This window comes from Pseudomonas sp. C1C7 (genome assembly GCF_013359595.1).
Lineage (GTDB): Bacteria > Pseudomonadota > Gammaproteobacteria > Pseudomonadales > Pseudomonadaceae > Aquipseudomonas.
In genome coordinates this window covers 1-56,188 of the sequence record NZ_JABFMP010000013.1, presented here as the reverse complement: position 1 = coordinate 56,188, position 56,188 = coordinate 1, and the positions used below count along the sequence as shown (strand labels likewise).

Genomic DNA, 56,188 nt, shown 5'->3' with positions numbered 1-56,188 from the left:
GGCCAGGTGCACGTTGATGCCGAAGCGCTGGATCCAGACGTGTTTGAATTCAATCACCCAGGTCGGATCGGCACCTGGTGCCGGAGCAAACGAATAGTCGCCATGGGCCCACAGCCAGAGGCCGAGGGCGAGTTCCAGGGACATGGTCAACAGCGCAATCCAGCGGGGGAGGGTGGCGCCGAAGCGCTCACCCAGCCAGCACAGCAGGCCGCCGATGAAGGGGATCAGGATTAGCCAAGGCAGAATCATGACGGGCTCAATTCCTTTCGCAAGTTCGCAAGGTTCATATCAGACCGCTACCAGCACGACGGCGCCAATTACCAGCACGGCACCAGCAGCCATCGAGGCGGCATACCAACGCAGTTGACCGGTCTCGGTACGGCTCAGGGCTGTGTGACCGCCTTTGGCCATGCGCGGGATCAGACCGATGGTCTGGTCGAGCGGGTCTTTGCGCAGGATGTGGCTGATCGCCAGGTATGGCTTGACGAACAGTTTGTCGTAGATCCAGTCGAAGCCCCAGGCAGCGAACCACCAGGCCGACAGGATACGGCCGATGCCGCTGTTGGCGACGGCGGTCACGAAGCGACGCTTGCCCAGGAACAGCAGGGCGGACAGCAGGATACCGGCCAGGGCGATGGCGCCCGAGGCGATTTCCAGGCTGTGCTTGGCTTCGCCGCCGGCATGGCCGACGCTCTCCGGCAGCACGCCGTGCAGTGGCGGAACGATCATGGCGCCGACGAAAGTCGACAGCACGATCAGCACCGACAGTGGCAGCCAGTGGGCAATGCCGTGACCGGCGTGGGCTTCGGTCTTCGCTTCACCGTGGAACGCGATGAAGATCAGGCGGAAGGTGTAGAGCGAGGTCATGAACGCGCCGACCAGACCTGCGTAGAGCAGACCGTGGTTACCGCTGGCAAACGCTTCCCAGAGGATTTCGTCCTTGGAGTAGAAGCCTGCGGTCACCAGTGGCAGGGCCGCCAGGGCCGCGCCGCCGACGATGAAGCTGGCGTAGGCCAGAGGCAGTTTCTTCCACAGGCCACCCATCTTGAAGATGTCCTGCTCGTGGTGGCAGGCAACGATCACCGCACCGGAAGCAAGGAACAGCAGGGCCTTGAAGAAGGCGTGGGTCATCAGGTGGAAGATCGCGCCGTCCCAGGCGCCAACGCCCAGGGCCAGGAACATGTAGCCGATCTGGCTCATGGTCGAGTAGGCGAGGATACGCTTGATGTCGGTCTGAACCAGGGCTGCGAAACCGGCCAGGACCAGGGTCACGCCACCAACGATGCCGACCAGGTGCAGGATCTCCGGCGCCAGGGTGAACAGGCCGTGGGTACGGGCGATCAGGTAGACACCGGCGGTCACCATGGTCGCGGCGTGGATCAGTGCCGAAACCGGGGTAGGACCGGCCATCGCGTCCGCCAGCCAGGTTTGCAGCGGCAGTTGCGCGGATTTACCGACGGCACCACCGAGCAGCATCAGGGTGGCCAGGACCATCCAGGTGTCGCCAGCCTGGAATTTCTGCGGTGCCAGCACCAGCAGTTCCTGAACGTTCAGCGTGCCCAGCTGGGCGAACAGAATGAACAGGCCGATGGCCATGAACACGTCACCGATACGGGTCACGATGAAGGCTTTGAGTGCGGCGTTACCGTTGTTGCGGTTGCTGTAGTAGAAACCGATCAACAGGTAGGAGCACAGGCCCACGCCTTCCCAGCCGAAGTACAGGAACAACAGGTTATCGCCCAGCACCAGGAACAGCATGCTGGCGATAAACAGGTTGGTGTAGGCGAAGAAACGCGAGTAACCGTTTTCACCGCGCATGTACCAGGACGCGAACAGGTGGATCAGGAAGCCAACACCAACCACCACACCGAGCATGGTCACGGACAGACCATCCAGGTACAGGGCGAAGTTCGGCGTGAAGCCTTCCACCGCCATCCACTGCCACAACACCTGGGTGTAGTGACCGCCTTGCGGCGGGGCGACGTTGAATTGCCAGATCACGTAAGCGGTCACGATCGCCGACAGGCCGATGGAGCCGACGCCGATCAGGGCCGCGAGGTTTTCCGAGATGCGTCCACGGGAGAACGACAGCAGCAGGAAACCGATCAGGGGGAATACGAAAGTCAGAAAGAGTAGGTTCATCCGCGCATCTCACTGGCAGCGTCGATATCGAGCGTGTGGAAGCGGCGATACAGCTGCAACAGGATCGCCAGGCCAATACTGGCCTCGGCGGCTGCAAGGCTGATCACCAGGATGAACATGATCTGTCCATCCGGCTGCGCCCAGCGGCTGCCGGCAACGATGAACGCCAGTGCGGAGGCATTCATCATGACCTCCAGGCTCATCAGCACGAAGAGAATGTTGCGGCGGACCATCAGGCCGACCAGACCGAGGCAGAACAGGATGCCGGCGACCGCCAGACCATGCTCCATAGGGATAGCAGGCATCGTCATTGCTCCTTGGCTTCGTTGCGGCCCAAGTGGAACGCCGTGACGGCTGCGGCGAGCAGCAGCATCGAGGCGAGTTCGACCACCAGCAGGTAAGGACCGAACAGGCTGATGCCCACGGCCTTGGCGTCTACGGTGGTGTGGCCGACGGCCTGACCGCTCTGGTGGGAGAACAGCACATACAGCAGTTCAACCAGCAGCAGCGCGGCGAGGGCGACCGGGCCGCCCCAGATACCGGGTTTGAGCCAGACGCGCTCCTGCTGAACCGAGGCCGGGCCCAGGTTCAGCATCATGACCACGAACACGAACAGCACCATGATGGCGCCAGCGTAGGCGATCACTTCCAGAACACCGGCAAACGGTGCGCCGAGGGCGAAGAACGTCATGGCCACGGCGATCAGCGAAATGATCAGGTAGAGCAGGGCGTGCACGGGGTTGGTGTTGGTGATCACGCGAAGCGTGGACACCACAGCGATACCCGATGCGAAATAGAAAGCGAATTCCATCTTTCTTCCTTAAGGCAGCAAGCTCTTCACGTTGATCGGTTCGGCTTCGTTCTGCGCGGTGCCTTTCGGCTTACCGGCAATCGCCATACCTGCAACGCGATAGAAGTTGTAATCAGGGTTTTTGCCGGGGCCGGAGATCAGCAGATCTTCTTTCTCGTAAACCAGGTCCTGACGTTTGAACTCGGCCATTTCGAAATCCGGCGTCAGCTGGATCGCGGTGGTCGGGCAGGCTTCCTCGCAGAGGCCGCAGAAAATGCAGCGCGAGAAGTTGATGCGGAAGAAGTCCGGGTACCAGCGACCGTCTTCGGTTTCAGCTTTCTGCAGCGAGATGCAACCGACCGGGCAAGCCACGGCGCACAGGTTGCAGGCTACGCAACGCTCTTCACCGTCGGGGTCGCGGGTCAGGACGATACGGCCACGGTAGCGCGGCGGCAGGTAGACCGGTTCTTCCGGGTACTGCAGCGTGTCGCGCTTGCGGAAGGCATGGCCGAAAATCATCACCAGGCTGCGAAGCTGGGTGTAGAGGCCATGCACGATGTCAAAAATGTACTTCATGATTCTCTATCCTCACTGAGCCGCGACGGCGGGCGTGTTGAGCAACACGATCGCAGCGGTCACCAGCATGTTGACGAGGGTCAGCGGCAGGCAGAACTTCCAGCTGAAATCCATCACTTGGTCATACCGTGGGCGCGGAATCGAGGCGCGCAGCAGGATGAACATCATGATGAAGAAACCGGTTTTCAGTGCGAACCAGATGAACGGGATCTGCGGCAGGATGCCGAACGGACCGTGCCAGCCACCGAAGAACAGGGTCACCAGCAGGGCGGAGATCAGCACGATGCCGATGTACTCGCCCACGAAGAACATGCCCCATTTCATGCCGGCGTATTCAATGTGGTAACCGTCGGCCAGTTCCTGTTCCGCTTCCGGCTGGTCGAACGGGTGACGGTGAGTCACGGCGACGCCGGCGATGAAGAAGGTCAGGAAACCGAAGATCTGCGGGATGATGAACCACAGGTGCTGAGCCTGGTAGTCGACGATGTCGCGCATGTTGAACGAGCCGACCTGGATCACGATGCCCATCAGCGACAGGCCCATGAACACTTCGTACGACACGGTCTGGGCCGAGGCACGCAAGCTGCCCAGCAGGGCGAACTTGTTGTTGCTCGACCAGCCGGCGAACAGCACCGCGTAGACCGACAGACCGGCCATGGCGAAGAAGAACAGGATACCGATGTTCAGATCCGCCACGCCCCAGGTCGGGGTGATCGGGATGATCGCGAAGGCAATCAGCAGGGCGCTCATGGCCACGACCGGTGCCAGGGTGAAGATCATCTTGTCGGCGAACGGCGGGGTCCAGTCTTCCTTGAAGAACATCTTGATCATGTCCGCGGCGATCTGGAACGCGCCGAACGGACCGACACGGTTCGGACCGTAACGGTCCTGCCAGAGGGCGAGCAGACGACGCTCGACCCAGCTGAGCAGGGCGCCGCAAATCACTACGGCGAGCAGAATCACCACGGCCTTGAGGACCGCGATGATGATGTCGATCACTTCAGGAGTGAACCAGGTCATTGAGCTGCCTCCTGCAGACCGTCAACGGATTTGCCAAAGATCGCAGGCGGGATGCCGGCGATGCCCGCAGGCAGTGCAACGAGACCTGCGCTCAGTTCTTCGTTGATACGCAGTGGCAGACGCAGGGTCTGGCCAGCCACGTTCAAGCTCAGCATGGCGCCGTCGTTGACACCCAGACGGTCGGCTTCGGACTTGGCCAGTGCAACGTAGGCGGCCGGAATGCGTTCCTGAACCGGAGCGGCTTTCGAAGAGTTCTCTTCACTGCCGAACAGGTGGAAGAACGGCACGACCTGCCAGGTACCCTGAGCCGGGTTGAACGGACGCGGAACGCTGGCGAACCAGTTCAGCGAGTCACCGGTGCTTTCGATCAGGCGGGTGCCCGGGTCGCCAGCGCGGATGTGACCACCGACTTCGTCCTGGAACTTGTTCCAGGCCTGCGGCGAGTTCCAGCCCGGAGACCAGGCGAACGGCACTTGCTGACGCGGTTCGGCCGAACCCGAGTAACCTTCCATGGAGAAGGCGAACGCGGTGTCCTTGTCCTGCGGGGTACGCGGTTCGTGCACGCTGATGTCGGCGCGCATGGCCGTACGACCGGAGTAACGCAGCGGTTCACGGGCCAGTTTCAGACCCTTGATACGGAACGCGGCGGACGGTGCGGCGTCGACGATGGCGGCCAGCTGTGGAGTGCTGGAAGCGACCGCGGCGGTGACGTGGTCCAGTTGGGTCCAGTCGATCGCCTGGTTCAGCAGGGTGGCGCGCAGGGCATGCAGCCAGCGCCAGCCTTCGTGGACCAGGATGCTGGCGTCCATGTATTGCGGGTCGAAGACCTGGAAGAAACGCTGGGCGCGGCCTTCCTGGCTGACCAGGGTGCCGTCGCCTTCAGCAAAGCTGGCGGCTGGCAGGACCAGGTGCGCGCGATCGCTGGTGGCAGTCTTCTGATGGTCGGCGACGATCAGCACTTTCGCAGCGTTCAGGGCTGCATCTACACGAGCCTTGTCGGTACGGGTGTACAGATCGTTTTCCAGAACGACGATGGCGTCAGCCTTGCCGTCGATGACCGCTTGCAGCGCGGCGTCGACCGATTCGCCACCGAGCATGGCCAGGCCGAGGCTGTTGGCCTCCGGCACGATCAGGCTGATGGAACCGTTCTTCTCGCGCAGTTTCAGGGCTTTGGCGATGTTGGCAGCAGCCTCGATCAGCGCTTTGGAGCCCAGGGAAGTACCGGCGATGATCAGCGGACGCTTGGCGGCGAGCAGAGACTCGGCGATGCGCTTGGCCAGTTCCAGGGCTTCGGCGTCCAGGCCTTCGACGGCAGGCGCGCTGGCGTCAAGGGCATGAGCCACGGCGAAACCGATGCGCGCCAGGTCGTCGGGAGCGGCGTGAACGCATTCTTCGGCGATGTCGTCGAGCTTGGTTTCAGCCAGGCTGGCGATGAACAGCGGGTTCAGCGCGTGCTGACCGATGTTCTTCACCGCGGCGTCGAGCCAAGGCTGAACGCGCATGGCGTCGGCCATGTCTTCGGCCTTGCCCTTGACCGACTGACGCAGGGCCAGGGCCATGCGCGCTGCAGTTTGGGTCAGGTCTTCACCGAGAACGAACACGGCGTCGTGATCTTCGATGTCGCGCATGTTCGGCACTGGCAGCGGGCTGTCTTTCAACACCTGCAGGACCAGACGGATACGTTCCAGTTCGGACGCTTCGATACCGGAGTAGAAGTGCTCGGCGCCGACCAGCTCGCGCAGCGCGTAGTTGCTTTCCAGGCTGGCGCGAGGCGATCCGATACCGACGATGTTGCGACCGCGCAGCAGGTCGGCGGCTTTATCCAGCGCTTCGTCCAGGCTCAGCTTGGCGCCGTTGGCCAGCAGTGGTTGACGTGGACGGTCGGTGCGGTTGACGTAGCCATAACCGAAACGGCCACGGTCGCACAGGAAGTACTGGTTCACCGAACCGTTGTAGCGGTTTTCGATGCGACGCAGTTCGCCGTAACGCTCGCCCGGGGAGATGTTGCAACCGCTGGAGCAGCCATGGCAGATGCTCGGCGAGAACTGCATGTCCCACTTGCGGTTGTAGCGCTCGGAGTGAGTCTTGTCGGTGAACACACCGGTCGGGCAGACCTCGGTGAGGTTGCCGGAGAACTCGCTTTCCAGGGTGCCGTCTTCAACGCGACCGAAGTACACGTTGTCGTGGGCGCCGTAGACGCCCAGGTCGGTGCCGCCGGCGTAGTCTTTATAGAAGCGCACGCAGCGGTAGCAAGCGATGCAGCGGTTCATTTCGTGGGAAATGAACGGGCCCAGTTGCTGGTTCTGGTGGGTACGCTTGGTGAAGCGGTAACGGCGCTCGTTGTGGCCGGTCATTACCGTCATGTCTTGCAGGTGGCAGTGACCGCCTTCTTCACAGACCGGGCAGTCGTGAGGGTGGTTGGTCATCAGCCATTCGACAACACTGGCGCGGAAGGCCTTGGATTCTTCATCGTCGATGGAGATCCAGGTGTTGTCGGTGGCAGGGGTCATGCAGGACATGACGATACGACCACGGGTGTCGTTCTCGTCGGTGTACTGCTTGACCGCGCACTGGCGGCAAGCGCCAACGCTGCCCAGGGCAGGGTGCCAGCAGAAATACGGAATATCGAGGCCTAGCGACAGACATGCCTGTAACAGGTTATCTGCCCCGTCGACTTCGAGCGCTTTGCCGTCTACGTGGATAGTGGCCATGGTTCAAAGTTCTTCGTTGGCCCGGTGTCAGCGGGCGTGGCTAATGGAATCTTGTTATCCGCGCGAATCAACACAGCCGGTAAAGGCGTCATCGCACGAAAAGCGAAGGGCACGGACCCTTCGCTTTTTTTAAGCGTTTACGCGCCGACTACGATCGGCTTTGCCAGAGGCGGGACGACGGCGCTTTCAGGCGCGATGCCGGCTTCGAACTCATGGCGGAAGTATTTGATTGCGCTGCCCAACGGCTCCACGGCGCCCGGTGCGTGAGCACAGAAGGTCTTGCCTGGGCCGAGGAAACCGACCAGACCCAGCAGGGTCTCGATGTCGCCGGCACGCCCTTGACCGTTCTCGATCGCCATCAGCAGCTTGACGCTCCATGGCAGGCCGTCACGGCATGGGGTGCAGAAGCCACAGGATTCGCGAGCGAAGAACTGCTCCATGTTGCGCAGCAGGGACACCATGTTGATGCTGTCATCCACCGCCATGGCCAGCCCGGTACCCATACGGGTGCCCACTTTGGCGATGCCGCCGGCGTACATTTGTGCATCCAGGTGCTCTGGCAACAGGAAGCCGGTACCGGCTCCGCCTGGTTGCCAGGCCTTGAGCTTGTAACCGTCGCGCATGCCGCCGGCGTAGTCTTCGAACAGCTCGCGAGCGGTCACGCCGAATGGTAGCTCCCACAGGCCAGGATTCTTGACCTTGCCGGAGAAGCCCATGAGCTTGGTGCCCATGTCTTCGCTGCCTTCGCGAGCCAACGATTTGTACCAGTCCACGCCGTCGGCAATGATCGCCGGCACGTTGCACAGGGTCTCGACGTTGTTCACGCAGGTCGGCTTGCCCCACACGCCAACGGCGGCAGGGAAGGGCGGCTTGGAGCGCGGGTTGGCGCGGCGGCCTTCGAGGGAGTTGATCAGTGCGGTTTCTTCACCGCAGATGTAACGCCCGGCGCCGGTGTGGACGAACAGTTCGAAATCGAAACCGCTGCCCAGGATGTTCTTGCCCAGAAGACCTGCTGCCTTGGCTTCTTCCACGGCACGGTTCAGGTGCTTGGCGGCGGTGGTGTACTCGCCGCGCAGGAAGATGTAGCCACGGTAGGTTTTCAGTGCGCGGGCACTGATCAGCATGCCTTCGATCAGCAGATGGGGCAGTTGCTCCATCAGCATGCGGTCTTTCCAGGTATTGGGTTCCATTTCGTCCGCGTTGCACAGCAGGTAGCGGATGTTGATGGATTCGTCTTTCGGCATCAGGCCCCACTTCACGCCAGTGGGGAAGCCTGCACCGCCGCGGCCTTTGAGGCCGGAGTCTTTCACGGTCTGGACGATGTCGTCCTGAGCCATGTCGGCGAAGGCCTTGCGTGCAGCGGCGTAACCGTTCTTGGCCTGGTACTCGTCGAGCCAGACGGCTTCGCCGTCGTCACGCAGACGCCAGGTGAGCGGGTGAGTCTCGGCCGAACGCTTGATGCGGTTGGCAGGACCGAAGGAAGTCAGGGTCATACGTAGCCCTCGAGCAGTTTGGCAACGCCTGCCGGCTGCACATCACCGAAAGTGTCGTCGTCGATCATCAACGCCGGCGCCTTGTCGCAGTTGCCGAGGCAGCAGACCGGCAGCAAGGTGAAACGACCGTCGGCGGTAGTCTGCCCCAGGCCGATGCCCAGCTTGCTCTGGATTTCGCTGACCACGGACTCGTGGCCGCCGATGTAGCAGACCATGCTGTCGCAGACGCGAATGATGTGGCGACCTACCGGTTGACGGAAGATCTGACTATAGAAGGTTGCAACGCCTTCGACGTCGCTGGCCGGGATGCCGAGGATTTCGCCGATGGCGTACAGGGCGCCATCCGGTACCCAGCCACGTTCCTTCTGGACGATCTTCAGGGCTTCGATGGACGCCGCGCGCGGGTCTTCATAGTGATGCAGCTCGTGCTCGATGGCCGAGCGCTCGGTTTCACTCAAGGTGAAACGGTCTGTCTGGATAAGCGTGCTGTTCATGCTTAGCGGTCCACGTCGGCCATAACGAAGTCGATACTACCCAGGTACGCGATCAAGTCCGCGACCATGCTGCCTTTGATCACCGAAGGGATCTGCTGCAGGTGGGCGAAGCTTGGGGTACGGATCCGGGTGCGGTAGCTCATGGTGCCGCCATCGCTCGTCAGGTAATAACTGTTGATGCCCTTGGTCGCTTCGATCATCTGGAAGGATTCGTTGGCCGGCATGACCGGGCCCCACGATACTTGCAGGAAGTGCGTGATCAGGGTTTCGATGTGCTGCAGCGTGCGCTCTTTGGGCGGCGGCGTGGTCAGCGGGTGATCCGCCTTGTACGGGCCTTCCGGCATGTTGCGCAGGCATTGGTCGATGATCCGGATGCTCTGGCGCATTTCTTCCACCCGCACGATGCAACGGTCGTAGGCATCGCCATTGGCGGCCAGCGGTACTTCGAATTCGAAGTTCTCGTAGCCCGAGTACGGACGCGCTTTACGCAGGTCGAAGTCGCAACCGGTGGAACGCAGACCGGCACCGGTGACACCCCATTCCAGGGCTTGCTTGGTGTTGTAGTCGGCGACGCCGATGGTACGGCCACGCAGGATGCTGTTGTCCAGAGCGGCCTTCTGGTATTCGTCCAGACGCTTTGGCATCCACTCGACGAAATCCTTGACCAGCTTTTCCCAGCCGCGCGGCAGGTCGTGGGCGACGCCACCGATGCGGTACCAGGCCGGGTGCAGACGGAAACCGGTGATCGCTTCGATCACGGTGTAGGCGCGCTGACGGTCGGTAAAGGTGAAGAACACCGGGGTCATGGCGCCGACGTCCTGGATGTAGGTACCCAGGAACAGCAGGTGACTGGTGATCCGGAAGAACTCGGCCATCATGATGCGGATGACGTCGACCTTTTCCGGCACCTTGATGCCGGCCAGCTTCTCGACCGAGAGCACGTACGGCAGGTTGTTCATCACGCCGCCGAGGTAGTCGATACGGTCGGTGTACGGGATGAAGCTGTGCCAGGACTGACGCTCGGCCATCTTCTCTGCACCACGGTGGTGGTAGCCGATGTCCGGAACGCAGTCGACGATCTCTTCACCGTCCAGCTGCAGGATGATACGGAATGCACCGTGCGCCGAAGGGTGGTTCGGACCCAGGTTGAGGAACATGTAGTCCTCGTTCGGGCCGGAACGCTTCATGCCCCAGTCTTCCGGCTTGAAGCGCGCGGACTCTTCCTCGAGCTGCTGCTTGGCCAGGTTCAGGGTGAACGGATCGAATTCGGTGGCGCGGGCAGGGAAGTCCTTGCGCAGCGGGTGACCTTCCCAGGTCGGCGGCATCATGATGCGCGACAGGTGCGGGTGACCTTTGAAGTCGATGCCGTACATGTCCCAGACTTCACGCTCGTACCAGTTGGCGTTCGGCCAGATGCTGGTGACGCTCGGCAAGCTGAGGTCGCTCTCGGACAAGGCGACCTTGATCATTACGTCACTATTACGCTCGATCGACATCAAGTGATAGAAGACGGAGAAATCGGCGCCGTTGGGCAGCCCTTGACGCTTGGTACGCAGACGCTCGTCCACACCGTGCAGGTCATAGAGCATGACGTACGGTTTTGGAAGGTTGCGCAGGAAGGTCAGGACTTCAACGAGTTTGGCGCGGGCAACCCAAAGCACCGGCATGCCGGTGCGGGTAGGCTGGGCGGTGAACGCCTCGGGGCCAAAACGATTGTTCAGTTCGACGACCACATCCTGGTCGTCTGCCTTGTAAGGCGGGATGTACAGAGCACTGCCTGTAGTCATGGTTATTTATCGCTTTCGGTCAACGTAAAGAATGAAGCCAGTTTTTCGTTTCTTTGAAACAGCGGAACTGGATCAGACTTCGTCGGGGCTGCGCAGGTTGGTGACCTGAATACGCTGTTCGCGGCGCTTTTCCTTTTCCGATGGCATGTCGGCGCGATAAACGCCTTGATCGCCAACGACCCAGGAAAGTGGGCGACGCTCCTGGCCAATCGACTCCTGCAACAGCATCAAGCCTTGCAGGAAAGCCTCAGGGCGGGGAGGGCAGCCAGGCACGTAAACGTCCACGGGCAGGAACTTGTCCACCCCCTGGACCACAGAGTAGATGTCGTACATGCCACCCGAGTTGGCGCACGAACCCATGGAGATAACCCACTTCGGTTCGAGCATCTGCTCGTAGAGACGCTGGATGATCGGCGCCATCTTGACGAAGCAGGTACCGGCGATAACCATGAAATCCGCCTGACGCGGTGATGCCCGGATAACTTCGGCGCCAAAGCGCGCGATGTCGTGGGGCGCCGTGAAGGCGGTGGTCATTTCCACGTAGCAGCACGAAAGACCGAAGTTATACGGCCACAGGGAGTTCTTGCGACCCCAGTTGATGGCGCCGCTAAGCACGTCTTCGAGCTTGCCCATGAAGATGTTTTTGTGGACTTGATCTTCTAACGGATCGGAAACGGTTTCCCGTTGGCCAATCGGATACTGCTCGTTAGGAGCATCGGGGTCGATCCTGGTGAGATTGTATTGCATTGCCAAAGCCTCATTGTTTCAGCTTCGCTTGCCGCTTGCGCCGAGCTTCCGGAGCCCAATCAAGGGCGCCCACTCGGAATAGGTAGACAAGACCTGCCAACAGAATTGCTATGAAAACGAGAGCTTCGACGAATCCGGTCCAGCCGCTTTCGCGGACGGACACAGACCATGCAAAGAGAAAGAGGGCTTCGATATCGAAGATCACGAAGAGCATCGCGACCAGATAGAATTTGGCAGAGAGCCGCAAGCGGGCGCCACCTGTAGGTAGCATGCCGGACTCGAACGGTTCGTTTTTGCTGCGGCCCCAGGCTTTTGACCCGAGGAGGCTGGATACACCCAGCATGAAGGCACAGAGGCCGATGACGCCTAGAAGGAAAATGGCAAAGCCCCAGTTGTGGGCCATGAGTCCTGTCGCTTCGGGCATGCTGGTAATCCTTAACAGAGAGCAAAGGTCTCTGAGCTTGAAAAGAAACAATGCAGTGACGATATGTCGCAGCAATCAATCCCGCTGATTTTATGGCTAAACACCCTGCAAGTAAAATTCCTATAGCGAAATTATTTATAGGAATAAGGACATCCCCAGCCCCCAAAACCCCTGTAGCCCTTGCGTTGCGGGCATTAGCCGATTTTTCGTCAATTATGTTTTGTAGGTAATGTAACGAACATGTTTTTATCTAAATGATAATTATTATTGTTTGAGGTGGTTTTTAAACTTTTTTATGTGAGGTGCTTGGGAAAGTTGGCTTATATGGGGCGTTACTGTAGGAGCTGACGAGTGAAACGAGGCTGCGATCTTTTGATTTTTCTTTTAAGCAAGATCAAAAGATCGCAGCCTCGTTTCACTCGTCAGCTCCTACAGGGTTTTGTGGTGTTTGTTGAATTTCAGGCAAAAAAACGCCCCGAACCAGTCGGGGCGTCAGATGTGCAGCGCTGCGGTTAGCTTTCTATCCAGTGCGCAACGGCCGTTGACTCAGATGAAGCGAATCAGTGGAACTGCTCTTCTTCAGTCGAACCGGTCAGCGCGGTTACCGAGGACGAGCCACCCTGGATCACGGTGGTCATGTCGTCGAAGTAGCCGGTGCCCACTTCCTGCTGGTGAGCCACGAAGGTGTAGCCCTTGGCGGCGTCGGCGAATTCCTGCTCTTGCAGTTTCACGTAGGCAGTCATGTCGTTGCGGGCGTAGTCGTGCGCCAGGTTGAACATGCTGTGCCACATGTTGTGAATGCCGGCCAGGGTGATGAACTGGTGCTTGTAGCCCATGGCGGACAGTTCGCGCTGGAACTTGGCGATGGTCGCGTCGTCCAGGTTTTTCTTCCAGTTGAAGGAAGGCGAGCAGTTGTACGACAGCAGTTGGTCCGGGTATTCCTTCTTGATCGCTTCGGCGAAGCGACGGGCTTCTTCCAGGTCCGGCTTGGCGGTTTCGCACCAGATCAAGTCGGCGTATGGAGCGTAAGCCAGGCCGCGGGCGATTGCCTGGTCCAGGCCGGCGCGTACTTTGTAGAAGCCTTCCTGGGTGCGCTCGCCAGTCACGAATGGCTGGTCGTACGGGTCGCAGTCGGAAGTCAGCAGGTCGGCGGCGTTGGCGTCGGTACGTGCCAGGATGATGGTCGGCGTGCCGGCAACGTCAGCGGCCAGACGGGCAGCGACCAGCTTCTGCACGGCTTCCTGGGTAGGAACCAGTACCTTGCCGCCCATGTGACCGCACTTCTTCACGGAAGCCAGTTGGTCTTCGAAGTGAACGCCGGCGGCGCCTGCTTCGATCATGCTCTTCATCAGCTCGTAGGCGTTCAGTACGCCGCCGAAACCGGCTTCGGCGTCAGCCACGATTGGCGCGAAGTAGTCGATGTAGCCTTCATCGCCCGGGTTCTTGCCGGCTTTCCACTGGATCTGGTCGGCACGACGGAACGAGTTGTTGATGCGCTTGACCACGGTTGGAACCGAGTCCACCGGGTACAGCGACTGGTCAGGGTACATCGATTCGGCGGAGTTGTTGTCCGCAGCCACTTGCCAGCCCGACAGGTAGATCGCCTGGATACCGGCTTTGACTTGTTGTACGGCCTGGCCGCCGGTCAGGGCGCCCATGCAGTTGACGAAATCTTTCTCAGGACGGAAGGCTGGCTTGGCACCCTGGGTAACCAGGTTCCACAGCTTCTCGGCGCCCATTTTTGCAAAGGTGTGCTCAGGTTGAACCGAGCCACGCAGGCGGACGACGTCAGCAGCGGAGTAGGTGCGTGTCACGCCTTTCCAGCGCGGGTTTTCAGCCCAGTCTTTTTCAAGGGCTGCAATTTGCTGTTCGCGTGTCAGTGCCATGGAGATAAACCTCGTCGCGTCTTTATGAAAAGTTGTTCTGCGGTGGAATATTCATGCGCTCGCTGACCAGAGACTCGGGTGGTCAGGTCGGTTCGGCGGGGATGGCGACGGGATGAACGATGGGCTCGAGGGGAAGTGAGCAGGTAAAGGCGAAAACTGCGGGCGCATTCGGGCGTCGTGGGCCTTGGTGCGAACATCAGTGTGGTGCCGGGTTACCTAAATTAGCTTCCGTCCCTCGGGACAACTTCGTTCCAGTCGGCAACCTCGTCAAACACACCTTATGGGCGGTACAGACACGAAGCGGTTCGCGGGGGTAGGTGCGAACATCGCCTCGAAGGCCCTTGCCAGGGCCTCTGATTAGCGGGAGCGAGGCCATCATGCCTTCGCTTTTTTGCCCCGTCAAACAATTTGTAGTGCTTTTTTTCAAGCACTACATCTTTGGTCTAATACGACTTGCCAGTCAGTTTTCGGTGTCTCAGTCCAAAGTATCGACTTTCACCCGCAGGGTCATGTCGTTGCGGCTTTGGGTCGAGTAGCTGCGGGCCAGGCCCTGTTTATCGGCCTGTGTCTGACCATTTACGCCGGCCAGGAGGATCCATTCACCCACGCGCCCGGTGACGGTTGTGTCGGTACTTTGGACGTTCACTACATCGGGACGTTCCTGGCTCATGCGGTCACGGTTGGTACTGATCGACAGATGGACGATCTCGCCGGTGACGCTGGCGGTGACGTAAAAACCCTGGGTGACGTTGCGGTATTCGGTCTCGCTGCGCAGGTCGCCGTAGGAGTCGGTCTGGGTGCTGGTCAGCGGTACGCTCTGGCCGATCTGGATCAGTGCCGGCATGCCGTCGGTGGCCTGGACCTGCTGGATGCCGCCGTCCCGGCTGTCGGTGCTGCGGTTGATGATGCGCACCTGCGGTTTGTTGCCGTTGATCGAGTAACCCTGGTCGCCCTGGACGTTGTTTTCGTTGGTGTCGACGGTGATCAGCAGGCGTTTTGGCGCAGTATCGAGTTGGCTGATCAGGGCTTTAAGTTCGTCGATCTTGCGCTGATCGGCGTTGACGATCAGCTGATTGCCATAGGCGCTGACCTGGCCGTCCTTGCCGATGAAATTCTGCGCCACGGGCAACATGTCGGCGCTGGTGTGGTAGTTCAGGGGCACGATTTCGGTGGCCGCCATGACCGAAAAACTGCAGGCCACCAGCAGCGTGGTGAGCAGGGTGCGTAGGGACATATCCGTTATCTCCGCGATGAAAGGTGTTGTAGAGCCGAGGGTATCCAGTTTGTCGGCGTCGCGTGGGGCTAATTGAATCGTAGACAGCAAAACGCCCCGGCATTGGCAAATGGCGGGGCGTTTTGTGGTGTTTCTGAGGCTCTCTTCGCGGGCAAGCCTCGCTCCTACAGGTCGTAGGAGCGAGGCTTGCCCGCGAAGGTGACGCCTCGGTCTCAAGCCGAATGACGAACCATATCGACATGAGGAATCCCGGCTTCCAGGAATTCCTCGCTGACCATGCTGAAACCCAGGCGCTCGTAGAACGCCGTGGCCTGGACCTGGGCGCTGAGCATTTGCTGCTTCAGCCCGCGCTTCTCGGCCTCGTCGATCACTGCGTGCATCAGCGCATCGCCGACTTTCAGGCCCCGCCAGTCCTTGAGCACCGACACCCGGCCGACGTGACCGTCAGGCAGCAGGCGGGCGGTGCCGATCGGGAAGTCGCCTTCGAGGGCGAGGAAATGCACGGCCGTCACGTCGTCGGCATCCCACTCCAGTTCTGGTGGAACGGATTGCTCGGCGACAAACACCGCTTCACGAATGCGCCGGATCTCGGCGTTGTCCTTTTGCCAGTCTGCGACACGTACGCGAATCTTATTCATCGGCAAACCCCAGGCTTCCTTGCTTGACCAGTTCACACAGCAGGCCGCGGCCATCTTCGTCGCTCAGCCAGGCGCCGAGGTTGTCGACGTGCAGGGCGTCGGCGGCACAGATCAGCTTCAGCAGCTCGCGCAGTTTGCCCGGCAGATAACGGCTCTGGCCGCTGGCGAACAGCAGCAGGTCGTCATCCACTTCCGACCAGGCCAGGCGCGCACTCGGGTTGCGGATCAGCACGGCGCCATCTTCCAGGGCGCTGAGGAAGTCGTCTTCTTCGACTTCTTCCGGACCGACCACCAGTTCCGGGTAGCGCGGTTCGGTCATGAACTGGCCGAACCAGGTCAGCAGCAGGCGCTCGTCGCTCATGTGCTCGGCCAGCAGGCTCTTCAGGCGATCGAGGGCGTCGCGCTGGATCTGGTGCGGGTCGGACACCGGCTGGGCGTCGGCATCGGTATAGCGCTCTTCGTCCGACAGGAACTGGCTGAGGAAGTCGGTGAAGTGAGTCAGCACTTCCGAAGCGCTCGGTGCACGGAAGCCTACGGAGTAGGTCAGGCAGTCGTCCACGGCAACGCCCCAGTGCGCCAGGCGTGGCGGCAGGTAGAGCATGTCGCCCGGTTCCAGCACCCACTCATCGGTGCCTTCGAATTCGGCGAGGATGCGCAGGTCGGCGTGTTGCAGCAGCGGGCTTTCGGTGTTGCACATCTGGCCGATTTTCCAGCTGCGCTTGCCGTGGCCTTGCAGCAGGAACACGTCGTAGTTGTCGAAGTGCGGACCGACGCTGCCGCCCGGTGCGGCGTAGCTGATCATCACGTCATCGATGCGCCAGCTCGGCAGGAAGCGGAAGTTTTCCAGCAGTTCGCTGACTTCCGGCACGAACTGGTCGACCGCCTGCACCAGCAGGGTCCACTCGCGCTCCGGCAGTTTGCTGAACTCGTCTTCGGCGAACGGGCCGCGACGCAATTCCCATGGACGCTCGCCGTTCTCGATGACCAAACGCGATTCGACTTCTTCTTCCAGGGCCAGGCCGGCGAGTTCGTCGGCATCGATCGGGCTTTCGAAATCAGGAATCGCCTGACGGATCAGCAGCGGTTTTTTCTGCCAGTAGTCGCGCAGGAACTCCCGTGCCGTGATGCCGCCCAGAAGTTGAAGAGGGATGTCAGGATTCATGTGTAACCTATTGAAAAAATGCGCTTTTCATACGGGAATAAAAACGCCCGGCGCGGCCGGGCGTCTTTTGAATGGTCCAGCGGTGGATCAGATGCGTTTGGCTTGCGCCACGGCGTTGCCGATGTAGCTGGCCGGAGTGAGCAGTTTCAGCTCGGCCTTGGCGGCTTCAGGCATTTCGAGACCGTCGATGAAAGTCTGCAGCGCTTCAGGGCTGATGCCCTTGCCGCGAGTCAGTTCTTTCAACTTCTCGTACGGGTTCTCGATGTTGTAGCGGCGCATCACGGTCTGGATCGGCTCGGCCAGAACTTCCCAGCAAGCGTCCAGATCTTCGGCGATCTTTTGTGCGTTGAGCTCCAGCTTGCTGATGCCTTTGAGGCTGGCTTCGTAAGCGATCACGCTGTGGGCGAAGCCGACACCGAGGTTACGCAGTACGGTGGAGTCGGTCAGGTCGCGCTGCCAGCGGGAGATTGGCAGCTTGCTCGCCAGGTGCTGGAACAGTGCGTTGGCGATGCCCAGGTTGCCTTCGGAGTTTTCGAAGTCGATCGGGTTGACCTTGTGCGGCATGGTCGAGGAACCGATTTCGCCAGCGATGGTGCGCTGTTTGAAATAACCCAGGGAGATGTAGCCCCAGATGTCGCGGTCGAAGTCGATCAGGATGGTGTTGAAGCGGGCGATCGCGTCGAACAGCTCGGCAATGTAGTCGTGCGGCTCGATCTGCGTGGTGTACGGGTTGAAGCCCAGGCCCAGCTCGTCTTCGATGAAGGCGCGGGCGTTGGCTTCCCAGTCGATTTCCGGGTAGGCCGACAGGTGAGCGTTGTAGTTGCCCACGGCACCGTTGATCTTGCCCAGCAGCGGAACGGCGGCGACCTGAGCGATCTGGCGCTCCAGACGGTAGACCACGTTGGCCAGTTCCTTGCCCAGGGTGGTCGGCGAAGCCGGTTGACCGTGGGTGCGCGACAGCATTGGCACGTCAGCGAAACGCTGGGCCAGTTCGCGGATGGCGTTGGCGGTCTGGCGCATCAGCGGCAGCATCACGTCATCACGGCCTTCGCGCAGCATCAGGGCGTGGGACAGGTTGTTGATGTCCTCGCTGGTGCAGGCAAAGTGGATGAATTCGCTGACCTTGGCCAGTTCCGGCAGCTTGGCCGCCTGCTCTTTGAGCAGGTATTCGATGGCTTTGACGTCGTGGTTGGTGGTGCGCTCGATCTCTTTGACGCGCTCGGCGTGCTCCAGAGAGAAGTTTTCCGCCAGGGCGTTGAGCACAGCGTTGGCTTCGGCGGAGAACGCCGGCACTTCGCTGATGGCAGGGTGAGCGGCCAGGCGCTGGAGCCAGCGCACTTCAACCAGGACGCGGGCACGGATCAGGCCGTACTCGCTGAAAATTGGGCGCAGGGCCTGGGTTTTGCCGGCGTAGCGGCCGTCAACAGGGGAAACCGCAGTGAGCGAAGAGAGCTGCATGGGGTGTTCTCGGACAGTCGGGCAACGAAATGGGGCGCGTATCATACATGAAAAAATCCGCAGGTCCGTTGCCAACTGACCAGCGTATTACGCGTTACAGACTACAAAACGGTGTCGCCGATGCGTTTCAGCTGCTGCGCATCAGTGGATAAAGCTCTTTGAGCAATTTGCGCCGGCTGATCACCAGCTGCCAGCGATGGCCGCCCAGTTGGCGCCACAGGCGTGCCGAGCGGATGCCGGCCAGCAACAGGGCGCGGATCTTCGAGGCGTTGCTCGGCTGCTGCAGGTTGCGCATGTCGCCGTGGACCTGGATGCGTTGGCGCAGGGTGCTCAGGGTGTCCTGATACAGCGCGCCGCAGGCGGCAACGACGTTTTCGTGGGCCGGGCCGAAATGATCGACCTGGGACTGAATCTGCGGCAGGCGCTTGCCGATGATGTCGAGCATGTCGTCGCGCTTGGCCAGTTGCCGCTCAAGGCCAAGCATCGACAGTGCGTAACGCAACGGTTCGCGCTGCAGGGCGCTCGGGTCGCGTTCGAGGGCGCCGATCAGGGCGCGGTAGCCCTCGCGCAGATTGATGTCGTCGCCGCCGTAGACCTCAAGAGTGTCCTTGGGGTCGCGGATCAGCAGGCTGCCGAGCATGCAGGTCAGGCCGGCCTCGTTGGTCTGGCCGGTCTTGGCGATCCTGTCCACCAGCACCGCGGCGAGAAACACGCCGCCCAGTGCTGTCAGTTGCTCCTGAATCGGGCTCATTGCTGTGCGCCCTTGCTGGTCCATGGTTCCGCCACTTCGATCACGCCGCCGCCCAGGCAGATTTCACCGTCGTAGAACACCACGGATTGGCCTGGGGTCACTGCGCGTTGCGGGTCATCGAATGTTGCGCGATAGCCGGTAGCGGTTTTTTCCAGGGTGCAGGGCTGGTCGCTCTGGCGATAGCGGACCTTGGCGGTCAACCGGCGCGGCTGGCTCAGGTCGATCGGATTGACCCAATAGATGTCCGAGGCGAGCAGGGCACGGGAGAACAGATACGGGTGATCGTTGCCCTGGCCAACGATCAGTTCGTTGTGTTCCAGGTCCTTGATCAGGACGTACCACGGCTCGTCACCGGCGTCCTTCAGTCCGCCGATACCCAGGCCCTGACGCTGGCCGATGGTGTGGTACATCAGGCCGTGGTGACGGCCGATGACTTCGCCTTCGGTGGTTTTGATTTCGCCCGGTTGTGCCGGCAGGTATTGCTTGAGGAAGTCGGTGAAACGACGCTCGCCGATGAAGCAGATCCCGGTGGAATCCTTCTTCTTGGCGGTCGCCAGTTCGTATTTCTCGGCAATCGCACGCACTTCGGGCTTTTCCAGTTCGCCGACCGGGAACAGGGTCTTGGCGATCTGTTCGCCGCCGACGGCGTGCAGGAAGTAGCTCTGGTCCTTGTTCGGGTCCAGACCCTTGAGCAGTTCGGTGCGGCCATCGATGTCGCGGCGGCGCACGTAGTGACCGGTGGCGATCAGGTCGGCGCCCAGCATCATGGCGTAGTCGAGGAACGCCTTGAACTTGATCTCGCGGTTGCACAGGATGTCCGGGTTCGGCGTGCGACCGGCCTTGTACTCCTCCAGGAAGTGCTCGAACACGTTGTCCCAGTACTCGGCGGCGAAGTTGGCGGTGTGCAGCTTGATGCCGATCTTGTCGCACACGGCCTGCGCGTCCGCCAGGTCATCCATGGCGGTGCAGTATTCGGTTCCGTCGTCTTCTTCCCAGTTCTTCATGAACAGGCCTTCCACCTCGTAACCCTGCTCGATCAGCAGGAGAGCGGAAACGGAAGAGTCCACGCCGCCGGACATGCCGACAATGACGCGCTTCTTTTGTGTATCAGAAGGGGCTGGATCACGCATAGGAATTCAATGAGTGTCTTGAAAAAGGACGCGATTCTATCAGGCTCGCGCGCGCAAGGCTAAAGGGAAGGGCGGATCAATTCGAGGCTGTGGCGATTACCGGCCAGATAATCATCGATGCAACGGATGATCAGCTCGCTGCGCCAGTTGTCGCGCTGCTCGATTAATTCGTCGCGGGTCAACCACTTGGCGCCGACGATGCCCTCGTCGAGTTGGTAGTCGGGGTGGTGTTTGAGTGGTCTGGCGATGAAGCAGACTCGCTGATAGGTCACGCGGTTGCTGGGGGCGGTGTAGAGATAAATGCCCAGTACGCCGGTCGGCTCGACGTCCCAGCCGGTTTCCTCGAGGGTTTCGCGCACGGCGGCTTCGATCAGGGTTTCGTCCGGATCCAGGTGGCCGGCGGGCTGGTTGAGCACGTTACGGCCGTGCCTGGATTCCTCGACCATGAGGAAGCGGCCGTTGTCCTCGACGATGGTGGCGACGGTGATGTGGGGTTGCCAGTCCATGGGGTTCCTCGAATTCAGGGTTGTACGCATTCCAGTGTGGGAGCGGTGTTTGCCGGGAGTGTGTGAGCCAAAACAGAAACCCCGGCACGGGGCCGGGGTTTCTTTACCACTTTACAACCTTACACCAGTGCAGCAATCGCCGCGTTCAGCGTGGCGCTTGGGCGCATGGCCTTGCTGATCAGCTCGGCATCGGCGTGGTAGTAACCACCGATGTCCACTGGCTTGCCCTGAACGGCGTTGAGCTCGGCAACGATGGTTGCTTCGTTCTCGGTCAGGGTCTTGGCCAGAGGTGCGAACTGCGCTTGCAGCGCGGTGTCTTCGGTCTGGGCGGCCAGGGCCTGGGCCCAGTACAGCGCCAGGTAGAAGTGGCTGCCGCGGTTGTCGATGTTGCCGACTTTACGCGATGGCGACTTGTTGTTGTCCAGGAACAGGCCGGTCGCCTGGTCCAGGGTCTTGGCCAGAACCAGTGCCTTGGCGTTGTCGTAGGTCACGCCCAGGTGTTCCAGGGAAGCGGCCAGGGCCAGGAACTCGCCCAGGGAATCCCAGCGAAGGAAGTTTTCTTCCAGCAGCTGCTGAACGTGCTTCGGAGCCGAACCGCCGGCGCCGGTTTCGAACAGGCCACCGCCGTTCATCAGCGGCACGATCGACAGCATCTTGGCGCTGGTGCCCAGTTCCATGATCGGGAACAGGTCGGTCAGGTAGTCACGCAGAACGTTACCGGTAACCGAGATGGTGTCCTTGCCTTCGCGGGTGCGCTGCAGGGTGTACTTCATCGCGGCAACTGGCGCCATGATCTGGATGTCCAGGCCGGTAGTGTCGTGATCCTTCAGGTAGGCCTGAACTTTCTCGATCACCACGCCGTCGTGGGCGCGCATCGGGTCCAGCCAGAAGATGGCCGGAGTGGCGCTTGCGCGGGCACGGTTGACGGCCAGCTTGACCCAGTCCTGGATCGGCGCGTCTTTGGTCTGGCACATGCGGAAGATGTCGCCGGCTTCGACAGCCTGCTCCATCAGTACGACGCCTTTGCTGTCGGTTACGCGAACCACGCCGTCGGCCTTGATCTGGAAGGTCTTGTCGTGGGAACCGTATTCTTCGGCTTTCTTGGCCATCAGACCAACGTTAGGCACGCTGCCCATGGTGGTCGGATCGAACGCACCGTTGGCCTTGCAGTCTTCGATCACGGCCTGGTAGATGGTGGCGTAGCAGCGATCCGGGATCACGGCCTTGGTATCGTGCAGCTGGCCATCGGTGCCCCACATCTTGCCGGAGTCACGGATCATGGCTGGCATCGAGGCGTCGACGATGACGTCGCTCGGCACGTGCAGGTTGGTGATGCCCTTGTCGGAGTTGACCATCGCCAGCGAAGGACGAACGGCGTACACCGCCTGGATGTCGGCTTCGATGGCAGCTTGCTGCTCGGCCGGCAGGGATTTGATGCGGGCGTACAGGTCGCCGATGCCGTTGTTCAGGTTGAAGCCGATCTGCGCCAGCACGTCAGCGTGCTTGGCCAGGGCATCTTTATAGAACTCGGCAACGATCTGGCCGAACATGATCGGGTCGGAGACCTTCATCATGGTGGCTTTGAGGTGAACCGACAGCAGCACGCCTTGTTGCTTGGCGCTTTCGATTTCAGCGGCGATGAAGGCGCGCAGGGCGTTTTTGCTCATCACGGCGCAGTCGAGGATCTCGCCAGCCTGAACGCTGGTTTTTTCTTTCAGGACGGTGGCGGTGCCGTCTTGGGCGATCAGCTCGATCTTCACGGCGTCAGCGGCGTCGATCAGAGCGGCTTTTTCGCTGCCGTAGAAGTCACCGGTGCTCATGTGAGCAACGTGGGACTTGGAGTCGGCAGCCCAGGCGCCCATTTTGTGCGGGTGCTTGCGAGCGTAGTTCTTGACCGACAGCGGCGCGCGGCGGTCGGAGTTGCCTTCGCGCAGAACCGGGTTCACGGCGCTGCCCTTGACCTTGTCGTAACGGGACTTGGCTTCTTTGTCAGCGTCGCAGGTGACGGTTTCCGGGTAGTCCGGCAGGTTGTAACCCTGGGCTTGCAGTTCCTTGATCGCGGCTTGCAGCTGCGGAACCGAGGCGCTGATGTTCGGCAGTTTGATGATGTTGGCTTCAGGCGTAACAGCCAGTTCGCCCAGTTCGGCGAGGTGGTCTGCTACGGCTTTTTCGCCCAGTTGCTCGGGGAAGCTGGAAAGGATGCGCCCTGCAAGAGAGATATCGCGGGTTTCAACGGCGATATCAGCCGAGGCGGTGAAGGCCTCTACGATAGGCAACAGTGAATAGGTGGCGAGGGCGGGAGCTTCGTCGGTGAAGGTATAGATGATCTTCGAGCGGGTGGGCATATTCGGATTAACTCTCTCTTCTTTGCTAAAGCGTGCGCAGAAACTCGAGGGCGCCGGGTAAGCGCGTTCGTTCAAAGTCATCCATGAGCCGAATATCGAGATTTCGTTGCTGTGATGTTGGGTGCATCAGTAGGGCGTCAAGTAGCCGAGCTGCGATAACAGGCCGACATTTCAGGTTCAAAGCCTCGTCATGGGGCGCTCGAACCGTCGTGACCCTTTGGTCAGCGGCGGCATTATACATAGGTAGCTGGCAATCTGCCGATGGTTCATACGCGACGATTCTCGTCCATTGGTCTAAAGGTCGCAGGGACGGGTCGCAGGTGACGTCATTCGTCGTGCTTGAAAATGGCGTTTTTCCCTTTGCTTTCAGGCTTGTAGCGCGCCAATCGCAAGGCTTGGAGGCAGATCGTCGGAACATAGGGTTTGCGCGTTGATTTAACTGGGTTACGCTCGAACCAAGCCAGATGTTCAATCCAATCGATGGAGTTCAGCATGGGTTACAAGAAGATTCAGGTTCCAGCCGTCGGTGACAAAATCACCGTCAATGCAGACCATTCTCTCAATGTTCCTGACAATCCGATCATCCCGTTCATCGAAGGCGACGGTATTGGCGTCGACGTCAGTCCCGTCATGATCAAAGTGGTTGATGCTGCCGTGGAAAAGGCCTATGGGGGCAAGCGCAAGATTTCCTGGATGGAAGTCTATGCCGGCGAGAAAGCCACCCAGGTTTACGACCAGGACACCTGGCTGCCCCAGGAAACCCTGGATGCCGTCAAAGATTACGTGGTCTCCATCAAGGGGCCTCTGACCACCCCGGTCGGCGGTGGTATCCGTTCCCTCAACGTTGCCCTGCGCCAGCAGCTGGACCTGTATGTCTGCCTGCGTCCGGTCGTATGGTTCGACGGTGTACCAAGCCCGGTGAAAAAACCCGGCGATGTGGACATGGTGATCTTCCGCGAAAACTCCGAAGACATTTATGCCGGCATCGAGTGGAAAGCCGGTTCGCCTGAAGCCAACAAGGTCATCAAGTTCCTGAAGGAAGAAATGGGCGTCACCAAGATCCGTTTCGACCAGGATTGCGGCATCGGCATCAAGCCGGTCTCGAAAGAAGGTACCCAGCGTCTGGTGCGCAAGGCCTTGCAGTACGTGGTGGACAACGATCGCAAGTCGCTGACCATCGTGCACAAGGGCAACATCATGAAGTTCACCGAAGGTGCCTTCAAGGACTGGGGTTACGAGATCGCGAAGAACGAATTCGGCGCCGAGCTCCTCGACGGCGGCCCGTGGATGAAGTTCAAGAACCCGAAAACCGGCCGCGAAGTCATCGTCAAGGATGCCATCGCCGACGCCATGCTCCAGCAGATCCTGCTGCGTCCGGCCGAGTACGATGTGATTGCCACCCTGAACCTCAACGGTGACTACCTCTCCGACGCCCTGGCGGCGGAAGTGGGCGGTATCGGTATCGCACCGGGCGCCAACCTGTCCGACACCGTGGCCATGTTCGAGGCGACCCATGGCACCGCGCCGAAATATGCCGGCAAGGACCAGGTCAACCCGGGTTCGGTGATTCTCTCGGCGGAGATGATGCTGCGTCACCTGGGCTGGACCGAGGCGGCGGACCTGATCATCAAGGGCACCAATGGCGCAATCAAGGCCAAGACCGTGACCTATGACTTCGAACGTCTGATGGAAGGCGCCACCCTGGTGTCGTCTTCGGGCTTCGGTGAAGCCCTGATCAAGCACATGTAATACGCCCGTTCAGGCAACGAAAAAACCGCCCGGCTCAGTGAGTCGGGCGGTTTTTTAATGACTGGATTACGGGCGGTTCGGTCAGCTCAGTGCAGTGTCATGGGCGCTGTTGGGCGCCGCGACTGCCGCTTTATCAGCGTTCTTGACCGCGGCGTCGTGAATCTCGACCGCGTGCAGGCCCTTGGGTCCCTGGATGATATTGAAGGAGACAGCCTGGCCTGCCTTCAGTGTCTTGTAACCGTCCATCCTGATGGCCGAGTAGTGGGCAAACAGGTCTTCTGTCTTGCCATCCTCGTTGATGAAGCCGTATCCCTTGGCATTGTTGAACCATTTCACCTTGCCGAACGCCATGCTCATATCCCTCTGCAACAGACCCCATCACTGGAGTATCATCCAGTCCATCCGCAGTCGTTTTTCGAAAAGAAGTTGACTCCGCGGATCTTTTTTACCCACTGTGGGCTCTATTGGTTGTAACACCGTTTTGCCGATAGTCAAGTTGACCCGGCAGTCGGAGTTGAAATCGCCCGGGGCCGCCCCCACCACTGTATTCGCACAACAGACGAACCTTTCTTTCCATGCATGCAATCAGCCAGATTCGACTAACATTCAATCAGGATCGCCCGTTTCTCCAAAAGGACCACCCGGAGGAACACGACGACGATTCCGCAGGCATTGCTGTTCAGGAGGCCAAGCCTGCTTTACAGGCGCCGCCGATGTACAAGGTGGTTTTGTTTAATGATGACTACACACCGATGGATTTCGTCGTCGAAGTGCTCGAGGTGTTTTTTAACCTGAATCGCGAGCTGGCGACCAAGGTCATGCTGGCCGTCCATACCGAAGGACGGGCAGTATGTGGAGTGTTTACCCGCGACATCGCCGAGACCAAGGCCATGCAGGTCAACCAATACGCCAGGGAAAGCCAGCATCCGCTACTCTGTGAAATCGAGAAGGACGGTTAATCGCCGGACACTTGGGTATGAGGTGAAGCTATGTTAAACCGCGAGCTCGAAGTCACCCTCAATCTTGCCTTCAAGGAGGCACGTTCGAAGCGTCATGAATTCATGACCGTCGAGCATCTCCTGCTGGCCCTATTGGATAATGAGGCTGCCGCCACCGTTTTGCGTGCGTGCGGCGCAAACCTCGACAAACTCAAGCATGACCTGCAGGAGTTCATCGACTCCACCACGCCATTGATCCCCGTGCATGACGAAGATCGCGAAACCCAGCCAACCCTGGGCTTCCAGCGTGTGCTGCAGCGTGCTGTGTTTCACGTACAGAGCTCGGGCAAACGCGAAGTGACTGGCGCCAACGTGCTGGTCGCTATCTTCAGTGAGCAAGAGAGTCAGGCAGTGTTCCTGTTGAAACAGCAGAGCGTTGCCCGTATCGATGTCGTCAACTACATCGCCCACGGCATCTCCAAGGTGCCAGGGCACGGCGATCACTCCGAGGGCGAACAAGATATGCAGGACGACGAGGGCGGCGAGTCTTCTTCTTCAAGCAATCCTCTGGATGCCTATGCCAGCAACCTCAATGAGCTCGCGCGCCAAGGGCGTATCGACCCATTGGTGGGTCGTGAGCTGGAAGTCGAGCGCGTTGCGCAGATCCTGGCGCGTCGTCGCAAGAACAATCCGCTGCTGGTGGGCGAGGCAGGCGTGGGTAAAACCGCGATTGCCGAAGGCCTGGCCAAACGCATTGTCGACAACCAGGTGCCTGACCTGCTGAGCAACAGCGTCGTTTATTCACTGGATCTGGGTGCGCTGCTCGCCGGCACCAAGTACCGCGGTGATTTCGAGAAGCGCTTCAAGGCGCTGCTCAACGAGCTGAAAAAGCGCCCGCAGGCCATCCTGTTCATCGACGAGATCCACACCATCATCGGTGCGGGTGCCGCGTCCGGGGGCGTCATGGATGCCTCGAACCTGCTCAAGCCGCTGCTGTCCTCCGGTGATATCCGTTGCATCGGCTCGACCACCTTCCAGGAATTCCGCGGCATCTTCGAGAAGGATCGTGCGCTGGCACGGCGCTTCCAGAAGGTCGATGTGACAGAGCCTTCGGTGGAAGACACCATCGGCATCCTGCGCGGCCTGAAAGGGCGGTTCGAAACCCACCACAACATCGAGTACAGCGATGAGGCCCTGCGTGCCGCCGCCGAACTGGCGTCGCGCTACATCAATGACCGGCACATGCCGGACAAGGCCATCGACGTGATCGACGAGGCGGGCGCCTTCCAGCGTCTGCAACCGGCCGAGAAGCGCGTGAAGCGCATCGATGTCCCTCAGGTCGAGGACATCGTCGCGAAAATCGCGCGGATTCCGCCAAAACACGTCACCAGTTCCGATAAGGAACTGCTGCGTAACCTCGAGCGCGACCTGAAACTGACCGTGTTCGGTCAGGATGCGGCGATCGATTCGCTGGCGACCGCGATCAAGCTGTCTCGTGCGGGCCTCAAGTCGCCGGACAAGCCGGTCGGTTCGTTCCTGTTCGCAGGCCCTACCGGTGTCGGCAAGACCGAGGCGGCGCGGCAACTGGCCAAGGCGCTGGGTGTCGAGCTGGTTCGCTTCGACATGTCCGAGTACATGGAGCGCCACACCGTATCGCGTCTGATCGGTGCGCCTCCAGGTTATGTCGGGTTCGACCAGGGCGGTCTGCTTACCGAAGCCATCACCAAGCAACCGCACTGCGTGCTGCTGCTCGATGAAATCGAGAAGGCGCATCCGGAAGTCTTCAACCTGCTGCTGCAGGTCATGGACCACGGTACGCTGACCGACAACAACGGGCGCAAGGCGGACTTCCGTAACGTGATCGTCATCATGACGACCAACGCCGGTGCGGAAACCGCGGCACGTGCTTCGATCGGCTTCACGCTGCAGGATCACTCTTCCGATGCGATGGAAGTGATCAAGAAGAGCTTCACGCCTGAGTTCCGCAACCGTCTGGATACCATCATCCAGTTCGGCCGCCTCAGCCATGAAGTCATCAAGAGCGTGGTGGACAAGTTCCTTATCGAACTTCAGGCACAACTGGAAGACAAGCGCGTATTGCTGGAAGTCACCGATGCTGCTCGCAGCTGGCTGGCGGCCGGTGGTTACGACGCGATGATGGGGGCTCGACCCATGGCCCGCCTGATCCAGGACAAGATCAAGCGTCCATTGGCGGAGGAGATTCTCTTTGGCGAGCTGGCCGAACATGGCGGTGTGGTACACATCGACATCAAGGACGGCGAACTGACCTTCGACTTCGAGACCACGGCTGAAATGGCCTGACGTTAAACCGCAACAAAACAGAAAGGCGCCGATTGGCGCCTTTTTGTTGTCCGTTGAATCCGAAACACAACCCATACCCTGTAGGAGCCGAGCTTGCTCGCGATAGCGACCTGACAGTCGACATCAATGTTGGCCGTCAGTCCGTCATCGCGAGCAAGCTCGGCTCCTGCAGGTGAGCGGTCCAGAGCCGAACGCGGAGCGTCCGTTGAGGCGTTCCCACACGGAGCGTGGGAACGATCATGTAGAGAGAGCAAGTCAAATCGCAGACAAACAAAAACGCCCGGCATCAGCCGGGCGTCTTGTATTGACTTGCTTAGCGAGCGCGGTAAGTGATACGCCCTTTGCTCAAGTCATAGGGCGTCAGCTCGACGCGCACTTTGTCACCGGTAAGAATACGAATGTAGTTCTTGCGCATCTTGCCGGAGATATGCGCGGTAACGACGTGCCCATTTTCCAATTCCACGCGAAACATGGTGTTTGGCAGGGTGTCGACGACAGTGCCTTCCATTTCGAAGCTGTCTTCTTTCGACATGCAGTAAAGCCCTCGGTGTCCAGTGAATGGCCCGGTGCAACTGCGCCAGGCAAAAGCGGCGTGCATTGTGCCCGAAAAGTAGGGGGCAAGCCAAGGGGTTTAAAGGGCTGTGCTAGTTCAAAACAACCCAGCGCTGGTTTACCAGCAGCTCGATAGGGCGATATTGGGTCTTGTAGCTCATTTTTTTGCAGTTTTTGATCCAGTAGCCCAGATAGACCGCTTCCAGCCCCAGGCGCCGGGCCTCGGCAATCTGCCAGAGAATGGCGAATCGCCCCAGGCTGCGTCGTTCTTCTTCGGGTTCATAGAAGGTGTAAACCGCCGACAGACCGTTCGGCAGAAGGTCGGTGACGGCAATCGCCACCAGCCGGCCATCAAGGCGGAATTCATAGAAGCGCGAAAACGGCAGGTCGCGCACCAGGAAGGTCGAAAACTGATCGCGGCTGGGCGGGTACATGTCGCCGTCGGCGTGCCGCTGTTCGATGTAACGCTGGTAAAGGTCGAAGTACTCTTCAGTGAAACCCGGCCTGGCCGGGCGAACCTGCAAGTCGGCATTGCGCTTGAAAATGCGTTTCTGCTGGCGGTTGGGCGCAAATTGCGCCACAGGGATGCGCGCCGGTACGCACGCATTGCAGTTCTGGCAATGAGGTCGATACAGATGGTCGCCACTGCGACGAAAACCCATTTCCGACAGGTCTGCATAGACATGCACATCCATGGGCTGGCTGGGATCGAGGAACAGGGTGGTGGCCTGCTCCTCAGGCAGATAGCTGCAAGAGTGGGGCTGAGTGGCATAGAACTTCAAACGCGCCAACTCGGTCATGATCAACCCTCGGGATAAGCTTTTGAGTAGGGGCGTTCTGTATTGGTTTCCCCTGCGCGTTGTCGCCTTAAAGCAGACCCGGCGCGGTGGGGAAACTAATACAGAACGCCCCCTAATTGTAAGCCACGCTGGGGAAAGTCGCTCAGCAAACCCAGGTGGCGCGGTTGGGCCGATCCAGATACTGCGCCAGGTAGCCGGCGAATGCGCTGCGGGGAATCGACCGTGCGCCCAGGCTGTGCAGATGATCGGTCGGCATCTGGCAGTCGATCAGCACGAAGCCCGATTCCTTGAGGTGGCGTACCAGTGTCGCGAAGCCGAATTTGGAGGCATTGTCGGCGCGGCTGAACATCGACTCACCGAAAAACAGCTGCCCCATCGCCAGGCCATACAGGCCGCCGACGAGCACGCCCTGGTCCCAGACTTCCACCGAATGCGCGTAACCGCGCTTGTGCAGTTGCAGGTAGGCATCCTGCATGGCTTCGGTGATCCAGGTGCCGTCGGCGTATTCCCGTGGCGCGGCGCAGGCGCGGATGACGGCGGCGAAATCCCGGTCGAAGGTCACTTGATAGCGTTGTTGGCGCAGCAATTTGTTCAGGCTGCGGGAAACATGCAGTTCGTCGGGAAACAGAACGGTGCGCGGGTCAGGCGACCACCAGAGAATCGGCTGGCCTTCGGAAAACCAGGGGAAGCAGCCGTGGCGGTAAGCCTGGATCAACCGATCAGCGGACAGATCGCCGCCAGCAGCCAGCAAGCCGTTGGGGTCGCGCATGGCTTTTTCCAGCGGCGGGAAAGTCAGGGAATTGCGTTGTAACCAAGTCAGCATGGCGTCCGGGCTTGCAGAAGGGGAGGGCGGTGGCGGGTCTTGAGCCCGCCACCAGTGTGCCGTTAAACAGCGGGAATGTCGTCGAGGTATTTTTCCGCGTCAAGGGCTGCCATGCATCCGGCCCCGGCCGAGGTCACCGCCTGACGATAAACGTGATCGGCCACGTCGCCGGCGGCGAACACGCCGGGGATGGCGGTCGAAGTGGCATCGCCTTCGCTGCCGCCCTTGACCAGCAAGTAACCGTCGCGCATTTCCAGCTGGCCGACGAACAGATCGGTATTGGGTTTGTGGCCGATGGCGATGAACACGCCCGCCAGTGCCAGTTCGGTGATTTCGCCGCTGTGACTGTCACGCAGGCGGGCGCCGGTCACGCCGCTGGCGTCACCCAGCACTTCATCCAGATTCTGGTTCCAGTGCAGGCGAACATTGCCGTTGGCGGCCTTGTCGAAGAGTTTGTCCTGAAGAATCTTCTCGGAACGCAATTTGTCGCGACGGTGAATCAGGTGAACTTCCTTGGCGATGTTCGACAGATACAAGGCTTCTTCAACGGCTGTATTGCCACCACCGATCACGGCGACCACCTGATTGCGATAAAAGAAGCCGTCGCAGGTCGCGCAGGCGGAAACGCCCTTGCCGGCAAATGTCTCTTCCGAAGGCAGCCCCAGATATTGTGCCGAAGCGCCGGTGGCAATAATCAGTGCATCACAGGTGTAAGTGCCACTATCGCCGGTCAATTCGAACGGGCGTTGTTGCAACTTGGCGGTGTGGATATGGTCGTAAACGATCTGTGTATCGAAGCGTTCGGCGTGTCGTTGCATGCGATCCATCAGGACCGGACCGGTGAGACCTTCGACATCGCCCGGCCAGTTGTCGACTTCGACCGTGGTCGTGAGCTGGCCACCTGCCTGTATGCCAGTGATGACAACGGGCTTGAGGTTGGCGCGGGCGGCATACACGGCGGCGCTGTAACCGGCGGGGCCGGAGCCGAGAATAATCAGGCGGTGATGTTGCGCTGCGCTCATAAAAACACCTCATAAGCCTTTGTCACAAAAGAAAATGCATGCTCAAATTGAGCCGCATGTATCGGGCTTTTGACTATGCTGCTTACAGTGTTTCAAACATGGCATCGAACGAACAAACCCGTACAATGCCCGGTTGTAACAGTGCTTGTAACAAGCTCGTATGAAAAGTAGCGTTGCGCTTCGTGTTTATAAAAGCGCGGGTGCAGTGTTAAAAGTAGTCCCAGTTAAGCGTCTTCACTTTTTTACCTGCCTGGATTGGGCAGTTTTTAGACATTCACCAGATGGACGCGCCATTGGCGCAGGAATAGAAGCGTTTTGAAGAAATCCACCGAAGCACCCAAGACAGTCGTCCCGCTCTGGCGCCAGCACTTGCACTACCGGCTCAAGGAAGGTGCATTGATCGCCATCGGTGCGTTGTGCCTGTTCCTGATGATGGCCTTGCTGACCTACGGCAAGGACGATCCGGGCTGGAGCCATAACAGCAAGATCGACGACGTGCAGAATTTCGGCGGCCCGGCGGGCTCCTACAGTGCCGACATCCTGTTCATGGTGCTGGGTTACTTCGCTTACATCTTCCCGTTGTTGCTGGCGATCAAGGCCTATCAGATCTTCCGTCAACGCCACGAGCCGTGGCAGTGGAGCGGCTGGCTGTTCTCCTGGCGCCTGATCGGACTGGTGTTCCTGGTCCTGTCCGGCGCCGCCCTGGCGCATATTCATTTCCATGCCGCGACCGGCCTGCCCGCCGGGGCTGGCGGTGCGCTGGGCGAAAGTTTGGGGGATCTGGCCCGCAACGCCCTGAATATCCAGGGCAGCACGCTGTTGTTCATTGCCCTGTTCCTGTTCGGCCTGACGGTGTTCACCGACCTGTCGTGGTTCAAGGTGATGGACGTCACCGGCAAGATTACCCTCGACCTGTTCGAAGTCTTCCAGGGCGCCGCCAATCGCTGGTGGGCGGCCCGTACCGAGCGCAAGCAGCTGGTCGCGCAATTGCGCGAAGTCGACGATCGCGTGCATGAAGTGGTCGCACCGACCGTTACCGACAAGCGCGAGCAGGCCAAGGTCAAGGAACGTTTGATCGAGCGTGAGCAGGCCCTGAGCAAGCACATGTCCGAGCGCGAGAAGCAGGTGCCGCCGGTCATCGCCCCGGCACCGGTCAAGCCGCCTGCACCGAGCAAGCGCGTGGAGAAAGAGAAACAGGCGCCATTGTTCGTCGACAGCGCCGTGGAAGGCACCTTGCCGCCGATCTCGATTCTCGATCCTGCGGAAAAGAAACAACTCAATTACTCGCCGGAGTCCCTGGCCGCCGTCGGCCACCTGCTGGAAATCAAGCTCAAGGAGTTCGGCGTCGAAGTCACCGTGGATTCGATCCACCCGGGTCCGGTGATTACCCGTTACGAAATCCAGCCGGCGGCCGGGGTCAAGGTCAGCCGCATCGCCAACCTCGCCAAGGACCTGGCGCGTTCCCTGGCCGTGACCAGTGTGCGTGTCGTCGAGGTGATTCCGGGCAAGACCACCGTCGGTATCGAGATTCCCAACGAAGACCGGCAGATCGTGCGCTTCTCCGAAGTGCTGTCGACCCCCGAGTACGACAACTTCAAGTCGCCGGTCACCCTGGCCCTGGGTCACGACATCGGCGGCAAGCCGGTCATCACCGACCTTGCGAAAATGCCTCACCTGCTGGTGGCCGGTACCACCGGTTCCGGTAAGTCGGTGGGTGTGAACGCGATGATCCTGTCGATCCTGTTCAAGTCAGGTCCCGACGACGCCAAGCTGATCATGATCGACCCGAAGATGCTCGAACTGTCGATCTACGAAGGCATTCCGCACCTGCTGTGCCCGGTGGTCACCGACATGAAGGACGCGGCCAACGCCCTGCGCTGGAGCGTTGCCGAGATGGAGCGGCGCTACAAGCTGATGGCCAAGCTGGGTGTGCGGAACCTGTCGGGCTTCAACGCCAAGGTCAAGGAAGCCATCGAGGCCGGCGAGCCGTTGAGCGATCCGCTGTACAAGCGCGAAAGCATCCACGACGAAGCGCCATTGCTGAGCAAGCTGCCGACCATCGTTGTGGTGGTCGACGAATTCGCCGACATGATGATGATCGTCGGCAAGAAGGTAGAAGAACTGATCGCCCGTATCGCCCAGAAGGCGCGGGCGGCGGGTATCCACCTGATCCTCGCGACCCAGCGTCCATCGGTGGATGTGATCACCGGTCTGATCAAGGCCAACATCCCGACCCGCATGGCGTTCCAGGTATCGAGCAAGATCGACTCGCGGACCATCATCGACCAGGGCGGCGCCGAACAGCTGCTGGGTCACGGTGACATGCTCTACATGCCGCCGGGCACCAGCCTGCCGATCCGGGTTCACGGCGCGTTCGTTTCCGACGATGAAGTGCATCGCGTGGTGGAAGCCTGGAAACTGCGAGGAGCGCCTGAGTACAACGATGACATCCTCAACGGTGTCGAAGAGGCGGGCAGCGGTTTCGAAGGCAGCAGCGGCGGTGGCGAAGGCGACGACCCCGAGGCTGACGCGCTGTATGACGAGGCGGTGCAGTTCGTTCTGGAAAGCCGCCGCGCTTCCATTTCCGCGGTTCAGCGCAAGCTGAAGATCGGCTACAACCGCGCCGCGCGCATGATCGAAGCCATGGAAATGGCCGGGGTCGTGACAGCAATGAACACCAACGGTTCGCGTGAAGTCCTGGCCCCTGGCCCGGTGCGCGACTGACCGGATTTTGAAAGGGTGGGGCCGTCAGGCACCACCCGCACTCCCACGAATGTTATGAGGACTCCCATGCGTCTGATCCGCATGTTGTTGCTGCCGGTACTGGCTTTGACCACCCTCTCGGCCCACGCCGATGACAAGGACGTGGCGCGTCTGACTCAACTGCTGGAAAAATCCCAGACCTTGAGCGCACGTTTCTCCCAGCTGACCCTGGACGGCACCGGCACCCAGTTGCAGGAAACCGCCGGGCAGATGTCGCTGCAGCGCCCGGGCCTGTTCTACTGGCACACCGATGCGCCTCAGGAGCAACTGGTGGTGTCGGATGGCGCCAAGGTCACCCTGTGGGACCCGGACCTGGAGCAGGCGACCATCAAGAAGCTGGACGTACGCCTGACCCAGACCCCGGCCCTGTTGCTGTCCGGTGACGTGTCCAAGATCAGCCAGAGCTTCGACATCAGCGCCAAGGAAGCCGGCGGCGTGATCGACTTCACCCTCAAGCCGAAAACCAAGGACACCCTGTTCGACAGCCTGCGCCTGTCGTTCCGCAATGGTCTGGTCAATGATATGCAACTGATCGACAGCGTCGGCCAGCGCACCAACATCCTGTTCACCGGCGTGAAGGCCAACGAACCGATCCCGGCGTCCAAGTTCAAGTTCGATATCCCGAAAGGGGCGGACGTGATTCAGGAATAAGACGCGGCCCCCCTGTTGCAATCGGTCTTTTGTGGTGAGGGGGTAACCCCCCCTCACCACAGGTTTTGCGCCTGGCATGAAAGCGAAGTAATCAATCGAGGTTTCAAAGGTACGTGATGGACCTGTTTCGCAGCGCCCCGATCTCCCAGCCACTGGCCGCGCGTTTGCGTGCGACCAATCTGGACGAGTACGTCGGTCAGGAGCATGTGCTGGCTCGCGGCAAGCCTTTGCGCGAAGCCCTGGAGCAGGGTGCCCTGCATTCGATGATCTTCTGGGGACCGCCCGGTGTGGGCAAGACCACCCTGGCGCGGTTGCTGGCGGAAGTCTCGGATGCGCACTTCGAAACGGTCTCGGCGGTGCTGGCGGGGGTCAAGGAAATTCGTCAGGCGGTGGAAATCGCCAAGCAGCAGGCCGCCCAGTACGGCCGCCGCACGATCCTGTTCGTCGACGAAGTGCACCGCTTCAACAAATCCCAGCAGGACGCATTCCTGCCCTATGTCGAAGACGGCACGCTGATTTTCATCGGCGCGACCACCGAAAACCCCTCGTTCGAGCTCAACAATGCATTGCTTTCCCGTGCCCGCGTCTATGTGCTCAAAAGCCTCGACGAAACGGCGCTGCGCAAACTGGTACACCGCGCGCTGACCGAAGAGCGGGGCCTGGGCAAGCGCAAGCTGACCCTCAGCGATGAAGGCTTCCAGATGCTGCTATCGGCTGCCGATGGCGATGGCCGGCGCTTGCTGAACCTGCTGGAAAACGCCTCGGACCTGGCTGAAGACAACAGCGAGATGGGCGTCGATCTGCTGCAAAGCCTGCTCGGCGACACCCGCCGCCGTTTCGACAAGGGCGGCGAAGCCTTCTACGACCAGATCTCCGCGCTGCACAAATCGGTGCGTGGCTCCAATCCCGACGGCGCGCTGTACTGGTTTGCGCGGATGATCGACGGCGGTTGCGATCCGCTGTACCTGGCCCGGCGCGTGGTGCGCATGGCCAGCGAAGACATCGGCAACGCCGACCCCCGCGCCCTGAGCCTGTGCCTGGCGGCGTGGGAAGTGCAGGAGCGCCTGGGCAGTCCCGAAGGCGAGTTGGCGGTGGCCCAGGCCATCACTTATCTGGCCTGCGCACCGAAAAGCAACGCGGTGTACATGGGCTTCAAGACCGCGCTGCGCGCCGCCGCCGAGCACGGCTCGCTGGAAGTGCCGCTGCACCTGCGCAACGCGCCGACCAAACTGATGAAACAGCTGGGCTACGGCGACGAATACCGCTACGCCCACGACGAACCGGACGCCTACGCCGCCGGTGAAGACTATTTCCCGGAAGAACTCGACCCGATTCCGTTCTACCAGCCGGTGCCTCGCGGTCTGGAATTGAAGATCGGCGAGAAGCTCAACCACCTGGCCCAACTCGATCGTCTAAGCCCCCGGCAGCGGAGAAAATAGTGGTTCCCCTGATCATTGCTGTTTCCGTCGGCGGGATGGCCGGCACCCTGTTGCGCTTCGCCACGGGTAACTGGATCAACGCGAATTGGCCGCGGCACTTCTATACCGCGACGCTGGCCGTTAATATCGTGGGCTGTTTGCTGATCGGCGTTCTATACGGTCTGTTTTTGATTCGCCCGGAGGTGCCGCTCGAGGTACGTGCCGGGTTGATCGTCGGCTTCCTCGGAGGGCTGACGACTTTTTCATCCTTTTCACTGGATACGGTGCGTCTGCTGGAAAGCGGGCAAGTGCCGCTGGCCCTGGGCTACGCGGCCATCAGCGTATTCGGCGGGCTGCTCGCCACCTGGGCCGGCCTGTCCCTGACCAAACTTTGATAACGAGAAACCGACATGCTCGATTCCAAACTGTTACGTAGCAACCTTCAGGACGTAGCGGACCGCCTGGCTTCCCGTGGCTTTGCCCTGGACGTCGCGCGCATCGAAGCGCTGGAAGAACAGCGCAAGACCGTCCAGACCCGCACCGAAGCACTGCAGGCTGAACGTAACGCGCGCTCCAAATCCATCGGTCAGGCCAAGCAGCGCGGCGAAGACATCGCGCCGTTGATGGCTGACGTCGAGCGCATGGCGAACGAATTGAGTGCCGGTAAAACCGAACTGGATGCGATCCAGTCCGAGCTGGATTCGATCCTGCTGGGCATCCCCAACCTGCCGCACGAGTCGGTACCGGTCGGCGAAGACGAAGACGGCAACGTCGAAGTGCGCCGCTGGGGCACGCCGACCGCCTTCGATTTCCCGGTCCAGGACCACGTCGCCCTGGGCGAGAAGTTCGGCTGGCTGGACTTCGAAACCGCCGCCAAGCTGTCCGGCGCACGCTTCGCCCTGCTGCGTGGCCCGATCGCCCGCCTGCACCGCGCTCTGGCGCAATTCATGATCAACCTGCACGTGACCGAGCACGGCTATGAAGAGGCGTACACGCCTTATCTGGTCCAGGCTCCGGCCCTGCAAGGCACCGGTCAGTTGCCGAAATTCGAGGAAGACCTGTTCAAGATCGGCCGCGAAGGCGAAGCCGACCTGTACCTGATCCCGACCGCCGAAGTGTCGCTGACCAACATCGTCGCTGGCGAAATCGTCGATTCGAAACTGCTGCCGATCAAGTTTGTCGCCCACACGCCATGCTTCCGCAGCGAAGCCGGTGCATCGGGTCGTGATACCCGCGGCATGATTCGCCAGCACCAGTTCGACAAGGTCGAGATGGTGCAGATCGTCGAGCCGGGCAAATCCATGGAAGCGCTGGAAAGCCTGACCGCCAACGCCGAGAAAGTCCTGCAACTGCTGCAACTGCCTTACCGCACCCTGGCGCTGTGCACCGGCGACATGGGCTTCAGCGCCGTCAAGACCTACGACCTGGAAGTGTGGATTCCGAGCCAGGACAAGTACCGTGAAATTTCGTCGTGCTCCAACTGCGGCGACTTCCAGGCCCGCCGCATGCAGGCGCGTTTCCGCAACCCGGAAACCGGCAAGCCGGAACTGGTGCACACCCTGAACGGCTCCGGCCTGGCAGTGGGTCGTACGCTGGTGGCGGTGCTGGAAAACTACCAGCAGGCCGACGGTTCGATCCGTGTACCGGACGTGCTGAAGCCATACATGGGTGGCCTCGAGGTCATCGGCTAAATGGACTATCTGCCGCTCTTCCATAACCTGCGCGGCAGTCGTGTGTTGGTCGTCGGCGGGGGGGAGATTGCCTTGCGCAAATCTCGCCTGCTGGCCGATGCCGGTGCGCTGCTGCGGGTGGTCGCACCTCAAATCGAACAGCAATTGCGCGAACTGGTTGCCGCCAGCGGTGGCGAGTGCGTGCCGCGCGGTTACGTCGAGGCAGACCTGGACGGTTGCGGGCTGATCATTGCCGCCACCGATGACGAGTCGCTCAACGCGCAAGTGTCCGCCGATGCCCATCGGCGTTGCGTGCCGGTCAACGTGGTTGACGCGCCGTCCCTGTGCAGCGTGATCTTCCCGGCGATCGTCGACCGTTCGCCGCTGATCATTGCCGTGTCCAGCGGTGGCGATGCGCCGGTGCTGGCTCGCCTGATCCGCGCCAAGATTGAAACCTGGATTCCTTCTACCTACGGTCAACTGGCCGGTCTGGCGGCGCGTTTCCGTCATCAGGTGAAGAAGCTGTTCCCGGACGTGCAGCAGCGCCGTGCGTTCTGGGAAGACGTGTTCCAGGGCCCCATTGCCGACCGGCAACTGGCCGGGCAGGGCGCCGAAGCCGAGCGTCTGTTGCAGGCGAAAGTGGATGGCGAAGCACCGGTGGCTACCGGTGAGGTGTATCTGGTGGGCGCAGGTCCGGGTGATCCTGACTTGCTGACTTTCCGTGCCTTGCGCCTGATGCAACAAGCCGACGTGGTGCTGTACGACCGTCTGGTGGCACCGGCGATTCTCGAACTGTGCCGTCGCGATGCCGAGCGGGTTTACGTCGGCAAGCGTCGCGCCGATCACGCCGTGCCGCAGGATCAGATCAACCAGCAACTGGTGGATCTGGCCAAGGCGGGCAAGCGCGTGGTGCGGTTGAAGGGCGGTGATCCGTTCATCTTCGGCCGTGGCGGGGAAGAGATCGAGGAACTGGCGGCCCAGGGCATCCCGTTCCAGGTGGTGCCAGGCATCACGGCAGCCAGCGGTTGCGCGGCTTACGCCGGGATTCCGCTGACTCACCGCGACTACGCGCAATCGGTGCGTTTTGTCACCGGTCACCTCAAGGACGGTTCCACCGATCTGCCGTGGGCGGACCTGGTGGCGCCGGCACAGACCCTGGTGTTCTACATGGGCCTGGTGGGCTTGCCGATCATCTGCGAACAGCTGATTCAACACGGTCGCGCCGCGGATACCCCGGCGGCCTTGATCCAGCAGGGCACCACCGTCAATCAGCGGGTGTTCACCGGCACACTGGCGGACCTGCCGAAACTGGTGGCGGAGCATGAAGTGCATGCGCCGACGCTGGTGATCGTGGGGGAAGTGGTGCAGTTGCGCGAGAAGCTGGCGTGGTTTGAAGGGGCGCAGGGGCAGGTCTGAGTCATTTGTTGCCTGTTGGAAAAGATCGCAGCCTTCGGCAGCTCCTGCATGGGTAAGGTGTACACCCTGTAGGAGCAGCCGAAGGCTGCGATCTTTTGCTTTTGGGCTGTCAGCCCCGATTCCAGACCCCTTTCCCATTCAATCGATCCCGATCATGGGCCACGGTGAAATCCTGCTCCGGCCCTTTCGGCACCACACCCGTCGGGTTGATGGTCTTGTGACTGCCGTAGTAGTGGTTCTTGATGTGGGTGAAGTCCACTGTCTCGGCGATCCCCGGCCACTGATACATCTCTCGCAGCCAGTTCGACAGGTTCGGATAATCGGCGATGCGTCGCAGATTGCACTTGAAGTGCCCGTGGTACACCGCGTCGAAGCGAATCATCGTGGTGAACAGGCGGATGTCCGCTTCAGTCAGGTATTCACCTGCCAGGTAACGATTGGCACCCAGCAGCGTTTCCAGATGATCCAGCTCGGCAAACACGTCATCGAAGGCCTCTTCGTAAGCCTGCTGCGAGGTGGCGAACCCGGCGCGGTACACGCCGTTGTTCACTGCCGGATAAATGCGCTCGTTCAGCGCGTCAATCTCGGCCCGCAGCGGTTGCGGATAGAAGTCCAGATCGTTGCCGGTCAGGTCATCGAAGGCGCTGTTGAACATGCGGATGATTTCCGCCGATTCATTGCTGACGATGCGCTTGTGCTGCTTGTCCCAAAGTACCGGCACGGTTACGCGACCGGTGTAGTCGGCGGTGTCGGCGGTGTAGCGCTGGTGCATGAACTGGAAGTTGTCGAGCTTGTCGCCGGTGGAGCCCAGGGTCTTGTCGAAGGTCCAGCCGTTTTCCAGCATCAGCCAGCTGACCACCGACACATCGATCAGGCTTTCCAGCCCCTTGAGCTTGCGCAGGATCAGCGTGCGATGGGCCCACGGACAGGCCAGGGAAACATAGAGGTGGTAGCGCCCGGCTTCGGCGGCAAAGCCACCGACACCGCTCGGTCCCGGCTGGCCGTCAGCGGTCACCCAGTTGCGCCGCTGCGCCTGTTCACGCTGGAACGCGCCGTCCTTGCTGCTTTCGTACCACTTGTCCTGCCATTGACCTTCGACTAGCAAACCCATGTTCAAGACTCCTCAACCAATAAGCGTTGGAGAAGAGTCTAGTGAAATAGGTTCGATAAAAAAGCGCAAAGATCGAAGAGTAACTATCGGTTAAATCGATTTGTCTCGCGCATCCCAATAGCGTTGGGCGGTCTCGAAGGCTTGCTCGCGGGGCTGACCCAGGCCGCGCAGGGCCAGGGCCATGGTGCAGATCAGCGCCATTTGCGGGTAGCTGTCGACCACATCGCCGCGCCATACAGCCTTGAGGTGCTCGGGGTCGAGGCTGGCGGGTTTGACGTGGCGCTGGCTCGACAGTTGCGGCCATTCCTCGTCCCAGCTTTCGCCGTTCGCGGTGCCGTACAGATGGCTGTCGGCGTCCGGGTTGATCTCGATCTCGCCGCCATCGCCCTTGATCACGATCGCCGTGTCGCCGAGCAGGCCGCTGGCTTCGCGGTGCACCGCCTGGTAGCCGGGGTGGAAAATGCTTTGCAGGCCGCAGCGGGCGCCCAACGGATTGAGAATCCGCGCCAGGGAGTGGATCGGCGAGCGCAGGCCCAGGGTATTACGCAGGTCGATCATCCGTTGCAGTTGCGGCGCCCAGTCCACCAGCGGCATGAAGGCCAGGCCGCCGTTGTCCAGGGCCGAACCCACCTGCTGCCAGTTGCGGCACAGCGGAATCTGCAGCGTTTCCAGCAATTGCTCGCTGTACAGCCGACCCGCCGTATGCGCGCCGCCGCCGTGCATGAAAATCCGCACGCCGTTCTGCGCCAGGCATTTGGCCGCCAGCAGGTACCACGGTAGATGACGCTTCTTGCCGGCGTAGGTCGGCCAGTCCAGATCGACCTTCAGGGCTGGCGCCTGCAAGCGCTCACGCAGGGCCTCGGTGAAGCCGGCCATTTCCTCGGCGCTTTCTTCCTTGTGGCGCAGCAGCATCAGGAACGCACCCAGTTGGGTGGCCTCGACCTGCTCGTCGAGGACCATGCCCATGGCGGCGCGGGCTTCTTCACGGGTCAGGTCGCGGGCGCCGCGCTTGCCTTTGCCGAGGATCCGCACGAACTGGGCGAAGGGATGTTCGGCGGGCGTTTCGAGGGTCAGCGCTGGATAGTCTGTCATAGGCAATTCGTCGGTTTGGGAAGGCCCGCCAGTTTCGCGGCGAGTTTGGCGGGGGTGCCTTTGAACAGTTGGTTCAGGTGCAGGCTGTTGCCCTTGTCCGGGCCGAGCTTCAAGGCGGTGTACTTGATCAGCGGGCGCGTGGCGGGTGACAGCTGGAATTCGGCGTAGAAACTGCGCAGCAGTTCGAGCACTTCCCAATGGGCCGGGGTCAGTTCGATGTCTTCGGCGGCCGCCAGGGCGCTGGCGACTTCAGCCGACCAATCGCTCAATTCGACCAGGAAGCCGTCCTTGTCCAATTCGATGGCGCGGGCGCCGACGGTCAATACCTTCATAGCCAGCTGTTGACCTTGTCGTGGTGGATCGACAGCTCGACGAAGGCCGGGTAATCGATGGCGCGGGCCCAGTCCGGCATCGCGATGGCGCGGGCCTCGGCGTCTTCGGCGAGGACGTAGAGTTTCAGGCCGCGAGCTTGGAGGGACTTGAACGGCTCGGTGCCCGGTTGCAAGGCGTAGGCCGCGTCGCCAGAGAGCAGCAGGGCGTCGGCGGCGCCGATCAGCCGCAGGCAACTGCCCAGGCGATCGTCGCCGAAAGGGGAATGAGACAACACATGCAAAGTCGACATCAGAGGGTGATCACCTGGTCGTAACGGTCAATGAGGGCGGTGATGTCAGCGGCGGCCAATACCCGGGCTTCTTCGAGCGACAGCGCGCTCGGGTCCAGGCCGCGTTGCGCCACGCTGTCGGCGCAGGCGAAGAGTTCCTCGACACCGAACATCGGCAAGGCCTGAAGGTTGGCGCTCAGGTCTTTCTGTTGCAGGGCCTTGGCGTTCTGGCGGGGGGCGAGCTGGAATACGCCATCATCGAGGAACAGCAGGCCGATCGGCAGATCGAAGGCGCCGCCGGCCAGCACGATGTCCAGCGCTTCCCGGGCAGAGGTGCCGGACCACGGCGCCTGGCGGCTGATGATCAACAGGGATCTGGACATTTCACGCGCCTCCAAAACAGATCAGGCGGTCGGCATCCTGCACCGCGTCATGCAACTGGCCGAGACCGGAGAGCTCCCATGGCTTGTCGACCGCCACCGCTTCGCGCTGATAGCGCCGGGCTTCTTCCTCGTTCAGCACGCCACGACGCAGGGCGGCGGCGATGCAGACCACGCCGTCGAGTTGATGATGGTCGATGAGGGCGCGCCATTGTTTGGGCAAGTCCAGCTCGTCCTGGGGCGTGACCACGCTGCTGGACGCGTTGTAGACGCCATCCTGATAGAAAAACAGCCGGACAATCTCATGCCCGCCGGCAAGCGCTGCCTGGGCGAACTGCAAGGCGCGGCGCGAGGAGGGCGCATGGGCGGCGGAAAACACGGCAATGGCGAACTTCATGACGGACTCGATCAGCGAAACTGCAGCCATGATAAAGCTTTATCGGCGGGGCGGCTAAATCGATGTTGTCTGTCCCGGCCCCTTCGCGGGCAAGCCTCGCTCCTACAGGCCTGCGCAAAACCCGTAGGAGCGAGGCTTGCCCGCGAAGAGGTCCGCCCGAACGATGCAAAATCAGGAACCCGGCTAGGGTTTTATCCCGTACAGGTCGCAATACTCCAGCCAATCCATCCGCGCCATTTCCGCCACTTCCCGGTGCACTTCCCGGCGCTGGGTTTCGTATTCCTCGGGGGTCGCGGCGGTCAGTTGCAGGGTCAGCTCCCAGGCGAACAGGCCACGGCGCTCGGCTTCGGCCTCGAACGCTTCATGCAGGCGCTCGTCACGAAACTGCTCAAGCGTCTCGCCCTTGGCCTGGGCGAGCAGGGGGTTGAGGTTGTCCAGTTCGGCGCGCAGGTCGGGGTGTTCATCGAGAAAGCGCCTCAACGCCCGTTCGTGATGTTCTTCGGGGACTGCCATGATCGCTCCTTCAGTAGATCCGTTCAGTAAAGCAGAACGATATCGGCCGCCACAGTGATACAGTCCGCTTTTTTCTGATGAGCGAATGCAATGCGAATTCTGATGGTGGCGCTGGCCGCGACGATGCTGGCCGGGTGCGCAGGCTCGGTAATGAGCGACGCCCGCAGCAAACCCCCGTACAAGACCCTCAACTCGGACAAGCCGGAAAAAGTCGTGGCCCAGTGCGTGCAGTTTTCCTGGCAGGACGAAGCGGTGTTCGGCGTGGATGCCAGCGGCTACCTGGAACCTCGGGAGAAGGGTGGCACGACGGTGTACACCCGTTCGGCGGAGTCCTTTGTGGACGTGACGACCGATGCCTCGGGAACGGTAATCAGCTACTACGCGCAGCAGGATGATTTCGTGGCTAAGCGTCGGTTGGCGGCAGTTGCCACGTGCCTCTGATCGTCCCGACGATAACGCGAACTGCCTGACCGACCACACCCCCTGTAGGAGCTGCCGAAGGCTGCTCCTACAGGAGAAGATCAGTAGTTCAGGCGCTTCTGGAAGAAGAAATGCCTGTGCCCCGGCGGATAATCGGCGATGTGCCCGATCTCGCTGTAACCGCATTTCCTGTAGAACTCCGGCGCCTGGAATTCAAAGGTTTCGAGCCACAGTCCAACGCACTTTCTCTCCCGCGCCAGATCCTCCGCCATCTGCATCAGCCGCGTGCCCATGCCCTGTCCCCGGGCCTGTTCCGGCACCGACAGCAGGTCGATGTACAGCCACTGATAAAACAGTCGCGCATAGAGCCCGCCGAGGATCTGGTCGTTCTCGTCGCGCACCAGCAGGGCAACGTGCTCGGGAACCGCACCGTCGGCCTTCGACGCGTTGTAGGCGCGCAGCGGTTTGACGATCGCCAGGCGTTCCTCTTCGGTGGGAGTGGGGGTGAACTCGATTCGCAATGTCATGGCTATGTCCATATGGCTGTGAATCCGCAGCCTATCGTGGTCGCCGCGAATCTTCCATCGACAAAAAAGCGGTGGAACCGTCGCCAACGTGCAGATGTCATTTATTCAGACGCGCCATTCCAGAGTGCGACCGATGAGGACCCGCCGTGAACATCTTCGAAGCCCTGCGCGAAAGCCATGATCGTCAGCGCTCCTATTCCAAGGCATTGATCCGTACCAGCGGCGATACGCCGGAACGGGTCGAGGCCTACAAGCAGCTCAAGTCCGAGCTGCAGGCTCACGAAACCGCTGAGGAGCGGCATTTCTACATTCCGTTGATGGAATTCGACAACGGTGTCGACCTCAGTCGCCACGCGATTGCCGAGCATCACGAAATGGACGAAATGATGGAGGAACTGGACGAGACTGAAATGTCCAGCCCGGCGTGGCTGGCGACCGCGAAGAAGCTGGCGGACAAAGTCCACCATCACCTTGAGGAAGAAGAGCAGAAGTTCTTCCAGATGGCGGGCAAGCTGCTCGACGATAAGCAGAAAGAGACGCTGGCGACTCAGTACCTCAAGGAATTCAAGTCGCAGCTCGCCTCGACAGCCTGACCCCGTACCCATGTAGGAGCTGCCGAAGGCTGCGACCTTTTGATTTTGATTTTTAAAGGCAAGATCAAAAGATCGCAGCCTTCGGCAGCTCCTACACCGACCGGGTCAGGTCGAAAATAAATCGTCCATTCTGCCGGTTTCCTTCAGTTCGCATCCTTCGAGCGTCAGCAACAACTCCTTCGCCTCAAGCCCGCCGGCAAACCCCGTCAGTTTCCCCGACGCACCGATCACCCGATGACAGGGCGCGATGATGGAAATCGGGTTTCGGCCATTCGCCGCGCCCACCGCCCGCACCGCGCTCGGGTTGCCGATCTGTTCGGCGATCTGGCTGTAGCTGCGGGTCTCGCCGAAGGGAATGGTCAGCAGCGCCGCCCAGACCTTTTTCTGAAAGTCCGTTCCGGCGAAATCCAGCTCCAGCTCGAAACGATCGCGGGTCCCGGCGAAATATTCGCGCAGTTGTTCGGCGGTGCGTATCAGGATCGGGTTGTCCGGCGCTTCGCTCATCGGGCCGAGGCGCACCCGGCCGGGTTTGTCGTTTTCCCAGAGGATGGCCGCCAGTCGCGAACCGTTCGCCACCAGCTTCAACTCGCCGACCGGGGAGGCCAGGGTGGTGCAGGTGTAAGTCATGCCAAATGCCGCGCCGGATTGTTGAACAGGCGTTAAGGATACTGCGTCGTCCGGGAGGCGCAAAACGCAATCTTGACCATACTTCGTACTGCTTGAAGCTTCCCTCAAACGCAGGGCCCTAAAACAACAAGAGACCGACTCATGAAGTACGAACCTTTTGCCAAAACGCTGATTGCGACCTCGTTGGCGCTCAGTTGCCTGACGGCCCATGCCGCCTCCGTCGCCCCGGTCGCCGCCGAAAACGGCATGGTGGTCACCGCCCAGCATCTGGCCAGTCACGTCGGCGTGGATGTGCTCAAGAGCGGCGGCAACGCCGTCGATGCCGCGGTCGCGGTGGGCTATGCGCTGGCCGTGGTGTACCCGGCGGCGGGTAACCTGGGGGGCGGCGGATTCATGACCATTCAATTGGCGGACGGGCGCAAGACCTTCCTCGACTTCCGGGAAAAAGCCCCGCTGGCCGCCACCGCCAACATGTACCTGGACAAGGACGGCAACGTCGTTCCGGACCTGAGTACCCGCGGCCACCTGGCCGTCGGCGTGCCGGGCACCGTGTCCGGCATGGAACTGGCCCTGAGCAAGTACGGCACCAAGCCGCGCAAGGACGTGATTGCGCCGGCAATCAAACTCGCCGAAGACGGCTTTGTGCTGGAACAGGGCGACGTCGATCTGCTGGAATACGCCACCGACGTGTTCAAGAAGGACATGAAGGATTCCGGCTCGATTTTCCTGAGCAACGGCGAGCCGATGCAGGTCGGGCAGAAACTGGTGCAGAAAGACCTGGCGAAAACCCTGCGGACCATTTCCGAGAAGGGCGCCGACGGCTTCTACAAAGGATGGGTGGCCGACGCCATCGTCACCTCCAGCCAGGCCAACAAGGGCATCATCACCCAGGCCGACCTGGACAAATACAAGACCCGGGAACTGGCGCCCATCGAGTGCGACTACCGCGGCTATCACGTGGTCTCGGCCCCGCCGCCCAGCTCCGGTGGCGTGGTGATCTGCCAGATCATGAACATCCTCGAAGGCTATCCGATGAAGGATCTGGGTTATCACTCGGCCCAGGGCATGCACTACCAGATCGAAGCGATGCGTCACGCCTATGTCGACCGCAACAGCTACCTGGGCGACCCGGATTTCGTGAAAAACCCGATTGCCCACCTGCTCGACAAAAACTACGCGACCAAGCTGCGTGAAGCGATCGACCCGCAGAAAGCCGGCAACTCCAAGGAGCTCAAGCCCGGCGTGGCGCCCCATGAAGGCAGCAACACCACCCACTATTCCATCGTCGACAAGTGGGGCAACGCGGTGTCGGTGACCTACACCCTCAACGACTGGTTCGGTGCCGGGGTCATGGCCAGCAAGACCGGGGTCATCCTCAACGACGAAATGGACGATTTCACCTCCAAGGTCGGCGTGCCGAACATGTACGGCCTGGTGCAGGGCGAAGCCAACGCGATCGCGCCCGGCAAGGCGCCGCTGTCGTCCATGAGCCCGACCATCGTGACCAAGGACGGCAAAGTGGTGATGGTCGTCGGCACCCCCGGCGGCAGTCGCATCATCACCGCGACCCTGCTGACCATGCTCAACGTGATCGACTACGGCATGAACATTCAGGAAGCGGTCGATGCACCGCGCTTCCACCAGCAATGGCTGCCGGAGGAAACCAACCTTGAGGCCTTCACCACCAGCCCGGACACGGTGAAGATCCTCGAAAGCTGGGGCCACAAGTTCGCCGGTCCCCAGGATGCCAACCATCTGGCGGCGATCATCGTCGGGGCGCCTTCGCTGGACGGTAAACCTATCGGCAAGAACCGCTATTACGGCGCCAACGATCCACGGCGTAACACCGGGCTGTCGCTCGGCTACTGAGTGTTGTGTTTAACAGGGGACGGGCCTATGTTCGTCCCCTGATTCACTCACTTCTCAAGGAAGGACCATGACCACCGCATTGCTGATCATCGATGTTCAACAGGCTTTGTGCTCGGGTGAGTACGAATGCCATGAGATCAAACGGGTCATCGACACCATCAACGGCCTGAGCGCCAGGGCACGCAGCGCCGGGATCCCGGTGGTGCTGATCCAGCACGAGGAAGAGGGCGAGCTGCTCAAGCACGGCGCCCCGGGCTGGCAACTGGCCGAAGGGCTGCAAACCTCGCCCAAGGATCATCGCGTGCGCAAGACCACCGGCGATTCGTTCTACCAGACCAACCTGCAACAGCTGTTGCCGGTAGAGGATTTCGAGCGCCTGATCATCTGCGGCCTGCAGACCGATTACTGCGTGAACGCGACCCTGCGCCAGGCTCATCAATTGGGTTACGACGTGGTGCTGGCGGCCGACGGGCATTCCACCGTGGACAACGGCAATGTGAAGGCCGAAGACATCATTGCCGAACACAACCGCGACTGGGCGGACCTGAGCAGCTCGGTGGCGCGGATTGATGTTGTTCCCACCCATGAAATTCGCTTCTGACAACACCAATCAACCTGCTGACACACAACCCCATAACCTGCTCGCCACAGAGTTCTCACCACAGGTTTTGTGTTCGGCAGGGAGATTAGGGTGTTGCGAATATCTCGATCAATTCATTGAGAAACGCACTCACCAAATCCCGCTGCCGCGCCGAGTGCCGCACCGCCGCATGAAACCCCACCTCATAGCGCAACAACTGCGGATTAAGCGGATGCAACTGCCCTAGCTGCTCATGCCGCGCCGCATAGTGCTGCGGCAGAAACCCCAGGTGCTGACCCGACAAAATCAGCAACGCCGCCCCATCCATACTGTCGGTCAGTACGCTCAAACGCTCGAGTGACGTAGGCGCCGGCATTTCCGGCAGCGGATGGCTGGGCCAGACCCAGTCGTAATGACTCACATCCTCGCGAGTCAATTCACCCACCTGCCCGAACAGCGGATGCGACGGCGCGCAGTAGGCAATCTGGGTTTCCTGGAACAGCGGGAAGTAGTCGATATTCGGCAAGCGGTGCCAGAAGTAACCGATGGCCAGGTCGATATGGCTGTTGATGATTTTCTCTTCCAGCAAGGACGACGACAGCTCGGTGAAGTGAAAATACAGCCCTTCGTGCCGGGCCCGGAGGCGGGCGATCGCCTGGCCGATTTTCTTGTTAGCCACCGGGTCGATCTGCCCGAGCAGGCCGATGTTGAGGTTGCCCGAGACCTTGCGGTTGATGTGCTGCACCTCGACGCGAAAACCCTCGGCCGCCGCCAGCAAACGCCGCGCCGCCTCGACGAACTGCCCGCCCTTGTGCGTCACCGAAAACCCGCCGCGGCCCCGTTCGCACAGGCGAAAACCCACCCGCGCCTCCAGCGTCGCCAGTTGCGCGCTGATGGTCGGTTGCGTGGTGTTGAGCGCGGTCTGCGCCGCCGAAATCCCGCCGGCCTCGACGACGGTGAGAAACACCCGGATCAAACGCAGATCCAGCTCCGTTACAGTTCCCAGCATGGGGGCTCCCGATGTGCAATCACATAGACGCTGATCTATGTAAACAGTGTGCCTGCGATATTTTATTGCCCTGACCAACGCCATACATTGCAGGCAAACCAGGGTCATCGTCAGCTTTTTCTGGAGTTTCACCTGATCTGGACGTCGAAACGGCCGCTGCACCCACAACAAAAACAACATCAACTGCATAGGAACCATCGTATGTCAGGGTCCCCACTTTCTGCACAGGCCACCGAGGCCGGCAGCGGGTTGGCCATCGAAGGCCACTCGATCGACTACATTCCGGAAAACGAGCGCCACGCCAAACTCAGTAGCCAAGGGCCGTTCTGGTTCCTCGGCAATTTCCACTTCTTCACCATCTCCATCGGTTTCGTCGGCCCGAGCCTCGGCCTGTCGGCGTTGTGGACCATGCTGGCCGGCGCACTGGGCATCATGTTCGGCACCATTTTCATGGCGTTCCATGGCTCACAAGGACCGGAGATGGGGTTGCCGCAGATGATCCAGTCCCGTGCCCAGTTCGGCTATCGCGGGGTGATCCTGGCGTTGATGGCGACGATGTTCGTGTTCGTCGGCTTCAACGTGGTCAACATCTCGCTGATCATGAACGGGCTGGAGCACGTGTTCGGCTTCAATCCGGTCATCGTTGCCGTGGCTGTGGTCGCCGTCGGCTCGCTGTTGTCGATCTACGGCCACGACCTGATGCACAAGGCCTTCAAATGGGCCTTGCTGGCGACTCTTCCGCTGTATGCGCTGGTGACCATCGCCCTGATGTTCGGCGCGGGCACCGAAGGCGTCGCCCCGGCGACCGAGCTGGGCTTCAACTGGATCGCCTTCGCCACGCTGTTCGCCATCGGTGCCAGCTACAACATTTCCTATGCGCCCTATGTGTCCGACTACTCGCGCTACCTGCCGAAAAACACCAGCCGGCCGAAACTGATCGCGGCGGTGTTCATCGGCGCTTCGCTGTCCGGCAGCTGGATGATTGGCCTGGGTGCCTGGCTGGCTCAGGAGCTGAAAGCGGCGGATGCGCTGGTGGCGTTGAACCAGGTCGGTTCCTCGATGATGCCGGGGCTGGGCAGCCTGCTGGTGATCGTCTCGGTGGCAGGCTTCCTGCCGATCATCGCACTCAACACCTACAGCGCCATGCTGACATTGCTGACCGGCGTCGACTCGGTCAAGAAGATCAACCCGACACCCCGCGCCCGGGTCCTGTCGATCAGCGCCATCAGCCTCATCCTGTTGACCTGCGTGCTGTCGATCAAGGGTGACGGGATTGCGCTGCTGAACACCTTCCTGGTCCTGCTGCTGTACTTCCTGGTGCCATGGACCGCAGTCAACCTGGTGGACTACTTCTTCGTGCGCAAAGGGCGCTACGCGATCCCGCATTTCTTCACGCCGAAGGGCATCTACGGCGCCTGGCAATTTCGCGGCATCGTCTCGTACCTGATCGGCTTTGCCGCCATGGTGCCGTTCTTCTACATCTTCGATGCCGCCGCCGGCAAAGAAGTCTTCGTCGGCCCGCTGGCGCGGGTGCTCGAAGGCGTCGACATCGCCTGGCTGGTGGGGCTGGTGGTATCGGGCCTGACCTATTACATCCTCAGCCGCTCGCTGGACCTGGACGCCGAGCGCCGGGTCATCGAGACGATCACCGAAAAGGACATTGTCGCCATGACCCATTCATCTGCGGAGGCGGTGCGTTGAACGCTGCAAAAAACACCGTGGTCGCCTGCTGCCAACTGGCACCGAAAGTCGGCGACCTCGCTTACAACCGCAGCCTGACCGAGCGGGCCATCCGCTCGGCAGCCTTGCAGGGCGCCCAGGTGGTGGTGCTGCCGGAGCTGGTGCAGAGCGGTTACGTATTCGAAGACCGCGACGAAGCCCTGGCCCTGGCGGAAACCCGCGACGGGCCGACCCTGCAACTGTGGCAGGCGCTGGCCCGGGAGCTGAACCTTGTGGTGGTGGGCGGTTTCTGTGAACGCCTGCCCGGCGGCGAGTTGGCCAACAGCGCTGCGCTGATCGATGCCCAGGGCCTGCGCGCGGTGTACCGCAAGGCCCATCTGTGGGATGCCGAGAAGGACATCTTCACTGCCGGCGATGCGGCGCCGCCGGTCATCGACACCGTCCACGGGCGCATCGGCGTGCTGATCTGCTACGACCTGGAGTTCCCGGAGTGGGTGCGCTTGCCGGCGCTGGCCGGTGCAAACCTGCTCTGCGCGCCGGTCAACTGGCCCGACGGCCCACGGCCACTGACCGAACGCCCGGCGGAGGTCCTGCGGGTCCAGGCCAACGCCTCGGTGAACCGCATGTTCATCGCCGCCTGCGACCGCCACGGTCACGAGCGCGGCGTGAGTTGGGTGCAGGGTTCGGTGATCGTCGATACTGACGGCTATCCAGTGGCCGGGCCGGCGGAGCAGGGTGGCGAGCAGTTGCTGCTGGCCAGCCTGAACCTTGCCGAGGCGCGCAACAAGCGCATCAGCCAGCGCAATGACTTGCACCGTGACCGCCGGCCGCAGTTGTACAACACCATGAATACCTCGCCCTAATGCCAGTCAGTAAAGGCAGAGCTGCTACATGTTTTGCGGCGGCTTAACTGACAGGTATTAGGGCAAGCCTTGCTCCTGCGTCGGGTGAACAAGAAACATCCGCAATAACGGCTACACTCGGTGATACCCTTGTAGGAGCGAGCACGCTCGCGATGGACGCGAACGATGACACGGGAATCCGGATTCCCGCGCCATCCCCCGCGTTTGTCGCGAGCGTGTTCGTTTCCGCATTTCGTTACCCCGTAGTCCCGCATTTCGGTAACCACGTAATGGACGTGTTCACAACGCTCTACCAGCACCTGTTCAGATGGATCATCGCGCCTGTCAGCGAGCAGTTCCTCAGCCTGTTCGACCTCAATGGCCGTCTGTGCGTGGCCTTTCTGTTTACCTCCTACACCGTCGCCTATGGCCTGTATCGCTATCGAAAGGCCCGCGGGCTCTGTGATGCGCCGACGTTCTGGGCGTTCCTGGGCGGCAGCCGGGTGCATTTCCATCCTTCGGCGCTGCTCGATTGCCGCTACTACTTCGTGCGCGCGATTCTCAAGGTCATGCTGGTGGTGCCGATCGTGGGGCTGGTGGATCCCTATGTGCTGCGCTCCCGGGATTACGTGCACTTCTTCACCCAGCTCTGGGGCGCGCGGGTGCAGGTCGAAGAGCATCTGGCGCTGACGCTGCTCTATGGCCTGGGGGTGTTTGTGGTGCAGGACTTCGCGCAGTACTGGGCCCATCGCGCTTACCATTCGCGCTACCTGTGGGCGTTCCACAAGGTTCACCATTCGGCGCCGGTCATGGTTCCGGTCACGGCCAGCCGCGTGCATTTCGTGGAGAAAATCGTCGAGCGGCTGATGGACATCGTTTTCATCGGCGCCTTCGCCGGTATCTTCTGGTACGCCTGTGGCGGCGAGATCAGCCGCTACACGTTGTTCGGGGTGACCTACATCGTGTTCATCTTCAATGCCCTGGCGGCCAACCTGCGGCACAGCCATGTCTGGCTGTCCTTTGGACCCGCAATCGAACATGTGATCAACAGCCCCGCGCAGCATCAGATTCATCACAGCGATGCACGCAGGCATCACAACAAGAATTTCGCGGTCAACCTGTCACTCTGGGACTGGATGTTCGGCACGCTCTACGTCACGCAATCGAAGCCCGAGGCGATACGGTTCGGCACCGGGGAGGCGGGTGATCAGCGTTACCTGACGATCTGGAGCCTCATCATGACGCCCTTCATCGATAGCTGGCACAGGTTGCGTCAGAGCAAATGGCGCGTGCCAGGCCGCTCGGCGGCGCGAAGGCTGATCAACGCGCGGGAAGTTTCCAGCGTTCACGCAGCCGTTCGTATTCCGATTCCGGCAGTTGCACCAGCAAAGGAGAACGGTGCGGATCGAGCCAGCTGAACAGTCGCTGGATATCCGTCGGGGCCATGGCGGTGCAGCCCCGGGTGGGTGTCGCGGGGGCTCGCCAGATGTGGAAGAAGATGCAGGAACCGGCGTTCGCTGCGGCCGGGGTGTTGTGTTCGATGAAAATGCCCTGGCGGTACAGGTCATCGTTGCGCCGCATGCGTTCGGAGCTGTTCCAGTCTTTGGTGACTGCCGTGCCGTCGACCAGTTGGTTGTAGCGACCTGACTGGCTGTCATCCACGCATTCGATGTTTGTTGTCAGCTCCAGGTAAGGCAGGCGGGTTTCAGCGGAAGGCGCATAGCCAAACGCCGTTGCCAGTTTGAACATGCCGGCAGGAGCCTTGCCGTCGCCTTCCTGCTTGATTGGGCCCTGGGCGTTGTCGATGGGCTCGATTCCCTTGCCCCAGCCCAGGCCGTTTTTGCCGAGCACTGCCGGAAACGGGCCTTCGAATTTTTCAAAGATTTCGCCATGGCGTTCGTAACGCTGGGCAGTGGCCTGGATCGCATCCCAGTCCTGGCTGATGACCACGATCAGTTGCTGGCTGTCATCGAGACCCCCGGCCATCGCGAGACCGGGCAACAGCAACAGGGCGCAGGCCTTGATCAGGCGCGTCATGGCTTGGCTTCAATCGGCGTGATGGGAAAGTCCATCACGGTCTTCAACGAAGCGTCCCGTGTATAGGTGAAATGCCACCACTCGGCGGAGTAGCCGATGAAGCCTTCCTTTTCCATGGCCTTGGTCAGGCGCTGGCGGTTTTCCCGGGCGCTGGTGTTGATCAGGGTGGTGTCGGTGTGCGCGCGCTCGTCGAAGCAATCGAAGCCGGTGCCCATGTCGACGGCGCCGTCGTGCCAGCGTTCGGCGTAGGGTGCGGTGCAGTCGACGGGTTTGGCGGCCGGCGACCAGGTGTCGGCGGGCAGGGCGCCGGGGCCGGTCAGGGTCAGGTCGACGGTGCTGCCTTTGGAATGATTGGAGACCCGCGCCACGTAGCCCAGGCGCCAGAAATCCTGCTTGGCGACTTGCGGGTAAAACTCGGCTTTGCGTGGGTCGCCAGGTTCTGTGGCGAATCGGCCCATGTCCGCTACGGCCCGGGTCGGGCGATAGCAGTCGAAGACTTTCAGGCCGTAGCCTTGCGCCTTGAGTGCCGATTGAACGCGGGAGAGCGCCTTGGCCGCTTCCACCGACAACAGGCATTCCGGGGCGTCATAACCGTCGAGCGGGTGAGCGGTGAAGTTGTGCGCGGTGGCGTAGCGGATGTCCTGCTCGATGCTGGGGTCGAGGGTGCGCAGGTACACCATGTGCTCGGGCCTGTCTTCGGCCCCGGCGAATCCGGCGAGGGTGAGCAGCAGCGACAGGCTGCAGGATCGGACTGCAAATGACATCGGGCCGGGTCTCCATGCATGAACGCGAGTGCGCACATCATGGACCGAAATCTGCTCCAACGCACAAAACCTGTGGCTAATGCCGATCTTCCAAACCGCCGCAGGACCTGTAGCAGCTGGCGAAGCCTGCGTTCGGCTGCGCCAGCTGCTACAGGGATTGGGTTTTGGTTTGATTGATTGCCACACAATCTCGTGCAGCAAATCAGTCGCGGTAGACGGGGAAATCGCTGCACATCGCTGCCGCCTGCCGTGCGACCTGTGCCTCGACGTCCGCATCGCCCAGGTGGTCGAGGATGTCGCAGATCCAGCCGGCCAGCTCAATGCTCTGAGCTTCCTTGAAACCACGGCTGGTGATGGCCGGGGTGCCGATGCGCAGGCCGGAGGTCACGAAGGGCGATTGCGGATCGTTCGGTACCGCGTTCTTGTTCACGGTGATGCCGGCGCGGCCCAGGGCGGCGTCGGCGTCTTTGCCGGTCAGGCCCTGACGGATCAGGCTGACCAGGAACAGATGATTGTCGGTGCCGCCGGACACCACGTCGTAGCCGCGCTTGATAAACACCTCGGCCATGGCCTGGGCATTGCGGATCACCTGGGTCTGATAGGCCTTGAATGCCGGCTCCAGCGCCTCCTTGAAACACACCGCCTTGGCCGCGATCACGTGCATCAACGGACCGCCCTGGCCGCCGGGGAACACCGCGGCGTTGAGCTTCTTCTCCAGCTCTGCATCAGCTTTGGCCAGAATCAGGCCGCCACGGGGACCGCGCAGGGTCTTGTGGGTGGTGGTCGTCACCACGTCGGCGAACGGAATCGGGTTCGGGTACAGCCCGGTCGCCACCAGGCCGGCGACGTGGGCCATGTCGACGAACAGATAGGCGCCGACCTTGTCGGCGATCTCGCGAAAGCGCGGGAAGTCCAGGGTTTTGGAGTAGGCGGAGAAGCCGGCGATGATCATCTTCGGCCGGTGCTCGAGCGCCAGGCGCTCCACTTCGTCGTAGTCGATCAGCCCGGTGGCGGTGTCGATGCCGTACTGCACGGCGTTGTACAGCTTGCCCGAGAAGCTGACCTTGGCACCGTGGGTCAGGTGGCCGCCGTGGGCCAGGCTCATGCCCAGCACGGTGTCGCCGGCCTGCAGCAACGCCAGATACACCGCGGCGTTGGCCTGGCTGCCGGAGTGCGGCTGGACGTTGGCGTAATCGGCGCCGAACAATTGTTTGGCGCGATCGATCGCCAGTTGCTCGACCACATCGACGTGCTCGCAACCGCCGTAGTAGCGCTTGCCCGGATAGCCCTCGGCGTACTTGTTGGTCAGGCCGCTGCCCTGGGCCTGCATCACCCGCCGGCTGGTGTAGTTTTCCGAAGCGATCAACTCGATGTGATGCTCCTGCCGCGCGTCCTCGGCGTTCATCGCCGCCAGCAGTTCGTCGTCGTAGCCCTGGATCTGGTCGTGCTTGCTAAAAAGGGTGCTGAACATGGTGCGGTCCTCTGATTGTGGTCCCCTGTAGGAGCGATGCTTGCTCGCGAAAAACGATGACTCGGTTCATCGGGTGGATCGCGTAACGGCTTTCGCGGGCAAGCCTCGCTCCTACAGGGGGACGGGGGTTGGGTGGGTGTTTCAGGCTTCCTGGTACTCCTCGATGGAGGGGCAAGCGCAGATCAGGTTGCGATCACCGAAAACGTTGTCGACACGTCCCACCGGCGGCCAGTACTTGGCTTCGATCAGGGACGCCA

General features: G+C 60.9%; 57 protein-coding genes (1 of these 57 cut by a window edge). 16 read left to right on the top strand and 41 right to left on the bottom strand.

Going from position 1 to position 56,188, the window contains the following annotated elements:
* From nuoM to HNO86_RS13095, 22 genes are all read right to left on the bottom strand, one after another.
* Positions 1–249, bottom strand: partial view of an NADH-quinone oxidoreductase subunit M gene (gene nuoM, locus HNO86_RS13200; RefSeq protein WP_175377389.1) — the start only. It extends 1,284 nt beyond the left edge of the window; the window shows 249 of its 1,533 coding nt (coding positions 1–249); it begins with the start codon at positions 247–249; its stop codon lies off the left edge, out of view.
* Positions 250–288: 39 nt separating this feature from the next.
* A complete protein-coding gene (nuoL, locus tag HNO86_RS13195; RefSeq protein WP_175377388.1) occupies positions 289–2,142 on the bottom strand; it encodes an NADH-quinone oxidoreductase subunit L in 1,854 nt (617 codons plus the stop codon).
* A complete protein-coding gene (gene nuoK / locus HNO86_RS13190; RefSeq protein WP_007946416.1) occupies positions 2,139–2,447 on the bottom strand; it encodes an NADH-quinone oxidoreductase subunit NuoK in 309 nt (102 codons plus the stop codon). The genes nuoL and nuoK overlap by 4 nt, the downstream gene beginning before the upstream one ends.
* A 2-nt stretch (positions 2,448–2,449) precedes the next feature.
* Complete coding sequence (gene nuoJ, locus HNO86_RS13185) at positions 2,450–2,953, bottom strand: NADH-quinone oxidoreductase subunit J (protein ID WP_085718312.1); 504 nt, start codon at positions 2,951–2,953, stop codon at positions 2,450–2,452.
* Between the two features lie 9 nt (positions 2,954–2,962).
* Positions 2,963–3,508 (bottom strand): NADH-quinone oxidoreductase subunit NuoI, encoded by a 546-nt coding sequence (gene nuoI, locus HNO86_RS13180; RefSeq protein ID WP_178131195.1) that lies wholly within the window; start codon positions 3,506–3,508, stop codon positions 2,963–2,965.
* Between the two features lie 12 nt (positions 3,509–3,520).
* A complete protein-coding gene (gene nuoH, locus HNO86_RS13175) occupies positions 3,521–4,528 on the bottom strand; it encodes an NADH-quinone oxidoreductase subunit NuoH (RefSeq protein ID WP_110963740.1) in 1,008 nt (335 codons plus the stop codon).
* Positions 4,525–7,239, bottom strand: a complete 2,715-nt coding sequence (nuoG, locus tag HNO86_RS13170; protein WP_175377387.1) for an NADH-quinone oxidoreductase subunit NuoG — start codon at positions 7,237–7,239, stop codon at positions 4,525–4,527. Before nuoG ends, nuoH begins: the two co-directional genes overlap by 4 nt.
* 137 nt (positions 7,240–7,376) lie before the next feature.
* Positions 7,377–8,732, bottom strand: coding sequence for an NADH-quinone oxidoreductase subunit NuoF (nuoF, locus tag HNO86_RS13165; RefSeq protein WP_175377386.1), 1,356 nt, complete (start codon positions 8,730–8,732; stop codon positions 7,377–7,379).
* Positions 8,729–9,226: an NADH-quinone oxidoreductase subunit NuoE gene (nuoE, locus tag HNO86_RS13160; protein WP_008020715.1), complete on the bottom strand. Its 498-nt coding sequence runs from the start codon at positions 9,224–9,226 to the stop codon at positions 8,729–8,731. The genes nuoF and nuoE overlap by 4 nt, the downstream gene beginning before the upstream one ends.
* Positions 9,227–9,228: 2 nt before the next feature.
* Complete coding sequence (nuoC, locus tag HNO86_RS13155; RefSeq protein WP_175377385.1) at positions 9,229–11,013, bottom strand: NADH-quinone oxidoreductase subunit C/D; 1,785 nt, start codon at positions 11,011–11,013, stop codon at positions 9,229–9,231.
* A 72-nt stretch (positions 11,014–11,085) separates the two neighbouring features.
* Entirely contained in the window at positions 11,086–11,760 is a 675-nt protein-coding gene (locus HNO86_RS13150; protein WP_175377384.1) for an NADH-quinone oxidoreductase subunit B family protein, read from the bottom strand.
* Positions 11,761–11,770: 10 nt separating this feature from the next.
* A complete protein-coding gene (locus HNO86_RS13145; RefSeq protein WP_077045930.1) occupies positions 11,771–12,184 on the bottom strand; it encodes an NADH-quinone oxidoreductase subunit A in 414 nt (137 codons plus the stop codon).
* Between the two features lie 560 nt (positions 12,185–12,744).
* Positions 12,745–14,070: an isocitrate lyase gene (aceA, locus tag HNO86_RS13140; RefSeq protein WP_175377383.1), complete on the bottom strand. Its 1,326-nt coding sequence runs from the start codon at positions 14,068–14,070 to the stop codon at positions 12,745–12,747.
* Positions 14,071–14,545: 475 nt separating this feature from the next.
* Positions 14,546–15,304: a secretin N-terminal domain-containing protein gene (locus HNO86_RS13135; protein WP_175377382.1), complete on the bottom strand. Its 759-nt coding sequence runs from the start codon at positions 15,302–15,304 to the stop codon at positions 14,546–14,548.
* Positions 15,305–15,516: 212 nt separating this feature from the next.
* Positions 15,517–15,942, bottom strand: coding sequence for a GNAT family N-acetyltransferase (locus tag HNO86_RS13130; protein WP_175377381.1), 426 nt, complete (start codon positions 15,940–15,942; stop codon positions 15,517–15,519).
* Entirely contained in the window at positions 15,935–17,104 is a 1,170-nt protein-coding gene (locus HNO86_RS13125; protein ID WP_175377380.1) for a cupin domain-containing protein, read from the bottom strand. Before HNO86_RS13125 ends, HNO86_RS13130 begins: the two co-directional genes overlap by 8 nt.
* A gap of 87 nt (positions 17,105–17,191) precedes the next feature.
* A complete protein-coding gene (purB, locus tag HNO86_RS13120) occupies positions 17,192–18,562 on the bottom strand; it encodes an adenylosuccinate lyase (RefSeq protein ID WP_175377379.1) in 1,371 nt (456 codons plus the stop codon).
* Positions 18,563–18,689: 127 nt separating this feature from the next.
* The gene (hflD, locus tag HNO86_RS13115) at positions 18,690–19,313 is read right to left on the bottom strand and encodes a high frequency lysogenization protein HflD (protein ID WP_110963730.1); all 624 of its coding nucleotides are present in this window, start codon (positions 19,311–19,313) and stop codon (positions 18,690–18,692) included.
* Entirely contained in the window at positions 19,310–20,443 is a 1,134-nt protein-coding gene (gene mnmA, locus HNO86_RS13110) for a tRNA 2-thiouridine(34) synthase MnmA (protein WP_175377378.1), read from the bottom strand. The genes hflD and mnmA overlap by 4 nt, the downstream gene beginning before the upstream one ends.
* 59 nt (positions 20,444–20,502) lie before the next feature.
* A complete protein-coding gene (locus HNO86_RS13105) occupies positions 20,503–20,949 on the bottom strand; it encodes an NUDIX hydrolase (protein ID WP_175377377.1) in 447 nt (148 codons plus the stop codon).
* A gap of 119 nt (positions 20,950–21,068) precedes the next feature.
* Positions 21,069–23,294 (bottom strand): NADP-dependent isocitrate dehydrogenase, encoded by a 2,226-nt coding sequence (locus HNO86_RS13100; protein ID WP_175377376.1) that lies wholly within the window; start codon positions 23,292–23,294, stop codon positions 21,069–21,071.
* A 326-nt stretch (positions 23,295–23,620) separates the two neighbouring features.
* Positions 23,621–23,788 (bottom strand): hypothetical protein, encoded by a 168-nt coding sequence (locus tag HNO86_RS13095; RefSeq protein ID WP_175377375.1) that lies wholly within the window; start codon positions 23,786–23,788, stop codon positions 23,621–23,623.
* Between HNO86_RS13095 and icd the strand changes: the two genes are divergently transcribed.
* Positions 23,787–25,043: an NADP-dependent isocitrate dehydrogenase gene (gene icd, locus HNO86_RS13090; protein WP_175377374.1), complete on the top strand. Its 1,257-nt coding sequence runs from the start codon at positions 23,787–23,789 to the stop codon at positions 25,041–25,043. The two genes, HNO86_RS13095 and icd, sit on opposite strands and share 2 nt — an antisense overlap.
* An 81-nt stretch (positions 25,044–25,124) precedes the next feature.
* Here the strand turns inward: icd and cspD are convergent, their stop codons facing one another.
* Positions 25,125–25,394, bottom strand: coding sequence for a cold shock domain-containing protein CspD (gene cspD / locus HNO86_RS13085; protein WP_175377373.1), 270 nt, complete (start codon positions 25,392–25,394; stop codon positions 25,125–25,127).
* Positions 25,395–25,618: 224 nt separating this feature from the next.
* Between cspD and clpS the strand changes: the two genes are divergently transcribed.
* Both clpS and clpA read left to right on the top strand, forming a co-directional pair.
* Entirely contained in the window at positions 25,619–26,002 is a 384-nt protein-coding gene (gene clpS / locus HNO86_RS13080) for an ATP-dependent Clp protease adapter ClpS (RefSeq protein WP_150768466.1), read from the top strand.
* A gap of 30 nt (positions 26,003–26,032) precedes the next feature.
* Positions 26,033–28,303: an ATP-dependent Clp protease ATP-binding subunit ClpA gene (clpA, locus tag HNO86_RS13075; RefSeq protein WP_175377372.1), complete on the top strand. Its 2,271-nt coding sequence runs from the start codon at positions 26,033–26,035 to the stop codon at positions 28,301–28,303.
* A gap of 313 nt (positions 28,304–28,616) precedes the next feature.
* On the opposite strand, the gene infA is transcribed toward clpA, so the two are convergent.
* From infA to trxB, 4 genes are all read right to left on the bottom strand, one after another.
* Positions 28,617–28,835, bottom strand: coding sequence for a translation initiation factor IF-1 (infA, locus tag HNO86_RS13070; protein WP_002553999.1), 219 nt, complete (start codon positions 28,833–28,835; stop codon positions 28,617–28,619).
* Between the two features lie 112 nt (positions 28,836–28,947).
* Positions 28,948–29,655, bottom strand: coding sequence for an arginyltransferase (locus tag HNO86_RS13065; protein ID WP_175377371.1), 708 nt, complete (start codon positions 29,653–29,655; stop codon positions 28,948–28,950).
* A 142-nt stretch (positions 29,656–29,797) separates the two neighbouring features.
* The gene (gene aat, locus HNO86_RS13060) at positions 29,798–30,478 is read right to left on the bottom strand and encodes a leucyl/phenylalanyl-tRNA--protein transferase (RefSeq protein WP_175377370.1); all 681 of its coding nucleotides are present in this window, start codon (positions 30,476–30,478) and stop codon (positions 29,798–29,800) included.
* A gap of 62 nt (positions 30,479–30,540) precedes the next feature.
* Complete coding sequence (trxB, locus tag HNO86_RS13055) at positions 30,541–31,500, bottom strand: thioredoxin-disulfide reductase (protein WP_175377369.1); 960 nt, start codon at positions 31,498–31,500, stop codon at positions 30,541–30,543.
* A 315-nt stretch (positions 31,501–31,815) separates the two neighbouring features.
* On the opposite strand from trxB, the gene HNO86_RS13050 reads away from it, so the two are divergent.
* The 6 genes from HNO86_RS13050 (at position 31,816) to cysG (ending at position 39,418) form a co-directional block, all read left to right on the top strand.
* Positions 31,816–34,224, top strand: a complete 2,409-nt coding sequence (locus HNO86_RS13050) for a DNA translocase FtsK (protein ID WP_175377368.1) — start codon at positions 31,816–31,818, stop codon at positions 34,222–34,224.
* Between the two features lie 66 nt (positions 34,225–34,290).
* Complete coding sequence (gene lolA / locus HNO86_RS13045; RefSeq protein WP_110963719.1) at positions 34,291–34,914, top strand: outer membrane lipoprotein chaperone LolA; 624 nt, start codon at positions 34,291–34,293, stop codon at positions 34,912–34,914.
* Between the two features lie 116 nt (positions 34,915–35,030).
* Positions 35,031–36,353 (top strand): replication-associated recombination protein A, encoded by a 1,323-nt coding sequence (locus HNO86_RS13040; RefSeq protein ID WP_175377367.1) that lies wholly within the window; start codon positions 35,031–35,033, stop codon positions 36,351–36,353.
* Positions 36,353–36,727 carry a fluoride efflux transporter CrcB gene (gene crcB, locus HNO86_RS13035; protein WP_175377366.1) on the top strand — a complete coding sequence of 125 codons (375 nt, stop codon included), beginning with the start codon at positions 36,353–36,355 and terminating at the stop codon, positions 36,725–36,727. The genes HNO86_RS13040 and crcB overlap by 1 nt, the downstream gene beginning before the upstream one ends.
* Before the next feature lie 15 nt (positions 36,728–36,742).
* The gene (gene serS / locus HNO86_RS13030; RefSeq protein WP_175377365.1) at positions 36,743–38,023 is read left to right on the top strand and encodes a serine--tRNA ligase; all 1,281 of its coding nucleotides are present in this window, start codon (positions 36,743–36,745) and stop codon (positions 38,021–38,023) included.
* The gene (gene cysG / locus HNO86_RS13025) at positions 38,024–39,418 is read left to right on the top strand and encodes a siroheme synthase CysG (RefSeq protein ID WP_175377364.1); all 1,395 of its coding nucleotides are present in this window, start codon (positions 38,024–38,026) and stop codon (positions 39,416–39,418) included.
* A 109-nt stretch (positions 39,419–39,527) separates the two neighbouring features.
* Here cysG and HNO86_RS13020 read toward each other — a convergent pair whose 3' ends face one another.
* The 7 genes from HNO86_RS13020 to HNO86_RS12990 all read right to left on the bottom strand — a co-directional run bounded on the left by HNO86_RS13020 (position 39,528) and on the right by HNO86_RS12990 (position 43,512).
* Positions 39,528–40,529 (bottom strand): glutathione S-transferase family protein, encoded by a 1,002-nt coding sequence (locus tag HNO86_RS13020; protein ID WP_175377363.1) that lies wholly within the window; start codon positions 40,527–40,529, stop codon positions 39,528–39,530.
* Between the two features lie 90 nt (positions 40,530–40,619).
* Positions 40,620–41,621 carry a glycosyl transferase family protein gene (locus tag HNO86_RS13015; protein ID WP_175377362.1) on the bottom strand — a complete coding sequence of 334 codons (1,002 nt, stop codon included), beginning with the start codon at positions 41,619–41,621 and terminating at the stop codon, positions 40,620–40,622.
* The gene (locus HNO86_RS13010) at positions 41,618–41,953 is read right to left on the bottom strand and encodes a TusE/DsrC/DsvC family sulfur relay protein (RefSeq protein ID WP_175377361.1); all 336 of its coding nucleotides are present in this window, start codon (positions 41,951–41,953) and stop codon (positions 41,618–41,620) included. Before HNO86_RS13010 ends, HNO86_RS13015 begins: the two co-directional genes overlap by 4 nt.
* On the bottom strand, positions 41,950–42,243 hold the full coding sequence (gene tusB, locus HNO86_RS13005; protein ID WP_175377360.1) for a sulfurtransferase complex subunit TusB: 294 nt from the start codon (positions 42,241–42,243) through the stop codon (positions 41,950–41,952). Before tusB ends, HNO86_RS13010 begins: the two co-directional genes overlap by 4 nt.
* On the bottom strand, positions 42,243–42,605 hold the full coding sequence (gene tusC / locus HNO86_RS13000) for a sulfurtransferase complex subunit TusC (RefSeq protein WP_175377359.1): 363 nt from the start codon (positions 42,603–42,605) through the stop codon (positions 42,243–42,245). The genes tusB and tusC overlap by 1 nt, the downstream gene beginning before the upstream one ends.
* Position 42,606: 1 nt before the next feature.
* Positions 42,607–42,999: a sulfurtransferase complex subunit TusD gene (gene tusD / locus HNO86_RS12995; protein ID WP_175377468.1), complete on the bottom strand. Its 393-nt coding sequence runs from the start codon at positions 42,997–42,999 to the stop codon at positions 42,607–42,609.
* A gap of 183 nt (positions 43,000–43,182) precedes the next feature.
* Positions 43,183–43,512, bottom strand: a complete 330-nt coding sequence (locus tag HNO86_RS12990) for a DUF6388 family protein (RefSeq protein ID WP_175377358.1) — start codon at positions 43,510–43,512, stop codon at positions 43,183–43,185.
* A 90-nt stretch (positions 43,513–43,602) separates the two neighbouring features.
* On the opposite strand from HNO86_RS12990, the gene HNO86_RS12985 reads away from it, so the two are divergent.
* Entirely contained in the window at positions 43,603–43,953 is a 351-nt protein-coding gene (locus HNO86_RS12985; RefSeq protein WP_175377357.1) for a hypothetical protein, read from the top strand.
* An 80-nt stretch (positions 43,954–44,033) separates the two neighbouring features.
* On the opposite strand, the gene HNO86_RS12980 is transcribed toward HNO86_RS12985, so the two are convergent.
* Complete coding sequence (locus HNO86_RS12980) at positions 44,034–44,459, bottom strand: N-acetyltransferase (protein WP_175377356.1); 426 nt, start codon at positions 44,457–44,459, stop codon at positions 44,034–44,036.
* 146 nt (positions 44,460–44,605) lie between these two features.
* Between HNO86_RS12980 and HNO86_RS12975 the strand changes: the two genes are divergently transcribed.
* Positions 44,606–45,052 carry a hemerythrin domain-containing protein gene (locus HNO86_RS12975; protein WP_175377355.1) on the top strand — a complete coding sequence of 149 codons (447 nt, stop codon included), beginning with the start codon at positions 44,606–44,608 and terminating at the stop codon, positions 45,050–45,052.
* A 105-nt stretch (positions 45,053–45,157) separates the two neighbouring features.
* On the opposite strand, the gene HNO86_RS12970 is transcribed toward HNO86_RS12975, so the two are convergent.
* Positions 45,158–45,679, bottom strand: coding sequence for a methylated-DNA--[protein]-cysteine S-methyltransferase (locus tag HNO86_RS12970; protein ID WP_175377354.1), 522 nt, complete (start codon positions 45,677–45,679; stop codon positions 45,158–45,160).
* 141 nt (positions 45,680–45,820) lie between these two features.
* Between HNO86_RS12970 and ggt the strand changes: the two genes are divergently transcribed.
* Positions 45,821–47,548, top strand: a complete 1,728-nt coding sequence (gene ggt, locus HNO86_RS12965) for a gamma-glutamyltransferase (protein ID WP_175377353.1) — start codon at positions 45,821–45,823, stop codon at positions 47,546–47,548.
* Between the two features lie 67 nt (positions 47,549–47,615).
* Positions 47,616–48,149: a cysteine hydrolase family protein gene (locus HNO86_RS12960; RefSeq protein ID WP_175377352.1), complete on the top strand. Its 534-nt coding sequence runs from the start codon at positions 47,616–47,618 to the stop codon at positions 48,147–48,149.
* Between the two features lie 85 nt (positions 48,150–48,234).
* Here HNO86_RS12960 and HNO86_RS12955 read toward each other — a convergent pair whose 3' ends face one another.
* Positions 48,235–49,137: a LysR family transcriptional regulator gene (locus HNO86_RS12955; RefSeq protein ID WP_175377351.1), complete on the bottom strand. Its 903-nt coding sequence runs from the start codon at positions 49,135–49,137 to the stop codon at positions 48,235–48,237.
* Positions 49,138–49,338: 201 nt separating this feature from the next.
* Between HNO86_RS12955 and HNO86_RS12950 the strand changes: the two genes are divergently transcribed.
* From HNO86_RS12950 to HNO86_RS12940, 3 genes are all read left to right on the top strand, one after another.
* Positions 49,339–50,838, top strand: a complete 1,500-nt coding sequence (locus HNO86_RS12950) for a cytosine permease (RefSeq protein ID WP_175377350.1) — start codon at positions 49,339–49,341, stop codon at positions 50,836–50,838.
* Positions 50,835–51,680, top strand: a complete 846-nt coding sequence (locus HNO86_RS12945; protein ID WP_175377349.1) for a nitrilase family protein — start codon at positions 50,835–50,837, stop codon at positions 51,678–51,680. The genes HNO86_RS12950 and HNO86_RS12945 overlap by 4 nt, the downstream gene beginning before the upstream one ends.
* Positions 51,681–51,949: 269 nt before the next feature.
* Positions 51,950–53,077, top strand: coding sequence for a sterol desaturase family protein (locus tag HNO86_RS12940; protein WP_175377348.1), 1,128 nt, complete (start codon positions 51,950–51,952; stop codon positions 53,075–53,077).
* Here HNO86_RS12940 and HNO86_RS12935 read toward each other — a convergent pair.
* From HNO86_RS12935 to HNO86_RS30575, 4 genes are all read right to left on the bottom strand, one after another.
* Positions 52,980–53,696 carry a L,D-transpeptidase gene (locus tag HNO86_RS12935; RefSeq protein ID WP_175377347.1) on the bottom strand — a complete coding sequence of 239 codons (717 nt, stop codon included), beginning with the start codon at positions 53,694–53,696 and terminating at the stop codon, positions 52,980–52,982. The two genes, HNO86_RS12940 and HNO86_RS12935, sit on opposite strands and share 98 nt — an antisense overlap.
* Positions 53,693–54,460 (bottom strand): M15 family metallopeptidase, encoded by a 768-nt coding sequence (locus HNO86_RS12930; RefSeq protein WP_175377346.1) that lies wholly within the window; start codon positions 54,458–54,460, stop codon positions 53,693–53,695. Before HNO86_RS12930 ends, HNO86_RS12935 begins: the two co-directional genes overlap by 4 nt.
* Before the next feature lie 202 nt (positions 54,461–54,662).
* Positions 54,663–55,931 (bottom strand): serine hydroxymethyltransferase, encoded by a 1,269-nt coding sequence (glyA, locus tag HNO86_RS12925; RefSeq protein WP_175377345.1) that lies wholly within the window; start codon positions 55,929–55,931, stop codon positions 54,663–54,665.
* A 141-nt stretch (positions 55,932–56,072) separates the two neighbouring features.
* Positions 56,073–56,188 (bottom strand): hypothetical protein (locus HNO86_RS30575; RefSeq protein ID WP_372242528.1); only part of this gene is annotated, 116 nt, incomplete at its 5' end.

Bases quoted from the DNA above. Each gene is read 5' to 3' on its own strand.
- ggt (WP_175377353.1), top strand. From the start codon at position 45,821: ATGAAGTACGAACCTTTTGCCAAAACGCTGATTGCGACCTCGTTGGCG.
- HNO86_RS13145 (WP_077045930.1), bottom strand. From the start codon at position 12,184: ATGCCCGAAGCGACAGGACTCATGGCCCACAACTGGGGCTTTGCCATT.
- HNO86_RS12940 (WP_175377348.1), top strand. From the start codon at position 51,950: ATGGACGTGTTCACAACGCTCTACCAGCACCTGTTCAGATGGATCATC.
- HNO86_RS13105 (WP_175377377.1), bottom strand. From the start codon at position 20,949: ATGGACTGGCAACCCCACATCACCGTCGCCACCATCGTCGAGGACAAC.
- cysG (WP_175377364.1), top strand. From the start codon at position 38,024: ATGGACTATCTGCCGCTCTTCCATAACCTGCGCGGCAGTCGTGTGTTG.
- hflD (WP_110963730.1), bottom strand. From the start codon at position 19,313: ATGAGCCCGATTCAGGAGCAACTGACAGCACTGGGCGGCGTGTTTCTC.
- glyA (WP_175377345.1), bottom strand. From the start codon at position 55,931: ATGTTCAGCACCCTTTTTAGCAAGCACGACCAGATCCAGGGCTACGAC.
- nuoG (WP_175377387.1), bottom strand. From the start codon at position 7,239: ATGGCCACTATCCACGTAGACGGCAAAGCGCTCGAAGTCGACGGGGCA.
- HNO86_RS12990 (WP_175377358.1), bottom strand. From the start codon at position 43,512: ATGGCAGTCCCCGAAGAACATCACGAACGGGCGTTGAGGCGCTTTCTC.
- nuoH (WP_110963740.1), bottom strand. From the start codon at position 4,528: ATGACCTGGTTCACTCCTGAAGTGATCGACATCATCATCGCGGTCCTC.
- HNO86_RS13020 (WP_175377363.1), bottom strand. From the start codon at position 40,529: ATGGGTTTGCTAGTCGAAGGTCAATGGCAGGACAAGTGGTACGAAAGC.
- HNO86_RS13150 (WP_175377384.1), bottom strand. From the start codon at position 11,760: ATGCAATACAATCTCACCAGGATCGACCCCGATGCTCCTAACGAGCAG.
- HNO86_RS12930 (WP_175377346.1), bottom strand. From the start codon at position 54,460: ATGTCATTTGCAGTCCGATCCTGCAGCCTGTCGCTGCTGCTCACCCTC.
- cspD (WP_175377373.1), bottom strand. From the start codon at position 25,394: ATGGCGTTCGGCAAGGTGAAATGGTTCAACAATGCCAAGGGATACGGC.
- HNO86_RS12980 (WP_175377356.1), bottom strand. From the start codon at position 44,459: ATGACATTGCGAATCGAGTTCACCCCCACTCCCACCGAAGAGGAACGC.
- trxB (WP_175377369.1), bottom strand. From the start codon at position 31,500: ATGAGCGCAGCGCAACATCACCGCCTGATTATTCTCGGCTCCGGCCCC.
- tusB (WP_175377360.1), bottom strand. From the start codon at position 42,243: ATGTCGACTTTGCATGTGTTGTCTCATTCCCCTTTCGGCGACGATCGC.
- HNO86_RS13095 (WP_175377375.1), bottom strand. From the start codon at position 23,788: ATGCTGAACTCCATCGATTGGATTGAACATCTGGCTTGGTTCGAGCGT.
- tusC (WP_175377359.1), bottom strand. From the start codon at position 42,605: ATGTCCAGATCCCTGTTGATCATCAGCCGCCAGGCGCCGTGGTCCGGC.
- nuoI (WP_178131195.1), bottom strand. From the start codon at position 3,508: ATGAAGTACATTTTTGACATCGTGCATGGCCTCTACACCCAGCTTCGC.
- infA (WP_002553999.1), bottom strand. From the start codon at position 28,835: ATGTCGAAAGAAGACAGCTTCGAAATGGAAGGCACTGTCGTCGACACC.
- HNO86_RS13100 (WP_175377376.1), bottom strand. From the start codon at position 23,294: ATGCCCACCCGCTCGAAGATCATCTATACCTTCACCGACGAAGCTCCC.
- purB (WP_175377379.1), bottom strand. From the start codon at position 18,562: ATGCAGCTCTCTTCGCTCACTGCGGTTTCCCCTGTTGACGGCCGCTAC.
- clpS (WP_150768466.1), top strand. From the start codon at position 25,619: ATGCATGCAATCAGCCAGATTCGACTAACATTCAATCAGGATCGCCCG.
- HNO86_RS13125 (WP_175377380.1), bottom strand. From the start codon at position 17,104: ATGAATCCTGACATCCCTCTTCAACTTCTGGGCGGCATCACGGCACGG.
- nuoC (WP_175377385.1), bottom strand. From the start codon at position 11,013: ATGACTACAGGCAGTGCTCTGTACATCCCGCCTTACAAGGCAGACGAC.
- tusD (WP_175377468.1), bottom strand. From the start codon at position 42,999: ATGAAGTTCGCCATTGCCGTGTTTTCCGCCGCCCATGCGCCCTCCTCG.
- icd (WP_175377374.1), top strand. From the start codon at position 23,787: ATGGGTTACAAGAAGATTCAGGTTCCAGCCGTCGGTGACAAAATCACC.
- clpA (WP_175377372.1), top strand. From the start codon at position 26,033: ATGTTAAACCGCGAGCTCGAAGTCACCCTCAATCTTGCCTTCAAGGAG.
- lolA (WP_110963719.1), top strand. From the start codon at position 34,291: ATGCGTCTGATCCGCATGTTGTTGCTGCCGGTACTGGCTTTGACCACC.
- nuoE (WP_008020715.1), bottom strand. From the start codon at position 9,226: ATGAACAGCACGCTTATCCAGACAGACCGTTTCACCTTGAGTGAAACC.
- HNO86_RS12960 (WP_175377352.1), top strand. From the start codon at position 47,616: ATGACCACCGCATTGCTGATCATCGATGTTCAACAGGCTTTGTGCTCG.
- serS (WP_175377365.1), top strand. From the start codon at position 36,743: ATGCTCGATTCCAAACTGTTACGTAGCAACCTTCAGGACGTAGCGGAC.
- HNO86_RS12985 (WP_175377357.1), top strand. From the start codon at position 43,603: ATGCGAATTCTGATGGTGGCGCTGGCCGCGACGATGCTGGCCGGGTGC.
- HNO86_RS12970 (WP_175377354.1), bottom strand. From the start codon at position 45,679: ATGACTTACACCTGCACCACCCTGGCCTCCCCGGTCGGCGAGTTGAAG.
- HNO86_RS13010 (WP_175377361.1), bottom strand. From the start codon at position 41,953: ATGAAGGTATTGACCGTCGGCGCCCGCGCCATCGAATTGGACAAGGAC.
- aat (WP_175377370.1), bottom strand. From the start codon at position 30,478: ATGCTGACTTGGTTACAACGCAATTCCCTGACTTTCCCGCCGCTGGAA.
- HNO86_RS12950 (WP_175377350.1), top strand. From the start codon at position 49,339: ATGTCAGGGTCCCCACTTTCTGCACAGGCCACCGAGGCCGGCAGCGGG.
- nuoK (WP_007946416.1), bottom strand. From the start codon at position 2,447: ATGCCTGCTATCCCTATGGAGCATGGTCTGGCGGTCGCCGGCATCCTG.
- HNO86_RS13135 (WP_175377382.1), bottom strand. From the start codon at position 15,304: ATGTCCCTACGCACCCTGCTCACCACGCTGCTGGTGGCCTGCAGTTTT.
- HNO86_RS12955 (WP_175377351.1), bottom strand. From the start codon at position 49,137: ATGCTGGGAACTGTAACGGAGCTGGATCTGCGTTTGATCCGGGTGTTT.
- HNO86_RS13015 (WP_175377362.1), bottom strand. From the start codon at position 41,621: ATGACAGACTATCCAGCGCTGACCCTCGAAACGCCCGCCGAACATCCC.
- HNO86_RS13040 (WP_175377367.1), top strand. From the start codon at position 35,031: ATGGACCTGTTTCGCAGCGCCCCGATCTCCCAGCCACTGGCCGCGCGT.
- HNO86_RS13065 (WP_175377371.1), bottom strand. From the start codon at position 29,655: ATGACCGAGTTGGCGCGTTTGAAGTTCTATGCCACTCAGCCCCACTCT.
- aceA (WP_175377383.1), bottom strand. From the start codon at position 14,070: ATGGCACTGACACGCGAACAGCAAATTGCAGCCCTTGAAAAAGACTGG.
- nuoF (WP_175377386.1), bottom strand. From the start codon at position 8,732: ATGACCCTGACTTCCTTCGGTCCTGCCAACCGCATCAAGCGTTCGGCC.
- nuoJ (WP_085718312.1), bottom strand. From the start codon at position 2,953: ATGGAATTCGCTTTCTATTTCGCATCGGGTATCGCTGTGGTGTCCACG.
- mnmA (WP_175377378.1), bottom strand. From the start codon at position 20,443: ATGCGTGATCCAGCCCCTTCTGATACACAAAAGAAGCGCGTCATTGTC.
- nuoL (WP_175377388.1), bottom strand. From the start codon at position 2,142: ATGAACCTACTCTTTCTGACTTTCGTATTCCCCCTGATCGGTTTCCTG.
- HNO86_RS13130 (WP_175377381.1), bottom strand. From the start codon at position 15,942: ATGAATAAGATTCGCGTACGTGTCGCAGACTGGCAAAAGGACAACGCC.
- HNO86_RS12935 (WP_175377347.1), bottom strand. From the start codon at position 53,696: ATGACGCGCCTGATCAAGGCCTGCGCCCTGTTGCTGTTGCCCGGTCTC.